Below are 57671 nucleotides of genomic sequence, written 5' to 3'. Positions count from 1 at the left end.
CAGAACGAGCTTCAGCTCCCTGGCCGAGGCTTCGAGCTTGTCAAGGCGGAGCGTGCCCCCGCCCGGCGCGGGCGCAAACGACCCGCCCATGGCCATCTCGAAACGCTCGGGGAGCGAACCCTTGGCCGCGATGCTGAAATCGACGATCCTCCCCCCGCCGTGGGCTTCGGCCTGGAGGCTCTCCACCGCCGCGTCAGCGGCCGTCAGTCCGGTCATGACGAGCGTCAGGTCGCCTTGCGGCGTGCGCAGAACATCCGTGAAGGAGCAGGAGAGCTCGGCCTTTTTCAAGCCAAGGCCCTCGGCGGCCAGACCAGAGGCATTCAGGCGGGCGGCGGCGTCCTGGCGCGGGCCTGAAGAAGCCAGGGAGGCGTCGGCCAGCACGCGTCCAGCCATTTTCCTGTTCAGGAATGCCCCCAGCGGGGCAAGCTCCGCCGAAGCCTTGAGCTTGCCCGAGGCGGTCCTGTGCTCCAGGGCGGCGTCCAGGTTGCCCGAGAGGGTGAGCCCCGGACCCGTGGCCTGAAGATTTGTCAGCGAAAGCCTCTGCCCCGCGAGGAGGAAGCCCGTGGACGCGGCCAGCCTGCCCTTGCCTTTGTCCGCCCGCAGCTCGAATGTCCCGCTCACCCCGTCCTTCGCGGGCGCGGCTTCGAGGCGCAGCGCGGCCTGGTCGAGCCGCGTGCTGTCCAGGACGAGCGCCTTGCCTTCCACATCGAGCTTAACCTGAGGAGCATCCGTGACTCCCGAGACCTTGGCCGTGAGCGTGGCCGAGCCGCCAAGCTTCATCCCGGCCAGGGGGGCCAACGCGGCGAGCTCCGGGGCGTTGGCAGTGGCCCGCAGATCCGCCGTGCGCTCGGCCAGGTCGTAGGAGCCGGACGCCTCGGCCCGCAGCGCCAGCGAGGCGACACGCAACTCCTTGAGCGTGACGCGTTTCCCCCCGGCGAGGCTCGCTTCCACGCGCAGGTTCAGTTCGCGCCCCAGGGCCGCCGCGAGCTTTGGCCCCAGGTCATCCTTGCCCTCCCTGCTCCCCGTGTGCGGCGCAAGCTCCGTGAGCCCCGCATCCAGGCTCACCACGAAATCCTCCGTGCGGAGATCGCCCGTAAGCTTGGCTGCGAGGGCCGTTTTTCCACCGAGCCCGACGCCAAACGGAGCCAGAACGGAGGCGAGGTCAGGTGAGGAGAGCCTGAGTCCGGCCGCGAGCGGTCCGCCAGGGTCCACGTCAGCATCCAGGCCGCCTTCCACGGCCAACGCCCCGGCAGTGACGCCGAACGCCGCCGGGTCGGCGACGTTCAGCGCGAAGTTCAGCCTCGGAGCCAGCCCCATGGGCCCGCTGTCGCCGCGCACGACGGCCTTGGCGCTTTCGGTTGTGACGGACAAATCCTCCACAAGGACTCGCCATTGCGGCGCCTGGAGCCCGGCGGAGGTCATCACTCCCGCAAAGGCCAGCTCCACCCGGGAGCCCAGCGCGTCGCGGAGCCGGGCGGATACAGGCAGAAAGAAGGGGTTGAGGCCAAGGTTGAGCCCCAGCCTGGCGTCGTCTGTCGAGCTGCGGCCGAGATTCGCCGAGAGCGTACCGGAGAGGATTTCGTCCTGGCCAGCCCGCGCCGCGAGCCTGGCCTGCCAGCCGGACAGCGGGCCCTCGCCGTTCAGGGAGGCCGCCAGTGATACGTCGGGCGCGAGTCCCGCCAGGGCGGCGGCCATGCCGCCCGGGCCCTCCGTGAGCGACAGCTTCAGCCGGGCGGTTCGCGCGCCGGGATCAAGGCGGCTTTCGAATGCGATGTTGGTGGGCGCGGATGCGGACGAGCCGTCACCGCTCTCCCACACCGCGGCGGATATCTCGGCGTCCACGGCTCCGCCCGCGGCCAGAGCGTGCAAGGAGGCCCGCCCGGCGAGCGCCCGCCCGGCCAGTTGGGCGCCCAGGCTCAGCCTGTCCACATCCACCTGGACCTCGGCGGTCACGGGGATGGGCTTCAGAGCGTCCAGGAAGGCCAGCGGGGGCGAAGGGGGCTCGCCCGGTCCCTGGTCTGGCCCCCGGTCCGGCGGCAGCACAGGGGTCCGGCGCAGGGCCGCCTGGCCGGCCGCCAGCCGGAGGGAGGCCAGCCCCCGGCCAAAGGGCCAGGGCGAGAGCGATAGGGCCGTGTCCGAGACGGCCAGCCATTCCCCGTCCTTGTCGGCGATGCGTAGCGAGGCGATCCTCACGGTGAAGGGCAACGCCCCCTCCGGAGTTGACAGTACGAGCTTCCAGCCCAGCTCGCGCTCGCAGTACTCCACGGCGGCATCGGCCAGGAGGCGCTTGGCCCAGGGGGTCTGGGCGGCCGCGTACGCCGCGAGGACAAACGCCAGGCAACCTGCCGACAGCCAGGCCGCCCATTTGCCCGCAATCTTGAGCGTCTCGCGCGAAAGTCCGAACCCCATGTTTTACCTACCCTGCCGGTCCGCGATCTTGACGAAGCAGCATGACGTATCCCGAAACTGCCACGCTAGAAGGCCTGGCCCAGGCTGATATAAAGCTGGAACACGTCGTCCACGTTCCTCCGGCGGTTGAGCGGCGTGGCTACGTCCACCCGGAACGGCCCGATGGGCGTGAACACCCGCAACCCCGTGCCCGCCCCCAGCAACAGGCCCTTGCCCGGTTCGGGATACTCGGCCTCAAAGGCGTTACCGCCGTCCATGAAGAAAACCAGCCCGAACATCTCGGTCAGGCGAATCCGCAGCTCGGTGCCGAAATCGAAAATGGAGCGCCCGCCGAGCGGTTTGTCCCCGCGCAGCGGCCCCGCGCTCTGATAGGCGTAGCCCCGGATGGACCCGCTGCCGCCCGCGTAGAAACGGATGTCCGGCGGCAGAAGCCGCGAGGCCGAGACGCCGGAGATGGTGCCCAGCGAGGCCCGCGTGGCCAATATAAGCGACGGTTTCTCCAGCAGGCGCAGGTAGTGCGAACCGGCGGCGACCGCCTTCACGAAGTTGAGGTTCGTACCCTGCGCGTCCACCCAGGGCGTGGCATTCACGGCGAACATCCAGCCTCTCGATGGGTTGAGCGGGTCGTCGCGCGTGTCGGCCGAGAGCCCCAGCGGGACGGAGGCCAGATTGTAGCGGGTGTTGACCGCACTCGGATTGGCGGCGTCGTCGTAGACCAGACTGGACCGGTAGCCCAGGCCGACCTGGGCCGAGACCTGTTCGCCCAGCTTGCGCGAGATTTTGAGCTCCCCGGTGGCGTTCTGGCCGTGGTAGGCCTTCGTGTTCTCGTCGGCGGCCCTTACCCCGGCCAGCAGGCGCTGGCGCTGGTCCAGGAAGAAGGGGTTCTCGAAGTTGGCCTCGAACACCTTGCTGACCTGCGACACCGCCAGATGGAGCTTCAGGCGTTCGCCGTTGCCGAAGAGGTTGCGGTGCTCCCAGTTAACCTGCGCCCCGGGCCCGTCATCCGTGTTGTAGGTCACGCCGCCCTTGAAGGTGCGCGGCTTGCGTTCGGTGACCTGGGCCTCCACTTCGACGCGCCCCGGCTCTTTGGGAAGAATCTTAGGGGCTGCCGTGGCCTTGGCGAAGAGCCCCAGATCCGCGAGGCGCTGCTGGAAGAGATCGACCTTTTCCTGGTTGTACTCGTCACCCTCCTTCCAGGGGATGAGCGGCAGGAGGAGACGCTCCTTCACGTCCTTGAGCCCTGTGAGCGCCGTGGGGCCGAAGACGCAGTAGGGTCCGGGAGTGACGACGTAGGTGACGTGCAGGGTGAGCGCCTGCGGATCGGCCACGGCCTTGCGGCGGGAGAGGCTGGCGAAAGGATGGCCCCGGTTCTTGAATATGCTGACGACTTTGTCGTCGGCGTTGACGATGTCCTTGGACACCGCCGGAGCTTCCAAAGCCAGGCCCAGTTCGGATGCCTCCGGCAAGGTGAAGCGCACGGGTTCGCTGCCCTCGCTCAATTCCACATCCACCCATTTCAGAAGGAACGCGCCGCCGGGGTCCACCGTGAACCGTACTTGCACGGGCGTAGTCGAGTCATCGATCGAATAGCTGACCTGGGCCGCGAAGTAGCCCCGCGAGGCCATGGCGTCTTTGAGCTTTTTCAGGTCGCCCCGCGCGCGCCCCTTCAGGAGGAACAGGCTGGCCGGGGGTTTGTCCGCCTTGGAGGCAGTGTCGGACACGGACCGCAGCAGGTCCAGGAGGGCCTTGTCGGTCAGACCGGAAAACGAGACCTGATAGCGTAGCCGCTGTGGGCCGGCCGGGCTCTGTACCGGTTCCTGGTCAACCTCCTGCGTCGATTGCGGGGCCGGTTGCGGCGCTAGGGCCTGGGGCTCGCCCGGTGCGGGAGGGGAAGGGTTGGCATGGGGACTGGGCTGGGTATCGGACGCAACACCGGGCTGGGCGCGCGGTTTCGACAGGGGACAGAGCAGCTCGGCGGAACAAAGCAGGCACACGAGGGCCGCAAGAAGCACCAGGCGTTTCAACACGCCCTCCCAGCGCGAACCGGCATCCGGGAAACAATCGATACGCGTGCATTGTCCGCCATTGGGGTCTCGCCTTCACCTGTTGTGTGTTGCCCGGGGCGGCCAGCGGGGCCGGAACACCCCCTGGCATGGCATCCCTGCGGCGGCATTCGCCCTCGGCCAGGGCCCCTAGACATTCCGGGAGCCGCGCGCTGCGAGTTCCCGACAGTTCCATGGATATTACTCGGAATGCGCTGGCGAAGCAACGTCGACCGGCGCACCTCTTCTCCTTATCCACTGGACACCGGCTGCCCAATTTTCCCACCGGCCCGAAAAGGGCCGGGTAGGTCAATGTAGCCCCAGTGGGCGGACCTGGCTTTCTGGGGCATTTTTAGCGTATCTTCGAGCACTTAATGGACTTTCCGCACTGTACAAAAAGGCGAACGAATTGATATGGAAAGATCGGCGGGCGCGACACGGTGACATTCTCTCTGCCGTAGCACGGGCTGACGCCTGGAGCGCCATGTGGGGTTTCCGCGAAAGCGGAGGGGAGGCCCCACCGTCTGCCATCTTCCGCCCGGCAGGATCACGTACAGTGACGGCGTTGATTCTGCCGGGCTCTTCGTTCAAGCGTGGTTCCTGGTGGACGGACACGGTGCAAATCCCCTGGCCGTGGCACGGGCGGAAGCCTGGAACGCCATGCGAGGTTGCCACGAACGTGGAAAGGGGCCTCGCCGTCCACCCTCCTTTTTGCTTTGCTCCTCCTGCCCGGACGTGGCGTTGGTTCCGTATCAAATTGCGTGAAAGTGCGTCTCAAATTGACCGCCACCTCACACCTGGAGACGGCCTGGCTGGGGGGCAATCCTGTGGGGGTGCTCAAGCCCGGGAAATGCTGCCAAACAGACCACCACATTACCCCAGCTTACGGACTTGGGTACCAAGAGGGTATCAAAAAGGAAAAGGGCCTTGCGGATAATCTCCGTAAGGCCCTGACTTCCTGGTTGCGGGGGTGGGATTTGAACCCACGATCTTCGGGTTATGAGCCCGATGAGCTACCGGTCTGCTCCACCCCGCGTCACTGCAGAAGGAGAGGTTTATGCTCCTCCATCGGATGTGTCAACGATTAATTGAAAATTCTGCAAAGATTCCTCAGCCGCAGCACTTCTTGAACTTCTTGCCGCTGCCGCAGGGGCAGGGATCGTTGCGGCCGACCTTGGAACCCTTGGTGACCACAGGCTCCTGGGCGGACTTGACCCGGCCGTCGATGTAGCGCCACTGCCCGGCGCGTTTGCGAAACTTGGCGCGCTCGCGCAGCAGCTGCTCCTCGCCGTCCATTTCGAAGGTCGCGGTGAACTCCACCTCGCCCTCATCGTCGTCGGCTCCGCCTTCCTTGCAGCCGATGATCTCCAGGCCCTTCCAGACGGCCTTTTCGGACCACTCGCGGGTGCTCTGCTCGTCGAAGGAGGCCTGCCAGCGCGTGTCCAGCGAGGTTTTGAGGTAGTCGATGTGGCCCAGGGCGTAGGCCGTGTAGCGCGAGCGCATCAGGGCCAGGGCGGTGGGGGCGGCCAGGTCGCCCGTGATGATGGGCGCGCAGCATTCGCCGTAGGGCTGCCCGGAGCAGCAGGGACAGGGGTCGTCGAGGGCCAATTGCTTGGTCATGTTTTTCACCAACCGGTTATGAAGCGTTCTACTGGAGCGAAGTCGTCAGTCAGCACAAGGGCCCCGGCCAGGGAGGGTGGCTCGATGCGCCGGTCCAGCCGGGCCTGGCGTTCCTCGTCTCCGCTGGTCCAGGGGCGTTCCTCCGCGTCCTTGAAGCACACGAAAAGGACGTTCTGCATAGCCGCAGGGTCGCCGGAGGTCCAGGCCCGAATCACGTGCACCTGGGGAAATACGGCCCGCAGCGTGGCGTACAGCGAGGTATACAGGCGGGAGACCGGCCCTTCCAGGGCGCATATGCTGTTCACCAGCAGCACTCCCCGGTCCTCCAGGGCGTCGCTCAGGCGGCGCGCGGTTTCCACCGTGGTGAGGTGGAAAGGGATGGACGCGTGGGAGTTGAAGACGTCCTCCACGATGACGTCGTAGCGGGCCTTGTTGGCGTTGAGGAAGGTGCGGGCGTCCTCCTGGATCAGGCGCATCCTGGGGTCGTCCCGCAGGAAGAAGTGCTCGCGCGCCAGCCGGGTCACGCCGGGGTCCAGCTCCACCACGTCCACTCGGGCCTGCGGGTGATGCTCCAGAACGTACTTGGGGAAGGCGTAGGCCCCGCCGCCCAGCACGAGCACGGAGCGGAAATCCGGCGCGAAATGCCCGGCCAGGGTGAGGAAGCGGGTGTAATTGAGGGCCAACCCCCCAGGTTCGTCGGGGTAGACGGCCCCCTGTACCCCCTCCGGACCGGTGCTCATGGCCAGGGTGCTCTTGCCCGTCGTGAAATCGCGCGAGGGGTAGACCAGCACGCGCTGATAGGGGGTGTCCACGTCGTGGATGTTACGGGCGGCGTAGGCCTCGGCGTCGAAGGCGGCCAGCAGGTAGAGGCCGACGTAGGCGGCGGCCAGACAGGCCTTGGGCTGCCAGCGCCCCGCGTGGCACAGCAGGGAGGCCAGCACCAGCACCGCCGCCAGCAGGAACTGGATCGCCGCGCTGCCGAACCAGGAGATCAGGAAGAACCCCCCGGCGAAGGTGCCCACGATGCTGCCCAGGGTGGAGAGGGCGTAGAGCCTGCCCACTGTGCGGCCCGCGTGGGCGCAATCGCTCAGCCGGATGCGCGCCGCGAAGGGGGCCACCATGCCCAGCAGCGTCGCCGGGGGCGCGAAGAGCAGCATGGCCGCCTGGAGCGAGCCCAGATGCAGCCCGCTGCCGGAATATTGAATCATCTCCACGATGAAGGAGCGGGAGAAGCCGATCAGGGCGGTGAAGCCCGAGGCCCCCAGGATGACCAGGGCGAGCGTGGATGGTTTGGGGCTCTTGTCCGCCAGCCTGCCGCCCCACCAGTAGCCCAGGGACATGGCCCCCAGGATCACGCCGATGATGCTGGTCCAGACCACGGTGGAGGTGCCCAGAAAGGGCGCAAGCACCCGGGAGGCGGCCAACTCCATGACCATGACCACCGCGCCGCACAGGAACACCGCCACTTCAAGCATGATTCCTCCAGGCATTTCTCAGGCCGCCGGGGCGGCGAACCGTTCAGCAGGGCCTGCGGCCGATGACCACGCGGTCCAGCCCGGCAAGGTCCTTGAGCACCCCTACCCCTTCGAAGCCGAACTCCTGGGATTCCAGCAGCTCTTTGACGGCCTGCCCCTGCTTCCAGCCGATCTCCAGGATGAGCACTCCGCCGGGGGCCAGCCGCTCGCGGGCCACGCGGGCCACCTCGGGGTAGGCCTCCAGCCCGTTCGCGCCGGGCGCTCCGGTATCCGGGACAAGGGCGCCGCGCGGCTCGAACGCGGCCACCTCGGGGGAGAGCTCGCCGTATTCGGCCTCGCTGACGTAGGGCGGGTTGGAGACGACGAGGGTGTAGCCGCAGGGCTGGGCGGGCAGGTCCGCGAAGGTGCCCTGCACGAACTCCAGCCTGCCTTCCACGTTGTGCCGGGCGGCGTTGGCGCGGGCCACGGCCAGCGCTCCGGGGCTCACGTCCAGGGCCACGCCACGCGAGGCCGTGAACTGGGCGGCGAGGGTCACGGCCAGGCAGCCGGAGCCGCAGCCCAGGTCGGCGAAGACCAGCTCCGTCTCGCGCGGGAAGGCCCGCAGGGCCTCCTCGACGATCTGTTCGGTCTCGGGCCTGGGGATCAGCACGTTGGAATCCACAGCGAAGGCCATGCTGAAGAATTCGCGCTCCCCGGTAATGTAGGCCACGGGCTCGCCCCTGCCCCGCCGGGCCACCAGGGGGCGCAAGGCGTCCAGCTCGGCGGGCAGCATGGGCCGGTCCAGGTTCAGGAAGAGGCCCATGCGGTCCACTCCCAGGCCCTTGCCCAGGATGAGCTGGGCGGAGAGGCGCGGGGAGTCCACGTTCTTTTCGCGGAAATAGTTTTCCGTCTTGGCCAGGATGTCGCGGAGGGTGGGCTGTCTGCTCATGGATGGGCCGATTCATATCCAGGGCCCGGCCGGATTCCAAGGCATTTTTCAGGATTGGCAGGCCTGCGGCCGTACAAGCCGCCCGATGGTGGAGAAGAGAACGTCCGGCATCACAGGTTTGGTCAGGTAGTCGTCCATGCCCGCGGCCACGCACTTTTCCCTGTCGCCGGACATGGCGTGGGCCGTGAGGGCCAGCAGCAGCATCCGCCGCCCGTCGTGCCTGTCGCGGATGGCGCGCGCCAGCTGGTAGCCGTCCATGACGGGCATCTGCACGTCCAGCAGGGCGATATCGAAGGAATTATTCTCCAGCAACTCCAACGCCTCCCGGCCCCCGGCGGCGGGCGTTGGCTCCATGCCGGCCATGCGCACGAGCTCGGTGGTGAGCTCCCGGTTGAGGTCGTTGTCGTCCACGACCAGCACCCTCAGGCCCTGCAGCGAGGCCAGCGCGCGAGCGTTCGCGGCTTCGGTGGCCCCGGCCCCAGCGTCCGGGGCGAAGCGGGCCGTAAAGGTGAAGGCGCTGCCCTGCCCGGGCTCGCTCTGCACCGTGACCTCGCCGCCCATCATTGCCACCAGGCGGCTCACGATGGAAAGCCCCAGGCCGGTGCCGCCGAAGCGCCTGGATGTGGAGCCCTCGGCCTGCACGAAGGGCTGGAACACCTTTTCCAGCTGCTCCGGGGTCAAGCCGATGCCGCTGTCCCGCACGGTGCAGCGCAACAGGACGGAGCCGTCGGGCTCCTGTTCGCAACCGGCCGACACGGACACCCCGCCCTTCTCGGTGAACTTCACGGCGTTGCCCACCAGGTTGATGAGCACCTGCTCCAGGCGCAGGCTGTCGCCCAGCACCGATTCGGGGATGTCAGGCCCGATCTCCACGCTGAAGCCAACCCCCTTCTCCTGCGCCTTGTGCTCGAAGATGTCGCGCAGTCGCGTGAGCACCGCGCGCAGGGAGAACGGCGCGGGGCACAGCTCCATCCTGCCGGCCTCGATCTTGGAGATGTCCAGCAGATCGTTGATGACGCCCAGCAGCACGTGGCTCGCGGAGGTGACCTTCTCCAGCAGGGAGCGCAGCTCCGGCTCAGGCCCGCGGTTGATGGCCAGCTCCGTGAGCCCCAGGATGGCGTTGAGGGGGGAGCGGATCTCGTGGCTGACGTTGGCCAGAAAGTCGCTCTTGGCCTGGTTGGCCGCCTCGGCCCGTTCGCGCGCGGCGATGATCTCCTCTTCGAGGGTCTTGCGGTCGCTGATGTCGGAGATGAGCCACAGGGCGCAGGGTTCCTTGAAGAGGTCCACCACTGCCACGGAGCAGAGCGTGTAGATTCTTCTTCCGCCGCGGGTGATGGTCCCGAGTTCCATGTTCAGGAGCAGGCGCCGCTCCCTGAGCTTCTCCACCACATCCCTGCGCTGCTCCGGCCCCTCCCAGAGACCGATCTCCAGGCCGGTGCGGCCCAGCAGCTCCTCCACGGGCTGGCCCATCAGGCTGCAGAAGGCATTGTTCACCTGGATGAGGCGGCCGTCCGCCATGGAGCTGATGATCACAGCCACGGGGCTGTATTGGAAGATGGCCTGGAAGCTCTGCTGGCTCTCGCGCAGTTCGGCCTCGGCCTTCACGCGTTCATCGATCTCGTGGCGCAGGGAGGCCGTCTGGCGGGCCACCGTCTGCTCGAGCTCAAGCCTCCGCGCCTTGAGGCTGCCCAGGCGCCAGGCATATCCCGAGTAGGCCACTCCCAGCGCCATGAGCCCAAGCAACGATTTGAACCACAGCGTGCGCCAGTACGGCGGCACCACCACCGCGGAGAGGATCTCGGTCTCGCCCCCCCAGAAGCCTTCGTTGTTGGCCGCCTTGACCAGGAAGCGGTAGCTCCCTGGGTCCAGGTTGGTGTAGGTGGCGCTGTGGACCTGTCCGCTATCCACCCAGGAGGCGTCGAAGCCCTCCAGCATGTAAGCGTAGCGGTTGCGCCCCGTGTTGGCGAAGTCCATGCCGGAGAAGTCGATGCCCAGGCTGTGGTCGCCAGGTTCGAGCCGCACCTCGCCGGCCTTCGGATATCCCGGAAGCGGGCGGGGCCGGTTGTTCACCCGCAACTCGCAGATGGCCACCGGCGGGGCGTGGACGTTGGCTTCCACCTGGCTGGGGTAGAAGGAGTTCAGGCCGGAAAATCCCCCGAAGAACAGCTCCCCGTCGGCCGCCTGGTAGTAGGCGTTCATGGTGAACTCAAGCCCCACCAGGCCGTCGCGGCGGGAATAGTTGCGCACATCGCCCATTTCCGGGTTCAGCCTGGAGATTCCCTTGAAGGTGCTCATCCAGACCTCGCCCGCGCCGTCCATCGCAAGGCCCTGGATGCCGTCGTCAGCCAGGCCCTGCGCCACGCCGTAGCGCGTGAACAGGCCGGTATCGGGGTTGTAGCGGTTAAGCCCGTTGTCCGTGCCGATCCAGAGCGTACCGGAGGGATCCTCCAGGATGGGCGTCACCCGGTCGTTTGAGAGGCTGCCCGGGTTTCCGGGTTCGTTGCTCCAATGGGTGAACTTGCCCGTGCCGCGATCCATGCGGTTGAGCCCGGCGTTGGTGCCGATGAGAAGCGATCCATCCCTCGCCTGGACGATGCGGCGCACGCGGTCGTGGCTGATGCTGCAGGGGTCGGAGGCGTCGTGCATGTAGCGCGTCACCTTCCCGGTGGCGGGATTCAGCCGGTTGAGCCCGGCCTTGCTGGTGCCCACCCAGATGATGCCGTCGGTGTCCTCGAGCAGGCACCATATCTTGTCCTGGCTCAGGCTGTTCGGATCGGCAGGGTTGTGGCTGTACGTGGTGAACCGGCCCGTCTTCTTGTCCAGCACGCTGAGGCCGGAATCCACCGTGCCCACCCAGATGCGGCCTTTGGAATCCTCCATGAGGCAATTGATGGAATCCTCGGCCAGGCTGTCCGGGGTCTTGGGGTCATGCCGGTAGACCTTGAGCACCTTGCGGCGCCCCGGCGCGTCCCCCCCGCCCATGCAGGCCAGCCCGTCGTAGCGGGTGCCCACCCAGACCAGCCCTTCCCGGTCCCGCAGCACGGCGCTGACCTCGCGCCCGGGCAGGCTGTTGGAATCGCCCGGGATTTTCCTGTAGGAGGAGAAATAGCGCGCCCCCGGCACAAGCTTGTTCAGGCCGCCCGAATAGGTGCCCACCCAAAGGATGCCGGAGGCGTCCTCCAGCAGGGACATGGCGTCGTTCTGGCTGAGCGAGTCGGGATCGAAGGGGTTGGATGCGAACAACTCGAAGCCCTCTACGCCGTCCCCGACGCGGTAGCGGGCCAGCCCCTTGTCGCTGGCGGCCCAGAGATCCCCTCGGCTGTCGCGCAGCATTCGGTAGATGTAGGCATCCGGCAGGAAGGATTCCACTTTGCCGGAACCCAGGTCCACCCGCAGCAGCCCTGCGGTTTCGGTGCCCACCCAGAGCGTGCCTTCGCCATCGGCGAAGAGCGCGCTCGCGCCCGATCTGGACAACACCTTGGAGAGTTCCTTGTTTTCAAGCGGATGCAGAGCATGCGCGTCGAGGTCGTAGCGGGAGACCTGCTTGCGGGAGGCCACCCAGATCACGCCCGAGGGGGTCTGGGCGATGCTCACCACGTCTCTGGCACCCTTGGGCAGTTCCCCACCCGCCCGGGCCAGGCAGCGATTCAGGAGGGGGGACCACTCGGCAAGCCCCAGGGATGTGCCCAGAAGCATGATGCCGTTTGGGGCTTCGTGGATGGCGTGGATCTCGTTGGAGGGAACGGAGCCCAAGTCGGAGGGGTTGTTCAGATAACTGGAGAAGGTCTGGGAAGCCCCGTCATAGCGGGAGAGTCCTCCGCTGCGCGTGCCGACCCAGAGCGTGCCGTCGCGGGAGACCGTCAGGGATCGGATGTTGTTGTCGGCCAGCCCGCTGCGGCCGTCGGGGCCGGCGGTGAAGTTCCTGAACCCGTAGCCGTCGAAGCGGGAAAGCCCGGCATACGTGCCCACCCAGAGAAAGCCCTGCGAGTCCTGGGCCAGGCACACGGCGGAGGACTGGGCCAGCCCGTCCTCCACGCCGAAATGCTGGAAGCGGGGCACGTAGCCTTCCTGCGCGGCCAGGGCCCGGGCCGGATGAAGCCACAGGCACGAGAGCGCGGCAGCCGCCAGGAGCAGCCCCGTCAGGATTGAGCCTGTGTGTTCCCTCTTCCGGCCGACGACGAAACGCATTCGGGCTGCGCCCCCTCTGAAACGGACTGTCGCCTGGACGCAAACCCAGACGCCGACACATAATCAGTTCGTGTCGAGATGTAAATGCGGTTGGGCGTTCAATAGTACTATGTCACATAATGCCCCGCGGCGTTCCTTTGCGTCGGCCCGGCCGCAGCGGCCAGGGCGTCGCTGAGGCGGGCAAATATGTTTTCGCTTCCTATGGCGTCGTCCGTACCAAAACGGTGCAACGTGCGAATGAAATGAGGGCGCATCCCCACGAACAGGACGCGGATGCCCCGGCGGCGGCACTTTTTCAGGAAGTTCTCCAGGGCGTTCACGCCGGTGGAGTCGATGGTCGGCGTGTGCGTCACGTCGAGGACGAAAGCCTTCGGGGAGCCGCTGACCACGTCGAGGATGTCCTGGAACCTGTCCGCGATGCCGAAGAAGAAGGGGCCGTCGATCTCGTAGACCTGCACGCCCTCGGGGATCACCCGCCACTTGCCCCCGGGCAGGGGGCACAGGTCCCCGCCAAGATCAACGTCGGAGCCGCCGCCTGCCAGGTCTGCCACCGCCAGGGAGGAGTCCTCCCCGTCCTTGAGCCTGCAGGCGCAGATGTCGGTCATCTCGCTCATGCGGCGCATGAACAGGAGGGACGCCAGCAGCACGCCAACATACACGGCCACGGTGAGGTCCACGAACACGGTGAGGGCGAAGGTGCTCAGGAGCACCGCCACGTCGGAGCGCGGGGCGCGCAGCAGGCGGCCGAACTTGCGGTATTCGCTCATGTCGAAGGCGACCACCAGGAGCACCGCCGCCAGGCTGGAAAGCGGAATGGCCGAGGCCAGGGGCGCGGCGAAGAGCACGAAGGCGACCAGCACCAGGGCGTGGATGCAGCCCGCCACGGGCGAAACCGCCCCGGACTTGATGTTGGTCACGGTGCGGGCCACGGCCCCGGTGGCAGGGATGCCGCCGAAGAACACCGAGGCGATGTTGGCGGAGCCCTGGGCCAGCAGTTCCATGGAGGAGTCGTGCCTGTCGCCGGTCATGCCGTCGGCCACCACGCAGCACAGCAGGGATTCGATGCCCGCCAGCAGGGCGATGGTCAGGGCGTCGGGCAGCAGAGCCTTGAGCGAGCTCCAGTCCAGCGCGACGGGCGTGAAGGCGGGCAGGCTCTCCGGGATGCCGCCGAAGCGCGTGCCGATGGTCTCCACGGGCAGGTCCATGGCCGATACCAGCACAGCCCCCAGGGTGACGCCGAACACCGGGCCGGGGATCTTGGGGAAGAAGCGCCTCGCGGCCAGGATGGCCAGCAGGGAGCCGAAGCCGATGATCGCCGTGGGGGCGTCAGTAAGATGCAGGGATTCGAAGAGGACCGCGACTTTTGGCCCGAACTCCGCCGGCACATTTTTGAGGCCCATGCCGAGGAAATCACTGATCTGGCTGGAGAATATCAAAACGGCGATGCCGCTGGTGAACCCGGTGATCACCGGATAGGGGATGAACTTGATGAGCTTGCCGAGCTTGGCCGCGCCCATGACCAGCAGGATCACACCGGCCATCAGGGTCGTGAGCACCAAGCCCTCGTAGCCGTGGCGGTCCACGATGCCGGCGATGATCACCACGAAGGCGCCGGTCGGTCCGCCCACGGCGTAGCGGGAGCCGCCCAGCAGGGAGATGAGGAAGCCCGCCACGATGGCGGTGAAGAGCCCGCGTTCCGGGGTGACGTGCGAGGCGATGGCGAAGGCCATGGCCAGGGGGAGGGCCACCACGCCCACGGTGACGCCCGCGCCGAGATCCTTCAGGGCGTCGCGGGCGTTGTAGCCGCAGCGCAGCGCTTCGATCAATTTGGGGATCGGAAAACGCCTGTCCGACCCCCCGAATGTGTCATCAGCTTCAGACATACCCCCTCCAACAACAATTGAAAAATTATTCAAGCATTTGAAGCACTTGAATCATGAGTGAGATGCTTCTTCTTCCAAAACGGTCCGAAGCTACGCCTTTCTGTCTACATTTCAAGGGGTAAAATCAGGGTGCCTGCCAAAATATTCATGCACCTGCGCAAGAACTGTTTCAGTATGGGATGCAAAACGATTTGCACACCATTCCCTCGACAGAGGGAGCTGAATACATTGCGGAAGCAAGGCCTTCAGAGTTTCGCCGCTGCGAGGGGCACACGGCCAGGGACGGTTGGGCTGGCCGTACGGTCGCCGTGCGTTTGGACAATCCGGGGCCGTGGGCATCGCAGCCGCATGCCAGGGGCTGGTCGCCCGAGCGAAGCGACGGTGAGGGTCCTGCGTGGTCGTGCCAAGCAGCCATGCCCAGATGCGTGACCTGATCCGGCATCGCCCCTGGACGCCCACTGGGCTGCGCCCATCGGAACCAGGTATTGAATCGTCTGTTTGCCTCTGCGGGGGGGGGCCGTGAGCTGCGGCGCAAGCCGATATATCGGAAGAATATCGCCATGCGCCGCCGCTCGCGGCCCCACCCGGAAGACGATGCGGTTCACGGCGGCAGCATGCGATCCGAGGCTTTCCCAGAATGATCCGCCGCATTTTGCTATCGGTTATCAGTGGACTGCGCATTCCAAGACGCGGAACCGAAACTGGACGCGAAGCTCTCAAGGGATTGCAAAGGGAGGAACTCCCTTTGCCCGCCGGAGGCCCCTCCCCTCTTGTCCACCAAAAGAAAACGCCCGCGCACTGTGCGTGCGCGGGCGTCCTGATTCGGATTCCAGCCGGGCGTGCTAGGCGTTGTCGGCCTGGGCCTTGAGCGCCTCGGTCTGGTAGTGGTTGATCAGGGCGTTCATCATGTCGTCGATGTCGCCGTCCATGATCTTGTCCAGGTTGTGCATGGTGAAGCCGATGCGGTGATCGGTCATGCGCCCCTGGGGGTAGTTGTAGGTGCGGATGCGCTCGGAGCGGTCGCCGGAGCCGACCTGCTGGCGGCGGGTGGCCTCCACCTCCATGCGCTGCTTTTCCTGTTCCTGGTGCAACAGGCGGGAGAGCAGCACCTTCATGGCCTTGGCCTTGTTCTTGTGCTGGCTCTTCTCGTCCTGGCAGATGACCACCAGCCCGGAGGGGATGTGGGTCACGCGCACGGCCGAGTCCGTGGTGTTCACGCTCTGGCCGCCGGGGCCGCCGGAGCGGTACACGTCGATGCGCAGCTCGTTGGGGTCGAGCTTCACGTCCACCTCGTCGGCTTCGGGAAGGATGGCCACGGTGGCTGCGGAGGTGTGGATGCGGCCCTGGGTTTCGGTGGCGGGTACGCGCTGCACGCGGTGCGTTCCGGACTCGTACTTCAGGCGGCTGTAGACCTTCTCGCCGGAGATGTTGGCGATGATTTCCTTGAAGCCGCCCGTGTCGGAGGGGGATTCGCTCAGCACTTCCAGCTTCCAGCGCTGACGCTCGGCGTAGCGCATGTACATGCGGAAGAGGTCCGCGGCGAAGAGCGCGGCTTCCTCGCCGCCGGTGCCCGCGCGGATTTCCAGGAGGATGTTCTTGTCGTCCAGGGGGTCCTTGGGCAGCAGCAGGATCTTGAGTTCCGCTTCCAGGTTGGGGATCTCTTCCTGGAGGGCCTTGATCTCGGCGGCGGCCATTTCCCGCATTTCGGGGTCGGAATCCTCCAGGAGAAGCTTGTTCTCCTCCAGGTCCTCCCGGAGCTTCTTGTAGCGCCGGAACACGGAGACCACGCCACCCAGGTCCGAGTGGGTCTTGGTGAGCTTGCGGTAGCGCTCCTGGTCGCCCAGGACCTCGGGGGAGGACAGCTCCCTTTCGAGTTCGACGAACCTGGTTTCGATGCTTTCGAGCTTGGCGAACATGACCTGCTTCCGGATTATTTGCGCCCGAGCGCCCCGTTGAGGGCCGCGATGGCCACCTCGATCTGGGCGTCGTCGGGCTCGTGGGTGGTGAGCATCTGCATGGCCAGCCCTGGGCAGGCGAGGGCCTTGCAGAGGATGTTCTTGTGGAACTTCCCGGAGAACTTGATGATCTCGTAGGAAATGGCGCTGATGGGCACCATGAGCACGAACTTCACGCCGATGATGTAGGCCTGCTTGAGCACCCCGTTCTCAGGAGCCCAGAACTGCAGCAGCAGGGGCACCAGGAAGGTGTAGAGCACAATGGAGACCGCCAGCACGAACAGCAGGAAGGTCGTGCCGCAGCGCGGATGCAGGCGGGAGAAGTCCCTGACGGCCTCTGGAGAGAGGGTCACGTTGTTCTCGAAGGCCCAGATCACCTTGTGCTCCGCCCCGTGGTACTGGAACACCCGCCGGATGTCCGGGATGAAGGAGATGCACAGGATGTAGCCCACGAACATCAGGAGCTTGAACAGGCCGTCCCACATGTGGAAGGAGAGGGCCTCGGCCCCGCCGGAGAGCCCCAGCCAATTCATGCCCACCGAGAACATGTGCGGAGCCACCACGAAGAGCAGCAGCGCGAACCCGATGGCGGAAACCATGGTCAGCGTCATGGCCCAGGGGGAAATCTCCCCCTCCTCCTCGTCCAGCGCCTGCTGGGCGGAGAAGTTCAGGGCCTTGATGCCGTTGACCAGGGTCTCCAGCAATACGGGAAAGCCGCGCAGGAAGGGCTTTTTGAGCCACTTCGCGTCGGTAAGGCTGAACCAGGGGCGCGTCTCAACGAGGATCTCGCCGTCGGGACGGCGAACCGCAATGGCCAGGCAATTCTTGGAGCGGATCATGACCCCCTCCATGACTGCCTGCCCTCCTACGGTCTCGTTGGCGCCAAGCGCATTGGGCATGGGCATACTGGAAAGAAAAAGCGGCGCACCAGGCGCCGCTTCGTGCTTGCTGGCCTAGGCCGTCTTCTCTTCGAACTTGGCGTATTTCTTACGGAAACGGTCGATGCGACCGGCGGTGTCGATCAGGCGCTGCTTACCGGTGTAGAAGGGGTGGCAGTTGGAACAGATTTCCACGGAAACCGTCTCACCCTTGGTGGAAAGCACTTCGGACTGATAGCCGCAGTTGCACACGACCTTGGCCTTGAACGTCTTGGGATGGATGTCGCTCTTCATCAGAAGCTCCTTGATCTAATCGAAGAGGGGCTCTATACACCCTGTCATGCCACTTGGCAAGCGCAATCAGCCCCTTTTCCACGCGATGTTGTCGTGGTAGGCAATGGCGCACGTCACGTCACTACCCCCACCTTAAGGATCACCCAATATGTCTCTGACCCAAAAAAATAGTATCGTTTCCAGCTATTTGAAAATGCACGGGCCATCCCTGGCCACCCACGAGCACGTAAGCGTCGAGCAGATGCGCTCCGGGCTGGACGGCGGCACCATGGTCCTGCTGGGCAACCCCGCCCATAAGAATGTGTCCGTCACCCTGATCGGTCAACCCGGCCGGGTCAAGGTAAACGCCAACATCGGCACCTCCCCCATGATCAACAACGTGGAGATGGAGCTGCAGAAGCTGCGCCTGGCCGAGAAGGCCGGCGCGCACACCGTGATGGACCTCTCCACCGCGGGCGACCTGGACGAGGTGCGCGTGCGCATCCTGGCGGAATCCCCCCTGCCCCTGGGCACCGTGCCGCTCTACTCCGTGGCCCAGCCCTACGTGGCCCGCGGCGAGGACCCCAGCGACTTCAGCACGGCCGAGCTCTTGGAGGAAATCGAGAAGGAAGCCGAACAGGGCGTGGACTTCATGACCCTGCACTGCGGCGTCACGGCCAAGGCCGCCCGCCTGGGCTCCGACGGCAGGCGCGTCCTGGGCATCGTCTCGCGCGGCGGCTCCCTGCTGGCGCGCTGGATGAAGCGCCACGGCAAGGAAAACCCCATGCTCGAGCACTATGACGAGCTGCTCAAGATCTGCCTCAAGCACAACGTGACCATCAGCCTGGGCGACGGCCTGCGCCCCGGCGCGGGCGCGGACGCTGGCGACGCCGCCCAGTGGGAGGAAGTCTCCGTGCTGGGCGACCTGGCCCGCCAGGCCCTGGAGTACGGCGTGCAGGCCATGATCGAAGGCCCCGGCCACGTGCCCCTGCACCTGGTGCAGAGCCAGATCCAGGGCATCAAGCGCCTGACCAACAACGCCCCCCTCTACGTGCTCGGGCCCCTGACCACCGACGCGGCCGCAGGGTACGACCACATCGCCGGCGCCATCGGCGGCGCGCAGGCCGCCTACTTCGGCGCCGACTTCCTCTGCTACCTGACCCCGGCCGAGCACGTGACCCTGCCCGGACCCGAGGACGTCTGGGACGGCGTGAAGGCCAGCCTGATCGCCGCGCAGAGCGCCGAGACCGCCCTGGGCCGCCCCTGGGCCGTGGAGCGCGACCTGGCCATCTCCAAGGCCCGCGCCGCCCTGGACTGGGATGCCATGGCCGCCAACGCCCTGGACCCCCACACCCTGGCCAAGCGCCGCAAGGACTTCCATAAGGAAAAGGAATGCGCCATGTGCGGTTCCTTTTGCGCCATCCGCATGTTAGAAGGCCTGGAGCCCGAAGGCGGCTGCAAGAAGTCCTAGCCGCCCACGGAATCCAAGTCAGCGGCCCGCCTGGACACAGGCCGGTACGATTGAGAAAAAAGCCAGGTCCGAAGCATAGTTGCCATATGTGAGGGCTTGGCTTTTTTTCGGATCGCACCTAGCCTGGTTTCTCGGGTGAAAAGTCCGCAAGGAGGCAGCCATGTTCAAGCTCGTGCTCGTGCGCCACGGCCAGAGCCAGTGGAACCTCGAAAACCGCTTCACCGGCTGGACGGACGTGCCCCTCTCCCCCCTGGGGGAGGCCGAAGCCGCCGCCGGGGCCAAGGCGCTCCTGGATGCGGGGCTGGGGTTCGACGTGTGCTATACGTCCTACCTCAAGCGCGCGGTGAAGACCCTGGACATCGTCCTGGAAGCCATGGACCTGATGTGGCTGCCTGTGCACAAGTCCTGGAGGCTCAACGAACGCCACTACGGGGCCTTGCAGGGCCTCAATAAAACCGAGATGGCCGAGAAGTTCGGCGAGGAGCAGGTCTTCATCTGGCGGCGCAGCTACGACGTGCGGCCCCCGGCGCTGGAGCAGGACGACCCGCGCCACCCGCGCTTCGACCCGCGCTACGCCGCCCTCACCCCGGACGAGCTGCCCGGCGTGGAGTGCCTCAAAGATACTGTGGCCCGCGTGCTGCCCTACTGGCACGAGGTCGTGGCCCCGCAGGTGCTGGCAGGCAAGCGCGTGCTCATCGCGGCGCACGGCAATTCGCTGCGGGCCCTGGTGAAATACCTGGACGGCGTGGCCGACGAGGCAATCCCCAAGCTGAACATTCCCACCGGGGTGCCCCTGGTGTACGAGCTGGACGAGGCCCTCAAGCCCGTCAAGCATTACTACCTTGGCGACCCTGACGAGATCGCCCGGCAGATCGAGGCCGTGGCCAGCCAGGGCAAGGCCAAGTAGACGCCAGAACGAGTGAAGAGAATGAGGGCCGGTGGAGCGATGCTCCACCGGCCCGTTTTTGTTGATAAGGTGAGGGACAGCGCGGGGCTACGCTCCCCCGCCCTTCCCGCCTTCTTCCGTGGGAACGGCCTGCCCTTCCTGACCGCCCTGCCCTGTTTCGACGGCAGCGTCGGGCGCTTCCGACTTGCCACCCTTGGAAGGCGCAAGGGGCTTCAAAGGCTTGAGCTTGAGATCGGGCTTGCGCCAGGCGCCGCCGGTACAGAAGCAGTCCCAGGCCCAGCGCAGCCAGCCCACCAAGGAGAAGGCCAGCCACAGGGACCAGGCCAGCATCAGCGCACGGTACCACCACACGGAGACGGACCAGACCTTGGCCACGGGTAGGGCCGAGGGCGTGCGGTCGAACAGCCAGACCAGGTGGTGCGGGTTGGAGCCGTTGCCCTGCACCATGCCCACCGCCGCGCCCAGCAGACCGTCGCGCACTGCCTCGAACAGGCAGCTCAGACCGGCCAGCACCAGGCAGACCAGCAGCACCTGCACCGCATTGAAGGCGAACCAGCCCTCGCGCACCTGGTAGACCCGGCGCAGGCCCAGGGCCACGAGCCAGGCCGCCGCGCCCAGGGCCACGATGCCTCCGGGCTGCACCAGACCCAGCCCCAAGAGCATCCACTGCACGAAGCCGAGCGGCGTCCACGGCAGGCGGGAGAACAGCGCCGCCACGATCAGCACCACGCACAGCGTGCCCCAGAACACCACGGCCGGGCCCATGGGCGTGGCCCCGGAGACCCAGAGCACCCAGCGGTCCCGAGGCAGGTCGAGGGTGACCTCGGCGTTCACCGCCGGGTGCCCCACGTCAACGGAGGGGCTGGCCCCGGCGAAGAAGCCGTCCCTGGGCTGCCGCCAGTTCACCGTGACTTCCTGCACCCCGGGCGAGAGGGCGATGCCCACTTCGCCGGGCTTGTCCGAGGACCAGGGCGCGGGCTGCCCACCGATCTGCAACCCGGTGAGCTGCGCGTCGGCGGGCAGCGTGAGGGTGTGCCGCCCCCCAAGGGAGGAGCGCAGGCGCAGGTTCAGGCGCACCTCGTCCTGCCGCGCGCCCAAGGCGGAGCGCAGGCGGGCGCGGTCGATAGTCAGGCTCTCGCCGGGTGCGGCCTCCGGCCTCGTGAGCTTGATGGAGGCCTTCTCGCCGGGCCAGGGCCGCCACATGGGGCTCCAGGCCCCGGAGTCATCCAGGCTGGCCGTGACCGGGATTCCGGAGAGGGTCACGTCCCACACCGGGGAGGCCTTCAGCCGCCAGGTCTCCACCCAGGGTGCGTCCGCCGGGGCTTCGAGGGTCAATTCGGGGGATATGTTCAGGCGGGAGCGCCAGGAAAGCTCCTGCCGCCCGGCCGCCAGGGAGACAACGGCCTTGCCCTTCTCCACGGGCACGCCGCCCTCCAGCACGGATTCGCCAGGCATGAGCCCCACATGGACCAGCACGGGCTGGTCCGCCGGGGTCATGCGCCGCACGGTGGTCCGCGCCTGCCAGGAGAGCCCGAGCTCCAGCGTGCGCCGGACCTCCAGGAACGGCGGGTACACGGGCGTGAGCGAGGCCTGCTCCTTCCGCCCCGCCTCACCTTGGCGCGTGAGGCGCAGGGAGCCCTGGAACACGCCGTCCTGGTCGATGCCCAGCACGGCCCAGCCCGGGGCCTCAACACGGCAGGTTCTGGGCTGGAGCGGCGCGGAGATCGTTACCGCCACGTCCGCCGGGACGGGGCCGCTCATGACGACCTTGTGCGCGCCCTCGTCCAGCAGCGCCCAGAGCCCGGCCTCGGTGGCGTACAGGGGGACGGGCTTGCCGTCCGCATTCACGGACGCGGGCCGCCAGCCGCTGACCACGGGCAGGGGCATGGCCAGCTGCGTGGCCGCACCGGCCTCCAGCGTGAGGGTGAGCCCCTTGGCGTCAAGAGTTACCGCCATGGAGGATACGCCCGCGCAGGTGGGGAAGCACTCGGCAGGGGCCAGCAGGCGCGTGCGCAGCTCGTCCAGCACCTCCTTGGGCGGAACCTGCCCGGCCAGGGACGTCCCGGCCGAGGCCAGTGCGGCGAGACAGGCCAGCACGGCCGCCAGGGCCTTGCCAGCGCGCAGGGTGGAGCCGATCATGCCCCCGGCCACCAGCCAGATGCCCGCCAGCAGCAGCGCGACCCGGACGAAGCAGAGGGCCGTATTGCCCGCGGGCGGCATGAGCATCAGGCGCAGGGTTTGATTGGCGTCCACAGGGCCGTTCCAGGTCAGGCGGACACTGTGCCACTTCCAGGCGGGGATGCCTGGGCCGGTCTGCACCAGGCTGGAGGGGTCAGACCCGAGGAAGACCGCCCCGCCTTCAGCCTGGGTTCGGGGAAGCTTTTCCTTGGCCAGTCTCTCCACAGACCCAGACGGGAGCGCGGGCGGCGCAGTCTGCGGTTTGGGCACGGCGGATGCTTCCGGGGCATCCGCCTGATCCATTGCCTGCATGGGCGACATCTCCACCCTCTTCACTGAAGCTGGTCCTGGGGAAAAAAAGGAAGGTGTGAACTGCGGATGCAGCCCGGTGCGAATCTGGTCCGCCGCGAAGGCCAGGGCGGCGAGGCACAGCGCAAGCATGGCGCCCGCCCGCAGGATGCGCAACGCCCCGGCCACGCGGGGCCAGTCCCCGGCCTTGGAGCTTGATTCGAAGGCTCGCGACACGCCCAGCACCGCCAGCAGCACGAGCCAGGTGTCCACGGGCGCGCCGGGTTCGTGCTGGGCCAGAACCAGGAAGGCCAGCACCGCCGCCCCGGCGGCAACTCCGCGCAGCTTCCAGGCCCCGAGCGCGGCCAGCAGAGTGATGAAGATGTCCAGCAGGTTCCAGCGCCCGGCCCAGGATTCGCTCAGGGCGTCCGGCCCGGAGGCGTCCAGCAGGGTCCAGCCCGGCGGTAGGTGCAGCACCGCCGACAGGGAGGAGACGCCCGCCTCCCAGCCCGTGGCCGGGATGGCGGTGGAAGCGTCCGGGTAGCGGGCCTCGGCCGTGACCGCCAGGGGGGACTGGCGCAGCTCCACGCCGCGCCGCTTCTCCGGCCCGAGCAGCACCACGGGCAGGTCCCGCCCGCCAGAGCTCACCCGCCCCAGCTCGCCGGGCTCGCGCATGGCCAGCACGGGCGAGCGGCGCAGCGGCCCCGAGATGGTGTCCTGGGCGGTAAGGCCCTTGCCGTCGAAATCGAGCCAGAGTTCGCGCCCTACCTTCAGGTCGTCCCCCGGCGGCAGGGATTCCCCGCGCCGTACCAGCTGCAAGGCCAGGGTGGCCCCCTTTTCCAGCACGTAGGCCGGGAAACGCTTCCAGTCCTGGGGCAGGTCAGCGGTCTGGGGGTCTGTGGAGGGCGGCCCGGAGAGCTTCACCTCCCGCAGGGCCTTGTCGGCCTGGAAGGCCCAGGTCTCCCGCCCGAAAGGAGCCGCCACCGGCCCCACGGACATTATCCCGCCGGGCAGGCGGCTGGTGATCTCCACATCGTACCTGCCCGCCCCGGCCTGCACCAGCACCCGGCCGTCCGGCCCGAAGCCCACGGGGATGGGCGAATTGACGCCCAGCGGCTCGGAGCCGGGCAGCAGCAGCCCGTCCAGGGTCATGGTCCGGGAGCGCCCTGAGACCTCAAGGCGGGCCATGGTGGTGAGCGTCATGGGCTGGCCGTCGCGCAGCAGGCGCGTGACCGTCACGCCCAGCGCGTCGGTCTGGGCCCGGCCAGTGTCCGCGCCGGAGACGTCCAGCGCTCCGTCGGGGGTCAGGCGGGGGTTCTCGATGGACTTGCCGTCCACGGTCAGCTCGATCAGCCCGGTCTGCGCGGCGATCCGCACGGCCTGCGGCCTGCGCTTCCAGGGCAGCTGCCCCTCCACCTGCCATTCGCCGGGCTGGAGCCTCAGCCCGGGCCTGCCGTTCATGTCCACCACGGCGGCGGGTTTGCCGCCCAGGGTCACGGCGGTGGGCCAGAGGCCCTGCGCCCACGGCAGGGGCACGGTCTGGGGGGCGAAAACCCTGAAGTTCTGCTTGAAGGATGCGCCGTCCGCCGCCACGGCCAGTCGCAGCCGGGTGGGATACGCGCATTGCCGCTGGGCCGGGTCCTGGGACTGGGGCGGGCACTGGGCGGCGTCCTGCCCGTAGAGCGTCCAGCCGGCCCAGGGGGCGAGGTCCGGGGGCAGCCAAGGCTTGTCCTGCGCGGGGGCGGACTGCGGGCTGAACAGTGCTGAGGCGGCCTGCAGCAGCAGGCACAGAGCGATGGCGACGGTCGGTCTCGGCATGGCCTCTCCTTCTATCGACGGCGTCCTTGCCCTATGCTATAGCCCAGCCCGCCCGAATTGGAAACGAACATGCCTGACGCATCCCGCTTTTCTTCCCTCCTGCTGGACTGGTTCCGGCAGGCCAAACGCCCCCTTCCCTGGCGCGACGGCTACGACCCCTATCAGGTCTGGCTCTCGGAGGTCATGCTCCAGCAGACCCAGATGGACCGGGCCGTGGAGTATTTCAACCGCTTCCTGGCCCGCTTCCCGGACGTGTTCAGCCTGGCCCGGGCCAGCGAGGAGGAGGTGCTGCGGCTCTGGGAGGGCCTGGGCTACTACGGCCGCGCCCGCAACCTGCTCAAGGCCGCCAGGGCCATCGTGGAGCGCCACGGCGGCGCGGTGCCCTCCTCCGCCTCCGAGCTGGCCGCCCTGCCCGGCGTCGGGGCCTACACCACCGGGGCGGTGCTCTCCATCGCCTACAAGCAGGACGTGGCCGCAGTGGACGCCAACGTGGAGCGCGTGCTGGCCCGCGTGTTCGACATCGCCCTCTCCCCCAAGGAGCCCGTGGGACGCAGGCGCTTCGCCGGGCTGGCCCTCTCGCTGATTCCGCAGGGCCAGGCCCGGGACTTCAACCAAGCGCTCATGGAACTGGGCGCGCTGGTCTGCACCCCGCGCGACCCGGACTGCCCGCGCTGCCCGCTGGCCTCCATCTGCAGCGCCCTGGCCGCCGACACCGTGGACCTGCGCCCGGCCCTGCCCCCCGGCAAGCCCGCAGTGCCCATCGCCATGGCCACGGCGGTGATCCTGCACCAAGGGCTGATCTACGTGCAGAAGCGCCTGCCCGGCGGCGTTTGGGGCGGATTGTGGGAGTTCCCCGGCGGTCAGATAGAGCCCGGGGAGGAGCCCGAACAGGCGGCCCTGCGCGAAGTGCGGGAGGAGACCGGCTTCGAGGTGCGCAGCCTGGGCAAGCTGGCGGTGATCAAGCATTCCTACACCCGCTACAGGGTGACCATGCACGCCTACCTGACGGGCTTCCCCGAGGGGGCCGCGCCGCCCGAGCCCGTGCTCACGGCGGCCAGCGCCTACCGCTGGCTGCCCCTGCCGAAGCTTGAGGCCCTGGCCTTCCCCACGGCCATGCGCAAGCTGGCCGAGACCATCGCCCGCGACCCGCGCCTGGCCTGAGCCCCGCTCCACGGCCGGCAGCATGGCCGCTTTCCGGCCCCCAAGAAGTGAAAGTGAAGGATGAACAATCCGCGCCCGGGCGGCGAGCCGGACCGGTGAGCCGGAAAGCGGCCCTACAGCCCCCGGCGATACGGGAGGCGGATCAGGAAGCGGGTGCCCTGGCCGGGCGTGGTCTCCACGTCGATGCTGCCCTTGTGGTTCTCCACCACGATGAAATAGGCCACTGAAAGCCCCAGCCCGGTGCCTTCGCCGATGGACTTGGTGGTGTAGAACGGCTCGAAGATGCGGCGGCGCACCTCCTCGCTCATGCCTGGGCCGTTGTCCTCGATGATCACCAGGGCCGCGTTCTTCTCCGGCTGGGTGCGCAGGGTCAGCAGGGGCGAGGCCAGGGACACTGCCGGGAGCGCGTCGTTCTCCAATTCCTGTGGCGCCCCCTCCGGCGCGGGCAGGCCCTTGCGTCCTTCACGCGCGGGAGCGGTCCGGGGCGGTGAATAATCCTTGGACTTCATGGCCTGGGCCGCGTTCTTGATGATGTTGAAGAAGACCTGTTCGATCTCCATGGGCTGGCATTCGACCTTGGGCATGTAGGTGCTGAAGTCCCGCACGATCCTGACGTGCCGGAAGTCGTAATGCTTCTTGAGGTCGTAGTCGCCCCCGGCCAGCTCCAGCGCCTTCTCCAGCAGGTCGCCCGGGTCGCAGACGGCATAGTCCCTGCCCGACTTGCGGGCGAACCCCAGCATGTTGCTCACGATCCTGGAGGCGCGCACTCCGCCCTCGCGAATGCCCTCCAGGAACTGGTCGAGCCCCCTCAGGCGCATGTAGGCGCGCAGGGCCTCCAGATCTAGACCTGCCTCCTGGGCCACCCTGATGTTGGCAGGCTGCGCCGGGTCCATCCTGCGGGTGATCACCTGCAGGGCCTGCAGGATGGAGGCCAGGGGGTTGTTGATCTCATGGGCCATGCCGGCGGCCAGGCCGCCCACGGACATCATCTTCTCGGTCTGGACCATGATCTCCTGGATGCGGGAGCGCTCGGTGATGTCCTCGAAGGCGGCCACCACCCCGGTGACCTGCCCGTTCTCGCCCAGCAAAGGCGCCGCGTTAAACATCAGGGCCTTGCGGTTGCCCGAGCCCAGGCGGAACCACACGTTCATTCCCAGCACGGGCCTCTGGGTGGCCAGGGCCTGCCCGGGAGGCAACTCGGAGAGGCTCAGCGACGCGCCCTCCTTGTCCTCGAAGAGCTCCGTCCAGTTCTTTGGCCTGGAATTCTCTTCGGTGGGGGCCAGTTCGAAGATCTGCTGGGCGCGCTCGTTGAGGTAGTCCGGCCTTCCGGCCGCATCGAAGGTGGCGATGCCCACCGGGGTGGTTTCGGTGAGCGCCCTGTACCTGCCCTCGGAGAAGCGCAGCCGGGCGATGGCGTTCCTGAGCGCGTAGAGCGCCACGGCAACCAGCGCGAGAACGCACAGGGAGACCAGGGCGTTGACGGCCGCCAGCCGGGAGGCGGGGCGCAGGAGTTCGTCCGCGTCGGCCTCAACCACCAGCACCCAGTCCGTGTCGGGGTTGATGGTGGCCACGGCCATGCGCTCCGTCTGCGCGTTCTGATAACGCACCACGGCCGTTCCGTTGGCGGCGCGCAGCTTGCGGGCCGCCTCCTCCCCGGGATGGAACTGCCCGGAGCGGCTCCAGGAGGGCACGCCCAGCAGTTGGTTGGCATCGTCGAGCAGGTAGGCTCCGCCGCTCTTGCCGATGCGGATGCTGTCCAGGATTTCGTGGGATATCCTGCCGATGTCCACCACGAGGGCCAGGACGCCCGCAGCTTGCTTGTCCTGCCCCTGAACCGGGCTGGAGACAACCATCACGGGCTTGCCCGTGTAATAACTCTTCAGGACCGTGGAGGTGACCACCTCGTTCTTCAAGGAGCGCTTGAAGTAATCGCGCTCCAACACCTTCACCGACGCCATCCCCGCCGGGTCGGACGAGGCCACCACCAGCCCGTCGGGCCTGGCCAGTATGGCCCGGTCATAATAGGCGTGCACCAGGCGCCCGGCCAGGCGCTTTTCGGCGGCCTGGCGCGCGGAGCGGCCCAGGTACGTGTCGGACAAAGCCAGCCGGAAAACGTCCTCCTGGGACCACAGAGCCAGGTTGCCCCGCAACGACTGGACCTTGCCCGAGACATCCCGGTTGAGAGAGTCCAGCGCTTGGGTCATCTGGCCCACGGCCATGTCCTCGGCGGTCTGCTTGGTGTGGAAGTAGGAAATGGCGGTGGTGAGGAGCATCCCCAGAAAAACCAGAAACAGGATGGGGACGAGGTACGGCCGGGCGGGATTGATGGTCATTCACGCGCCCCCTGGCCGGGGACGGCCTGGCGCCCGGCCGATTCGCCGGCCCGGAGCGTACCGTATGTCCCGCGTTGCCAAGCCATGTGCATGCCTTTCACGCCTGGGTGACCCGTGCCGGCCTCAATGCACGACGACGGAAGCCGCTTCGATAACGTCATAGGGGATGTCCAGCCCCAGGTTCTCGGCGGTTTTGAGGTTGACCATCACCATCCCGGACTCGTTGACGCGCATGGGGAGCGCCCCGGCCGCGATGCGCCCGACCAGCACCTCCCTGACCATCTGCCCGGCCAGGAAGCCCTGCTCGAAGCCCGACTCAAGTACTCCACAAAGCACATGGTGGTCCACGGAGAAATCCGCGAATCCCAGGGTGGGCTTGGTGTTGACCGTGCGGGTCCATTCAGCCACTTCCGCCGCGGGGACCGCCTCGCCGGTCTGCTCGTCCTTGAGACTGTGATAGAGGGCCATGCCAAGCACGTCGGCCTGGGATTGCAGATCCAGCACCCTGCGCTGCCACTGCTGGAAGGTGACGGCGCAGTTGAGCGACTGCTGCGTCAGCGCGAAGGGGCCTCCCTCGGCCACGTCCCGGGCCATGTCCTGCCGCAGGAACAGGGAGGTCTCGGAGGCGTCGAACAGGTAGGCGATGTTGGCGGCCTGAGGCAGGATGCGCTTGGCAAGTGCCACGCCCTCACGGAAATGGAAACGCTCCCTCACGCCGGACACGTTTGCCGCCGGGTAGCCGTAGCGATCCGGCGGACCGTTGACGCCGCAGAAAATCACCTGGGGGGTGATGCCGCCCTTGAGGTGGGGCGAAATCACGTATTCCTGCACGGCGTCGTCCGCGGCCACCACGGCATCGGGCTCCATCTCCGCAATGGTCCGGGCCATATCCCGCCCGGCCAGTTGGAGGCGCTGCAGCTCGTGCTGGCGCTTGGCGTCAAGGTAGAGGACCGAATAGCTGACGTTGAGCCCGCCCAGGGCTTCGTAAACGCCCTTGTTGATCTCCTGGGTCCAGCTGTAGCCGGGGTGGTAGCTGTGCACGATGCATACGCGCAAGGGCGCCCCCGTCCCCTGGGCCCGGAGGAGCCCCGGAAAGGCGGCCAGGGTGGCCCACAGCACGGCGCACAGGGCGGCCAGCCCCACGGCGGCCAGCCCCTGCCCGAAGCCCGATGCCCGGGCGGATTGACTACGGGGCGGCTCTTCAGCCCACATCCAGGCTCCCTCTGAAACTCTCCCAACTGGTGACGCCCATGCTGGCGGCCACCTTGGGCAAATCCTCCACGAGCCTGAAAGCGAAGTCGGGGCGGGTGAAATTGGCGGTGCCCACCTGGACGGCGTGCGCCCCCACCATGATGAACTCCAGCACGTCCATGGCCGAGCTGATCCCCCCCATGCCCACCACCGGGATGTTCACCGCCCGGCTCACCTGCCAGACGCAGCGCAGGGCCACGGGCTTCACGGCGGGGCCGGAGAGGCCGCCCACCACGTTGGCCAGGCGGGGTTTGCGGGTGCGCACGTCCACGGCCATGCCGGTGAGCGTGTTGATGAGCGAGAGGCTGTCGGCCCCGGCGGCCTCCACGGCCCTGGCGATGGCCACTATGTCCGCCACGTTGGGCGAGAGCTTGACCATCACCGGCTTGGTGCCGCAGCGCTTCTTGACCGCCTCGGTGACTTTGGCGGCCTGGGCGGGGTCCTGCCCGAAGAGCACGCCGCCCTCCTTCACGTTGGGGCAGGAGATGTTCACCTCCAGCGCGGCCACGCCCTCCTCGGCGGCAAGCAACTCGGCCAGCCGCCCGAACTCTTCGGGGTCGCAGGCGTAGAGGTTGGCCAGGATGGGGGTCTCTTTCCAGGGCAGCCTGGGCAGCTTGTCGCTCAGGAAGCGCTCCACCCCGCAGTTCTGGAGCCCGATGGCGTTGAGCATCCCGGACGGAGTCTCGGCGATGCGCGGCATGGGGTTGCCCTCGCGCGGCTTGAGGGAGAGGCCCTTGACCACGATACCGCCCAGGGCGGTGAGGTCGCCATACGGGGTGAACTCCAGGCCGTAACCGAAGGTGCCTGAGGCGGTCATCACCGGGTTCTTGAGGTTCAAACCGGCCAGACTGACGCTTTGGTCCATGATTGCTTCCTAGAGGGTAATTTCGTTGGCCCAGAAGACAGGCCCGCGCGTGCAGCTCTGGACGTGGCGCCCTTCGGTGTCGGTGGCCACGCAGCCGAGGCAGGCCCCGATGCCGCAGGCCATGCGGTTCTCAAGCGAGAGCTGGCAGCGCACGCCGAGCTTCAGCGCGGCCTTCTGCACCGTGCGCAGGAACGGCGTGGGGCCGCAGGCCAGGGCCAGACCGCCGGCGTGGTCGGCCATGGCCTCCTCGATGCGGGCCACGAACAGGGGGATGTCCTGCGGGGAGGTCTCCCTGAAGGCGGAGGCGGTCACAAGCCGGGTGATGTCTTCATAGGGGTAGCAGGAAAGCGGGGGCCTGTGCCCGAAGAGCAGGCTCAGGGCCGAGGGGGTCGGGTGGGCGGCGGTGTACTCCACGAAGGGGGCGATGCCCACGCCTCCGGCCAGCATCAGGGTGCGCACGCCCGGCTCCGTGTTGAAGGCGTGGCCCAGGGGACCCCAGACAGTCACGGTGTCGCCCTGCCTGAGCCCGGTGAGCAGCCTGGTGCCGCGCCCCACCGCCTGGATCAGGAACGCCAGCCGCTCCGGAGTGGCCCGGCAGATGGAGAAAGGCCTGGCCCAGAGCGGTTCAAAGCCCCAGGCCGTGGGCCTGAGCATGGCGAACTGCCCGGGGCGTACGGTCTGCCAGCCGGGATTTTCCAGTTCGATGAGCCACAGCCCGTGGCTCAGGCCTTCCGGGCCGTGCGGGGTGATTCTCAGGACGGATACGTCGTGACAGGTCGGTTTCGGCATTTCGCGCTCCTGCGGTGATTCTACCCGCATGTCACGTCTTAGTAAATATTTTCGCCGGAGCCCCATTGTCTTGAATTCTGGACGCGTTGCAGCTATTCTGTCGTGTGTGCCGAATCCTGGAGCGCACAGCTCCCCGGCGCTTGCGACCCGCGAAGCGGGCCGCCGGCCTCACACAGACCCCATACGCATCGACCAGAACGCCGGAGGCGCGCAGTGGAGCGGAAATCCGAAACAAGGACGCCCGAAGTGGGAGACAAGACCAAGAGTTTCCACAAGGGTCAGGTCATCTACAAGGAGGGCCAGTCCAGCAACGAAGCCTACATCATCAAGCAGGGCGCGGTGGGCGTCTACCGCCTCTCGGGCAACAAGCGCATCACCCTGGGCATCATGCGCCCGGGCCAGATTTTCGGCGAGATGGGCGTGATCAGCGAAGAGAAGCGCACCGCCTCGGCCGAAGCGCTGGAGTACACCGAAGTCATCGTGCTGGACCAGAACCTCCTGCACACCCTGCTGCTCAAGTGCCCCCGCCCCGTGCAGATCATCACCACCTATCTCGTGGAGCGCATCCGGGCCCTCAACGCCCGCGTGACGGAGCGCAGCTGCTCCAACACCTTCTCCTCGGTCTGCAACATCATCCAGCTGGCCTGGAAGGGCCTGCCCAGGCCCGCGGCAAAGCCCGGGGTCAAGGCCGAGGCCGCGCAGCTCTCCACGGTGGAGCTCTCCCGCACCATCAAGGACATCCTGCTCATCTCCCAGGTGGAGATCGACGACATCCTGGAGAAGCTTGCCAAGCTGCACGTGGTGGACATCACCGACGTCAAGGGCTCCCACTACCGGCAGGACCCGCTGCTGGGCACCAGGAAGAAGACCGGCGAGTTCGTGCGCGAGCGACTTCTCTCCGTGCCCGACCTGGACCGTTTCGCCAGCGTTACGCGCAACCTGGCCAAGGACAACCAGGACGATGCCGCCTGCGACCTGGAGTTCATCGACCTTGACGACTTCGCCGCCCTGGTGCAGGCTCAACCGGAAACAATCCTGAAAAAGATTTCCTACGGAGAGATGCCCCCCACCTCCTTCTTCTTCCACAAACGCTCCATCATGGATTACGCGGAGCAGGTGGGCGGCGAATACTTCCAGCGCGCCAAGCGCCCCCGCCTCAAAACCGAAGATCTGGCCACCGTGCAGGACATCGTGGCCGTGGACAACGCCACCTTGGGCGAGGCGCTCTCCCAGCTGGGGTTCTACAAGGTTTCCGTGCTGGCCTCCCTGGCCGGGCCCGAAGCCCGGCAGAAGATCATGGCCAACCTCTCCAAGAAAATCGCGGCCGTGGTCACCGAGGAGATCGGACGCCTGGGCGCGGTGGACCCCGACGAGGCCTCGGACATCGAGGACGAACTCCTGGCGCTCATCAAGAACATGAAGGGGCTTAACGGGTGAACATAGCCACAGTCATCGGCTTCACGGCGGGCATCATCATCCTGGGGACGGCCACGTTCTTCGCCACGGACTCCGTCCGCGTCTTCATCAACTTTCCGGGCCTGGCCATCGTGCTGGGCGGCACCCTGGCCTCCACCTTCATCTGCTTCCCGCTCAAGGAAGTCACCCGGGTGTTGAGCATCTTCCTCACGGCCCTCAAGCGCGAGGAGCTGCCCATCGGCAACTACATCGAGGCCATCGTCCACATCGCCCGCGAGGCCTCGGCGCGCGGCAAGGTCCACCTGGAGAGCGCCCTGCCCGGCATCGAGAACGAGTTCCTGCAGAACGCCATCCAGATGCTCGTGGACGGCTACTCCCGCGAGGAGATCAAGGAAATCCTGGAGACGCGCATCGAGCAGACCTACCAGCAGGAGATCTCCTCGGCGGGAATCTACCGCACCATGGCCAAGCTCTCCCCGGCTTACGGGCTCATCGGCACGCTCATCGGCTTCATCGGGCTCATGCAGGTCATGGGCGGTGGCGGGCTCTCCACCCTGGGCCAGCACATGGCCGTGGCCCTGACCACCACGCTCTACGGCATCCTGCTCTCCAACCTGATCTTCCTGCCCATCGCGGTGAAGGTGGAAAAACGCATCGAGGAGCGCGTGCTGCTCATGTGCGTGATCCGAGACGGCGTGCTCTTCATCAAGGACAAGACCCCCGCGGCCATCGTGTACGACAAGCTCAAGGCCTACCTGCCCCCCAGACGCTGGGCCTCCATCGGCAAGCGCCCCTAGGCTACGCACATGCTCAACCTCAGCAAACTGCGCGGCCGCCAGAAGGACGAGGACGAGGGTACCTGGTTCATCTCCCTGGCGGACCTGCTCACCCTGCTGCTCTGCTTCTTCGTGCTCATGCTCTCGGTCTCCCAGCTGGACCAGGACCGCTACAAGAAGGTGGCCAGCGCCCTGGAAGACTCCCTGAAGGCCGAGAAGGCCAAGCGTTCGGCCCTGCCCCAGGGCGTGGCCGTCAAGCAGGACATCAACCTGGGCGGTCAGCTCTACCCCGTGGTGCCCCCCGCCCTGCCCCCGCAGGTCTATGACAGCAAGGTCCCGGCCGGAGGCCTGAACCCGCCCGCGCAGACCGGGCAGCCCAAGCCCGGCAAGTCCATCGACGAGGTGCGCAACGAGCTGGGCCTGCGCTTCGCCCAGGACCCCGCCGGGGTGCAGATCGAGCAGCGCGAGGGCGGCTTCGCCATCACCCTCAAGGGCGCGGTGCTGTTCGACAAGGCCAGCGCGGACCTGACCGCCGCCTCCATCCCCTATCTCGACTCCATCGCCGCCTCGCTGCGCGGCACGCCCTACGCCGTCACCGTGGAGGGACACACGGACAACCTGCCCATCCAGTCCTTCGTTTATCCCTCCAACTGGGAGCTCTCGGCGGCCCGGGCATCCCGCGTGGCGCGGCACCTCATCGACCGGGGCGTGCCCAAGGAGCGCATCCACGTGACCGGCTATGCCGACACCCGCCCCGTGGCCGCCAACGACACCCCGCAGGGGCAGCCCATCCCCGAAAACCAGGCCCGCAACCGCCGCGTGGTCGTGCTCATCAATCCATGAACGGCACCGACACCCTCGATATCGGGCCGGACACGGCCCAGCCCAAGCTCAAGGGCGTGTTCTCCTCCGCTGCGCTGCCCGGGCAGGAGCCCGACCCGGCCGTGGCCAAGCATTTCTGGTTCGCGCGCGAGAGCGTGCCCGGCGTGGTGACCATCCAGCTGCTCGATGAGCATCAGCTGCCCACGCAGCGCAAGATCCAGGTTCCCAAGGACGAATTCCTGCGGGATTTCACCCTGGAGCCGGACCTGGGCTACAGGCTGCTCACGCAGCGCGTGCTCATGGGCGACTACTACCGCAACCAGGGCATGAACGTTGAGGCCAAGATCGAGTACCAGAAGGTGCTCCGTGTGGACGAGGAGAACATCCGCGGCAACTTCGGCCTTGGCCTGGCCTATCTTGCGCTCAATCAGCTGGAAAAGGGTCGCTACGCCTTCGAGAAGCTGGTGCGCCTGGACGAAAGCTTCAGCGCGGAGCACAAGCACCTGTTCAACGATTTCGGCATCGCCCTGCGCAAACGCGGCCTCTTCGACGAGGCCCTGGCCTTCTACCACCGCGCCCGCGAGCTCTGCGACGACGACGAGCACCTGCGCCTGAACATCGCGCGGGCCTGGTTCGAGAAGGGCGACACGGAGATGGCCTTCACGGAGCTTCGCATCTGCCTGGAACTTGACCCCAACTTCAGGGAAGTCCTGGCCTTCCTGGCCTACTTGCAGAAGCACGAGATCCTGCCCCAGAAGCCCGAGCTGCGGGAGTATTTCCAGCGCATGGCGCTCAAGCGCAGCGAGTTCGGGTCTCTGCTGGAGGATTGATCCGCCTGGGCGCTTTCCTCGCGCCCGTCTTGCCATTTTCGCTCTCAACGGACTATGCTCGCGGCGTGGCCCTTCATCATACCCGGTTGCAACGCCGCAAGGAGCCCCCATGTCCACCATTCTCTACATCAAGGCCTCACCCCGTGGCCCCCGCTCCCATTCCATCGCCGTGGCCGACGCCTTTCTGGAAGCCCTGGCCGAGCGCGACCCCGAGATCATCATCAGGACACGCAACCTCTTCGAGGACGATCTCCCGGCCTTCGACGGCCCTACCCTGCAGGCCAAGTACAACGTGCTGCACGGACTGACCCACGACCCGGAGCAGTTCCGGGCCTGGGAGGCGGTGCGGCGCATGGTGGAGGAACTCAAGATGTGCACCGGGCTGGTCATGGCCGTGCCCATGTGGAACTTCAGCCTGCCCTACCGGCTCAAGCACTACATCGACCTGATCGTGCAGCCGGGCCTGAGCTTCGAGGCGGACGGGGACGGGGTGCGCGGGCTCATCCCGGACAAGCCGGTGTTCGTGGCCTACGCCAGCGGCGGGCAGTACCCGGCGGGCACGGCGGCCGCCGCGCTGGACCACCAGAGGCCTTACCTGGAGCTGATCCTGGGCTACATCGGGCTCAAGGACATCAGATCGGTGCGGGTGGAGTCCACGCTGGCTTCGGATGCTGTGGCTGGAGAAAGCCGGAATCGGGCTATCGCGAAGGCGAGGGAGATGGCGAAGGAGTTCTAGGAGCCGCGCCCGCGGATCAGACCTCAACAAGCAGGAGTTGTGTGATTTCACATGAACAGGATTTCGATTCTCGCCGCAGTGGCCATGATCGCGTTGTCGCTCCCCGCCATGGCCGCAGACCCCGGAGCGGCCTGCGCCGGAGTGCGTTACGAGCGCATCGGGTCCTACACCGTCGAACGGTTGAATCGGATCATGAGCAAGGAACTGTCGGAATTCAGCTCGTTCAAGACCGCTTATCCCGCCGCGAAGAACGGCGTTGACCTGTACCGGATCAGCTACGACACAGTGATACCCGAGCAGAACAACCGCCCCACCAGGGCTTCAGGCTTGATCGCCGTCCCCCGGGTGGCGAAGAGGACGCTGCCGGTCCTCTCGTATCAGCACGGTACGGTGTTCTCCGGGACGGCGGTCCCATCCAACCCGGAGGAATCGACGGAGACGCGGCTGATGGTGGCCCGTTTCGCCGGGGACGGCTATGTCGTGATCGGGGCTGATTACATCGGCAAGGGGCTCTCCGAAGAGCCTGACAGCTACATGGTCAAGGATGCCACCGCGCAGGCCTGCCTGGACATGTTGTTTGCGTCCAGGGTGGTGTGCCGCGCCTTGCGGATCGAACAGGGCGACCTGTTCCTGAGCGGCTGGTCCCAGGGGGCGTGGAGCACCATGGTTTTCCGCCACAGGCTTGAGAGCCTGGGCATTCCCGTGAAGGCCGCCGCCACGGCGAGCACCCCCAACGACCTGTACATGCTGATGACCAGATGGATAAACAATCCCACCGCGCTGGACGCGAGCTACCTCGTCGCGCTGCCCGCCTTGTTCATCAACTCCTACGAGCGTTATTACGGGATGAGCGGCCTGAGCCGTACGGCCATAAAACCGCAGTATTGGCAAGCGGCGAACGATTTTTACGAGAACAGGATCGGCTGGGAGGAGGCCGCCAAGCTGCTGCCCGCCACCGTGGCGGACCTTCTGCAGCCGGAGTTCGCGGCGGCCAGCTCGATGGCCGCGAGCCCCTTCTTCAGGCAGCTTCAGGACAACCAGGCCTACCGCTGGCGCTACGCCACCCCCAGCCGCTATTACTTCGGGAAGGCGGATGAGGTCATGCCGCCCTCCATCGCAACGTTGCCGGTGGAGTACGCGCGCGCCCTGGGCGGGGCGGCCGCCGAGGCCGTTTATGCCGGTGACGGTGCCGACCATCGCGGCACGTTCCTGTACGGAGTGTACGACCAGAAGGTGTGGTTCGACAGCCTGATGGGGCGGTAGAATCACGGGGAACCGCCCCGGCCTGACCCGGGGCGGGGGATCAGATATCCTGCACGCTGTCCAGCGTGCCGCTTGACGGCGCGCCGCCCTTCATCCCCGCGCCCTTGGGCGGCTTGAACTCGCGGGAGAAGAGCTTCAGGTGCAGCTTGCGGCCTTCCGTGAAGTTGGGGTTGATCCACAGCGCCTTGAGGATAGCCTCCTGCGCGCCCTTGGGGTCGCCCATGAAGAACATGGCCTTGGCCATGTTGAAATGGATGTTCTCGTCGTCGGGGGTCAGCTCCAGGGCCTGGCGGTAGGCGTGCAGCGCCCCGGGCAGGTCCCCGGCCTTGCGCAGCTTGACGCCCAGGGTGTTGAAGGGGTTGGGGCTGTCGGCGTCGTACTTGAGCACCTCGATGAACAGCTCCTTGGTCTCCTCCAGCCGGTTGAACTGGGCGAAGGTCTCTGCGGCCTTCTGCAAGTAGGACTTGTAGCCGTCCAGATCGCCCTTGCCCCTGTAGGCCTCGGCCAGGCCCTTGTAGGCTTCGGCGAACAGCTCGTTGATCTTCACGGCCTTCTTGAAGGCGATGATGGCCTGGCCGTACTTCTGACGGATGAGGTACTTGCACCCCATGTCGTAGTACTTCTGGGCCTGGTTCTCCTCGGAGACGAGCTCCTCGAAGGCCTCGATGGCCTCGTCGAACTTGCCCGCCGCCAGGAGCCGCTTGCCCTCCTGCAACTGGGACTGCTCGATGTCCGCCAGGCGGTCCACCTTGAGGGCGCGCAGCATGTGGTTCTGGAAGGTGTCCGCCGTGTAGGGGCGCAGCACGTAGCCGTCCACCCCGGCGGCGATGGCCTCCAGCACCTTGTCCTTCTGCCCCTCCTGCGTGACCATGATCACCGGGGTGTCGCGCAGGTCCATGTTCAGGCGCATGAGTTTGAGGAACTTGAGCCCTTCCATGTCCGCAAGCTGGGAATCAAGCACCACCAGGTCGGCGCTTTGCGTGCCCAGGAAATCGATGGCCTCCGAACCGGAGGCGAAATGCTCGATGAGCGCGGCCTTGAGCTGCTTGAGGCATTGCCTGTCGCGGCGTGCGTGATCCTCCACCCCGGTGACGGTGATCACGACGTCCAACCTGACGGGGGAAGAGACCTTTTCCGGCACCTGGGACTCCGCTGTATTGATGGACTGTTGGAAAAAACACTACCGACTGAGGTGACTATAAATCCCGTCTTTCAAATGCGTCAACTGGGGGTCGCGCGGAAGGATGGCGAAAAGGCTCTCCACATGCCCCCGTTCCAGGAAGGCCCGCCGCGCGGCCCGGCTGGTGAGGTCGAAGACCCAGCTGAGCAGCAGGAGGGTGAAGTCGTTCTCGTAGCGCATGAGCCCGTAATCGCCGATGGACCCGGCCCTGATCTGGTCCACGATGGCCTGAGTGTAGCGCTCGGGTTCGTTCCGCACGTTCAGGACGACCACCTCGGAGCGTTTGCCCCCGGGCTGCAGGTATTCGAGCATGATGCGCACGATGTCGAGCTTGTCGCTGTCGCGCACGAGGCGGGTCACGGCGGCAAGCTCGGGACCGGCCCCCCGGGGGATGGCCCTGCGGTTGTGCAGCACCACGGCCCCGAGCACCAGCGCCCGCACATCGGCGTCCAGCGCCCGGATGTGTCCCTGGCCGCGCAGGGCGCGCACCCCAAGGAAGGCGTGGTTGTCGGAGTCGGGGTCGCGGAAGGTCTTGTAGGTTCTGTATTGGGGAAAGCGCCCGGTGTCGTGGTAGAGGGCGCCGAGCAGGCAGGCTTCCTCCAGGCGTGCGGGCAGGCCCAGCGTGGGCGTGATGGCCCGCGCCTCCTCCAGCACGCCCAGCGAATGCTCCAGCTTCAGGTCGATATGTTCATCATCCTCGGGGATACCGGTATGGAACTCCGATACGTACCCCTTGAACCATTCCACATGCCTCTCAAGCACTCAGCACCTCGCCGTGGTCCATCGCCCGGGTTCACTGCATCATCCGCCCGGAATTTTCAAGACATAACCCTTGTGTCCCAAAAGCGAACTCTGTAGAAATTCAGTCTAGCACGCCCGTTGGAGGAAGTTAATGAAAGCTTTGGTCGTTGAAGACGATTTCGCCAGCAGGAAGCTCTTGCAAAAAATTCTCGCCCCCTATGCCGAGGTGGACATCGCCGTCAACGGGGTCGAGGCCATCGACGCGTTCACCCGCTCCCTCGACGAGGGAAGCCCCTACGACCTGGTCTGCATGGACATCATGATGCCCGAGATGGACGGCCAAGCCGCCCTCAAGCGCATCCGTGCCATCGAACGCGACAAGGAGATTCCCCCCGCCAAGGAAGCCAAGGTCATCATGACCTCCGCCCTGGACGACCCCAAGAACGTAGTGGAGGCCTACTACAAAGGCGGAGCCACCTCCTACGTGCCCAAACCCATCGACAAGCAGATGCTCCTGCACCTGCTCAAGAACCTGAGCCTCATCGACTGAGGCCGGGCCGCATCCAGCCATGAAACGCGTATCGGGACTCCCGGCCATGCTGGCCCTGGCATCCGCCGCAGCTCTTGCAGCCGGTGATGCCCTGGCCGCCGCGGCGGACCCGCTGGCCACCCCCTCGCGCGCGGCCTTCAACATCTTGGACTTCCTGCTTCTGGCCCTGCTGGGCTACCTGGCTTGGCGGCTCATCTCCCGCTTGGCCAACCGCGACAAGGACAACGACGACGAGCCCCCCACCTATGACGTCACCCCCCGCGACGACGAGAAGGACATCTCCCCGCAGGAACGCCGAAGCCGCGCCGCCCAGGCCGCCTGGGAATACCTGACCGGGGAGAAGGGAGCCGACATCCGACCGGATGACAAGCCGATTCCCGCGGGCGACGGCGGGTTCGACGAGCGGGACTTCCTGCGCGGGGCCAAGCTGATGTACGGACGCGTGCGGCAATCCTGGGCCGGGCGGGACATGGCGGACCTGCGCCAGTTCACCGCCCCGGACATGATGCGCGAGTTCGAGCGCATGAACTCCGAGAGCCCAGAGCATGAAAAGGTGGCCGTGCTGCTGGTTGAGGCCAAGGTGCTGGAGGTCAAGAAGGAGGAGAAGCGCACCGTGGTGCGCGTGGGCTACGAGGCCACCCTCTCGGACGACCCGGCGACCCAGGCATCGCGCAAGGTGAGCGAAACGTGGGTGTTCTCCCGCGACGACACCGTGGTGGACGGCCACTGGCTGCTGGAGAGCATGGAGAAGGCGCAGTAAGCCTAGCTTGTCGATTACGGTTGTACGCAAAAAAAGGGCCCGAAGGCCCTTTTCGTATTTCTGACGATCTTCCCATCTACAGCGGCACGCCGTTCTCCCGCAGGTCCTGCGCCAGCAGTTCCTTGAGCCGGCGGCTCACCGGGCCGACCTTGCCGTCGCCCACGGGCCTGCCGTTGTACTCAACCACCGAGATGCACTGGGAGGTGGTGCCCAGCACCAAGAGCTCCTTGGCGGCGTAGATGTCCTCTTCGGTGATGGACTTGTAGCAGTGCGGCCGTTCGGGGCTGGCCAGCTCCAGCGCGCGCAGCAGCGTGGTGCCCGACAGCGCGTTGTGCAGCTTGGGCACGGTGATGCAGCCCTCGGCGTCCACCAGGGCGATGTTCTCGGTGGCGCCTTCGGCCAGGTAGCCCTCCTGGTCGAAGCAGATGGGGAAGTCCTTGCCTTTGGCCTTGGCCTCCTGGCGCATGAGCACGTTGGGCAGGTAGTCGATGCTCTTGATGGTGGCCAGATAGCTCTGCTTGGCCGGGATGGAGGTGCGGAAGGCGGTGACGCCCTTCTCGTAGAACTCCGCCGGTTTGGGCTTGTAGGCGTAGGCCGCCACGTAGAGGCTCGGTTCAGGGCACTCCCAGGGGTCGATGCCGAAGCCGCCGGGGCCGCGCCCCAGCAGCATGCGCAGCAGGCCGTTGGCCTGCCCGGTGCTGCGGGCCAGCTCCAGCACGATCTCGCGCACGCGCTCCCACGGGCAGGGCGGCGTAAGCCCGATGGCCTTGCCGGAGCGGCCCATGCGCGCCAGATGCTCGTCCAGCAGGCAGACGCGCCCGTCCACCCACTTGATGGTCTCGAACACGCCGTCGCCCCGGTGCACCAGGTGGTCGTCCCAGGGCATGAGCATCAGGGCCGCATCCTTGCAGATGGCGCCCACGCGATGCTCGTAAAAGGCAAGCACCTGCCCCGCGCCGGGGCGCGGGGCGGCGAGCATGCGTTCCAGATAGGCTTTGGAATCCAGGATTTCCACGTTCGGCTAGACCTTCAGCTTGCCCTTGGCCAGCAGCAGTTCCGCGATCTGCACGGCGTTGAGCGCCGCGCCCTTGCGGATGTTGTCAGCCACGATCCACATGTTCAGGCCGTTCTCCACGGTGTTGTCCTGGCGGATGCGGCCCACGAAGACCTCGTCCTCGCCGGCGGCCATGATGGGCATGGGGTACATCTTCTCGGCCGGGTTGTCGTAGACCTGCACGCCGGGGGCGGCGGCCAGCGCGGCCCTGGCCTGCGCGGCGGTGACCGGCTTCTCGAACTCCAGGTTCACGGACTCGGAGTGGCCGTAGAACACGGGCACGCGCACCGTGGTGGCCGTGACCTTGATGGAGTCGTCACCCATGATCTTGGCCGTCTCCTTGATCATCTTGATCTCCTCGTAGGTGTAGTCACCCTCGGAGAACACGTCGATCTGGGGCAGGCAGTTGAAGGCGATCTGGTGCGGGTAGACCTTCACTTCGGGGTCGATGCCGTTGAACATCTGGCGCACCTGGGTCTCCAACTCGGTGATGGCCTTCTGGCCCGTGCCGGACACGGCCTGGTAGGTGGAGACCACCACGCGCTTGATGGTGTAGAGGTCGTGCAGGGGCTTCATCGCCACCACCATCTGGATGGTGGAGCAGTTGGGGTTGGCGATGATGCCGGTGTGCCAGTCCACGTCGTCCGGGTTGACCTCGGGCACCACCAGCGGGACCTTGGGGTCCATGCGCCAGGCGCTGGAGTTGTCCACCACCACGCAGCCGGACTTCACGGCGTGCGGGGCGAACGTCTTGGAGGTGGAGCCGCCTGCGGAGAACAGGGCCAGGTCCACGCCCTCGAAGCTCTTCTCGGTCATCTCGGCAACGGTGAGCTCGCCGTCCTTGAAGGGCACGGTGGTTCCCGCCGAACGGGAGGAGGCCAGGGCGCGCACCTCGGTGGCGGGGAAATTGCGGTCTTCCAGGGTCTTGAGCATCTCGCGGCCAACGGCCCCGGTTGCTCCTGCGACGGCGACGACGAGCTTGGACATGGTATCTTGCTCCTTGTGGCAAAGCGCGGCCTAACGTTGCCGGCCACGCGTTGGTGTCAGACTCTTAAAGCGAAAGCCCCTTCACAATATCCAGGCAGGCCTGGGCCTTGTTGAGCGTGTACAGGTGCACGCCCGGGGCGCCGCGCGCAACCAGGTCCTGGCATTGGGTCCGGGCGTAGTCCACGCCCAGCTCGCGCACGGCGTCCGCGCCGCCCTTCGTGTTGGCTGCCTCCAGGCGCTCCAGGTAGCTCGGCGGCAGGGTCGCGCCGCACAGCCCGAGGATGCGCTTGATGGAGGCCAGGTTCATGATGGGCAGCACGCCGGGGATGATGGGCACGGTGATGCCCCTGGCCCGGCATTTCTCGACGAAAGCGAAATAGTGGTCGTTATCGAAGAAGAGCTGGGTGATGGCGAACTTGCCGCCCTGCTCCACCTTGAGCTTGAGGTAGTCGATGTCCGTCTCCAGGCTTTCGGCCTGGGGGTGCTTCTCGGGGTAGCCGGCCACGCCGATGCAGATGTCCGGGTAGGCCTTGCTGATGAAGCCCGCAAGATCCGAGGCGTGCTGGAAGGCGGCGTCCTCGGGCTTGAAGTCCTCCTGCCCCTGGGGCGGATCGCCGCGCAGGGCCAGCACGTTGTCCACCCCGGCTTCCACAAGGGAGTCCAGGAAGCCGCGCAGATAGTCCTCGGAGGCGCCCACGCAGGTCAGATGGGCCATGGGGTTGAGCCCGAAATCCTTGCTGAAGCGGCTCACCAGCTCCAGGGTGTTGGCCTGGGTGGAGCCGCCCGCCCCGTAGGTGACGGAGACGAACAGCGGAGAGAGCGTGGAGAGCTTGCCCACCTCGTAGAAGAACGCGGGCCAGGCGGCCTTGTCCTTGGGGGGGAAGAACTCGAGGGAGACGAATTTCTTGCCGGATGAAAGCAGGTCGTTGATGCGCAAGGAAGGCTCCGTATGGGGGTGGGTTCGGGCGGTCAGACGCCGCGAAGCGCCGCTAATTCCTCGACGATGTCCCTGTCCGCGGCCAGGAACGGCAGGGCCGGGCCTTCGGAAGGCTCCAGCCAGCGAAGGCCTTGGCCTTCAAGTGGACGGGGAAACCCCTTGAAAACATGGATATGGAAAAAAGACAAGTTTACCGTGAAATCCGGATAGGTATGGGTCTTTTCCTTCCAGAAGTCCGCCTCCCGAACCTCGATGGCCAGCTCCTCGCGCAGCTCGCGTACCAGGGCCTCCAGGGTGGTTTCCCCCGGCTCCACCTTGCCGCCGGGAAACTCCCAAAGCCCGGCGTGGCGCTTGCCCTCGGGCCGCCGCACGCCAAGGTAGCGCCCGCCGCTCCAGACGATGCCCGCCACCACCTGCATGACCGGCGACCCCTTCCTGGGGCTCACAGGGCCTCCCGCCGCTCTTCGAGCACGGCGATCCTGTCCTCCAGGTCGGCCAGGTCCGCAACGAGGCGGTCGCACTCTTCCTTGTGGGCGTGGTACTCCTTGGACAGTTCGGAGAAACGGCTTGCGTCGGCGTAGGTGGCCGGGTCGGCCATCTCCTGCTCCACCATCGTCTGGTTGAGCATCACTTCCTCAAGCCGCGCTTCGAGTTTTTCGTAGCGATCCTTCATGGGCTTGAGCTCGCGGGAGATGGCGTTGCGCTCCTCGGCCTTGCGGCGCTTCTCGGCCTGCCTGTTCTCGCGGGACTCGGACTTCGCGCGCGGCTCGGCGTCCAGCTCACAGGCGGCCTTGGCCTGCTCCTTCAGGTGGCGCTCGTAGGCCTCGTAGCCGCCCAGGAACTCGCCCAGGCCGTCGGGGCCGACGGTCCAGACCACCTCCGCCACCTCGGAGAGCAGGTAGCGGTCGTGGGCCACGAAGAGGATGGTGCCCTCGTAGTCCACCAGCGCGGAGACAAGGGCCTCGCGGCTCTCCAGGTCCAGGTGGTTGGTGGGCTCGTCCAGCACCAGCAGGTTGGCCCGGGCCAAAAACAGGCTGGAGAGCACCAGGCGGCTCTTCTCGCCGCCGGAGAGGTCGCGCACGAAGCGCTCGAAATAGTTTTCGCCGAGCATGAACAGCCCCAGCACGGAGCACAGCTCCTCCGTGGAGGCCTTGGGGTCGGAGAGCCGCCTGATCTCGGACATGACGGTCTCGTTGGGCCGCAGGATCTCGGTGGAGTGCTGGCTGAAGTAGCCCATTCGCACAAGCGACCCGAACTTCACCAGTCCGCCCGTGGGCTTCAGGTCGCCGGTGAGGCACTTGAGCAGCGTGGTCTTGCCCGCGCCGTTGGGTCCGGCCAGGGCCACCTTCTGGCCCCGGTACAGGTTGAAGGTCAGCTTGGGCCACAGGGGCTGGCCCCCGGGGAAGGCGAACTCCAGCTCGGCCGCGGAGAGGATGTTCTTGTCCGCGCGGCTGGGCTCGGGGAGCTTGAAGTCCAGGGTCTTGCGCTTGCGCTCGATGTTGCCCGCCACCCCGGCCAGCTCCTTCTGGAGCTTGTCCACGGCCTTGAGCTTGCTCTGGGCCTGGCGGGCCTTGGTGGCCTTGTAGCGGAAGCGGCTGACGAAGGCCATCTGCTGGTTGATGGCCTGGGAGAGCTGCGCGGCCTTCTGCTCGACCTGCAGCTGGTTCTGGGCGCGCCACTCCAGGAAGCCGCTGAAGGAGCCCGGCCGGAAGGCGGGTTTGTCGCCCCCCAGGAAGAGCACGTGGGTGCCCACCCGGTCCAGGAAGATGCGGTCGTGAGCCACGAACACCAGCACGCCCTTGAAGCAGAGCAGGTATTCCTCCAGCCACTCCACGGCCTCGATGTCCAGGTGGTTGGTGGGCTCGTCCAGCAGGAGCACGTCGGCCCCGGCCACCAGCACCCGGGCCAGCTTGGCGCGCTCGCGCCAGCCGCCGGAGAGCAGGCGCACGGGCTTGGGCCAGCTCTCCTCCGAGAAGCCCAGGCCGGAGAGGATGGCCTTGGCCCGGTGCTCAGGGTTGTAGCCCAGGGAGTGCTCCATCTCAGCCTGGCGGGCGGAGAGTTCGGCCAGGAGGCGCTCGTCGTGCTCCAGGCTGGCGTGCTCCCACTCCCGCCAGAACTCCTTCCAGGAGGCCAGCGCGGACATGACCCAGGCCAGCAGGGGCTCGTCCAGCTCGGAGCCCGCCAGCTCCTGGGCCACATAACCCAGTCGCACCCCGGGAGGCAGGATCACCCGCCCCGAGTCAGGCTCGGCCTCGGCGGCCAGGAGTTTCAGGAACGTGGACTTGCCGCAGCCGTTTGGGCCCACGACGGCCAGGCGCATTCCGCCCGTGACCTCGAGGCTGAAGCTGGCCAGCAGGTCGCGGCCACCCAGGGACTTGGAGAGATTTTGTATGCTTATCTTGGACATGGCGGAATAATAAGGAGGAATTATCTGCGGCGGGACTATGCGCCCGAGGGCGGCCGTTGTCAAACGCGCCTTATTGACAATGATTTTCATTTTCATTAAGATCCGGCCATACCGATCACGGAGGCATCCATGACAACCGCCGCGACAGCACCCGTCCGCAGAAAGCTCTGGCAACAGCAGGATTTCCAGTGCCCCATCCTGGGCACCTGCCTGAGCATGGCCGAGCTGCGCAAGCTCGCCCGCAAACTCGGCATAGCCTTCTCCCCCGGTGCCACGGACTACGAAATCCACGTCCGCTTCGTGCGCGAGGCCAGCGCGGAGAGCCCCCTCTCCCACCATCTCAACAAATATCTGGACAAGAAATACCGGACGCACATCCGGCAGTTCGCCAAGGCCCAGGATGCGGCCACGCTTGAGGCCATGTGGAAGTTCTCGCTCAAGTCCGGCGACATACCCGGTCCGTTCTGGGCGGTGCTCAGCCACCCGGGCCTCGGGGCCGGACTCAGGGCCAAGGTCTTCGGGGATGTGCACATGCTCTCACACCTGATGGGCGCGGCCAACCGGGCGGACATCAAGCGCGTGAGCGCCCTGGAGCGCCGCCTGGACGAGCTGGGCCAGGCCCTGTCGAGGGTGCAGGCCGCCAGGCGCTCCCAGAAGCTGGAGTGGACCGTGCGCGTCAAGGATCTGGAGGACCGTTTGGAAACGGAACGCGGCGAGCGGCTGAAACTGGCGCGCAAGCTCCGCGAGTCCGTCCACGCTTCAGGGAGCGACCCCGCGCCGGTCCGGGACGCCGCCCTCGCCGCGGCCCAGGAGGCGGACGCGGCGCGGGAGGAGGCCCGCCGCCAGGCCGCCATCATCGAGGAGCTCTACCGGGAGAATCAGGCCCTGCGGCAACACGTGGGCGAGCTGACGGCCGAGCTGGAGCGCGCCGACAATGAACTGGCCTGCGCCCTGCCCTGCGCCGGGGAAGGTTGCGGCGGAGAAGGCTGCGCCGCCGGGTCCGGCCAATGCCCCTGCCCGGAGCTTGGCGGCAAGAACGTGCTGTACGTGGGCGGACGGTGCAGCCTGGTGCGCCACTACCGCCAGTTGGTGGAGCGCGCGGGCTGCCGCTTCCATCACCATGACGGCGGCGTGGAGCACTCCCCTGGCGAGCTGTACGGCAAGCTGGCCTCGGCCGACGTGGTGCTCTGCCCCGTTGATTGCGTCAGCCACGACGCCTGCCAGGCCGTGAAGAAGGCCTGCAAGCACTGCATGAAGCCCTTCATGATGCTGCGCAGCTCCGGCCTCTCGGCCCTGGCCCGCTCCCTTGACCAGTTGGCGGCCTGCGTGAATTGATGCTAGAGCGGGCCATGAAACACCACATCCGCCCCCTGATGCGTTTCCTGGGTCTGGCCGTACTGCTGTGCGGCCTTCTGTCCGGACTCCTGGCCGGCAATGGCCTCGCCGCCAAGCCGCACTTTCTGCCGGCCGGTTCGCTGGACCTGGTGGCCGTGCTGCCGCCGCCCCCGGCCGACGGTTCCCCCCGGAACAAGGCCGAGCTCAAGGAACTGCTGCACCTGCAGCGCACCCGCACCCCAGCCATGATCGCGTTTGCGCTGGAGGACGTCACGCGCTCGCCCTTCCGCTTTGCGGACGTGCTGGGCCCCGAGTTCAACAAGCAGAACCTGCCCGGCGTCGAGGAGTTTTTCGTGGCTGTACTGGAGGACGTCAGCCTCCAGGTCGATCCGCCGAAACAGCACTGGAACAGGCTCCGGCCCTTCCTGCTCGACCCGATGATCGAACCGTGCCTGCCACAACCCGCCAGCGCCTCCTACCCCAGCGGGCATTCAGCCTTCGGGCACCTGGCGGCCATCGTGCTCTCGGCCATGGTGCCGGAGAAGGCCGAGGCGCTGGCCAAGCGCGGTGAGGCGTTCGCCCGCAACAGGCTGATCGGCGGAGTGCACTACCCCAGCGACGTGGCAGCTGGCGCGGAGGCGGCGAAGATCATCGCCAAGGCGCTGTTCGAAAACCCTGAGTTCAAGAAGGCGTTCCAGGAGGCCAAGGCCCAGACCCGCCGGGTTCTGGGGCTGACGCCCTGAGGCCGCCTCTTCAGGCACAGCATAAAAAAAGGGGGCCGCGAGGCCCCCTTTTCGTTGTGTCGCGGCGAAAGCCTACAGGCGTTCCAGCACCAGGTCGCCCATCTTCTGACAGCCCACCAGGGTCTTGCCGGGCTCCATGATGTCGCCGGTGCGGAAGCCGTCCTGGAGCACCTTGGTCACGGCGGCCTCGATGCTGTCGGCCTCGGCGGCCATGGCGAACTGGTAGCGCACCATCATGGCCACGGAGAGGATCGTGGCCAGGGGGTTGGCCTTGTCCTGCCCGGCGATGTCCGGGGCGGAGCCGTGGATGGGCTCGTAGAGGCCCGGGCCGGAAGCGCCCAGGGAGGCCGAGGGCAGCATGCCGATGGAGCCGGTGATCACCGCGGCCTCGTCAGAGAGGATGTCGCCGAAGAGGTTCTCGGTGACGATGGTGTCGAACTGGCCGGGGTCGCGCACCAGCTGCATGGCGGCGTTGTCCACGTAGAGGTGGGAGAGCTCCACGTCGGGGTAGTCCTTGGCGACCTCGAGAACCACCTCGCGCCACAGCTGGGAGACGTCGAGCACGTTGGCCTTGTCCACCGAGCAGAGCTTCTTGCCGCGCTTGCGGGCCACCTCGAAGCCGACCTTGGCGATGCGCCTGATCTCGGACTCGGAGTAGATCATGTTGTTGAAGGCCACGCGCTCGCCGTCGCGGACTTCCTCGCCGCGAGGGGTGCCGAAGTAGGCCCCGCCGGTGAGCTCGCGGATGACCATCACGTCCAGGCCCTTGCCGATGATGTCGGGGCGCAGGCAGCAGGCGTGCTTGAGCTCGTCGAAGAGCTTGGCCGGGCGCAGGTTGGCGAACAGGCCCAGCTCCTTGCGGATGCCGAGCAGCCCGCGCTCGGGGCGGATGGACTTCTCGATGGTGTCCCACTTGGGGCCGCCCACCGCGCCCAGCAGCACCGCGTCGGCGGCCTTGCAGGCGTCCACGGTGGCCTTGGGCAGGGGGTTGTTCTCGGCGTCGATGGCCGCGCCGCCGATCAGGTGGTAGCTGGTCTTGAACTCGTGGCCGAACTTCTTGCCGATCGCCGCCAGAACCTTCTCGGCCTGGGCCATGATCTCCGGGCCGATGCCGTCGCCGGGCAGGATGACGATGTTCTTGATCATTGTCTTGGAGTCTCCTTGTATTCAAAAAAAGGCCGCCCTGCCGGGCGGCCTTCTCGCGCTGTCTTACGCCTGGGCCGCCTTGCGGTCCTTCACGTAGTTGACCAGGCCGCCCTTATCCAGGATCTGCTGCATGAAGGGGGGCACCGGGGATGTCTTGATGACGTCGCCGGAGGTCTCGTTCTTGATGGTGCCGTTGAGGGGGTCGATGATCAGGTCGTCGCCGTCCTCGATCTTCTTCACCGCGTCGCCCACTTCCAGCAGGATCAGGCCCATGTTGAAGCCGTTGCGGTAGAAGATGCGCGCGAAGCTGTGGGCGATGACCACCGGGATGCCCGCGCCGATGATGGCCAGCGGCGCATGCTCGCGCGAGGAGCCGCAGCCGAAGTTCTCGCCCGCGACCATGATGTCGCCCTTCTTCACCCGCTTGACCCAGCCGGCCTCCAGGCCTTCCATGCAGTTCCTGCCAAGCTCCTCGGTGTCGGTGGTCACCAGGAAGCGGGCCGGGATGATGGCGTCCGTATCGATGTGAGCGCCGACTTTGTGAGCGCGTCCTTTGTACATGTGATTCTCCTTGGGTGGGGGCGCTGCCCCCACACCCCCGCCAGGGCGCTGCCCTGGACCTGCCAGGGGGATGATCCCCCTGGACCCTCAATAGGGGTGTTGGTCGTTCATTCGACGCCCCGCCGGTTCAATCAGCGAAGCCCATTGAAGTTTTTTGGAAGGGGGTCCGGGGGAGAACCTTTTGTTCACAAAAGGTTTCCCCCGGTCTTCCAAATCTTCCTCTTAAATCTTCTCGGGATGGACGATCTCGCCCGCGATGGCCGAAGCGGCGGCCACGGCCGGACCGGAGAGGTAGACTTCGCTCTGCAGCGAGCCCATGCGCCCCTTGAAGTTGCGGTTGGTGGTGGCGATGGAGCGCTCACCGGCCGCCAGAATGCCCATGTGGCCGCCCAGGCAGGGGCCGCAGGTCGGCGGGCCGACTACGCAACCGGAGTCCATGAAGATCTCCAGCAGCCCTTCCTTGAGGGCCTGCTTCCAGATCGTGGGGGTGGCGGGCAGCACGATGCAGCGCACGTGTTTGGCCACCTTGCGGCCCTTGAGCACGGCGGCGGCTTCGCGCATGTCCTCGATGCGGCCGTTGGTGCAGGAACCGATGATGGACTGGTCGATGCGGATGCCGGCGCACTCGTCCACGGGCTTCACGTTGTCAGGCAGGTGCGGGCAGGCCACGCGGGGGGTGAGCTTGGAGCAGTCGATGACCACCTCGCGCTCGTAGTGCGCGCCCTCGTCGGCGTACAGCTCGGTGTCGCCGGTGCGGCCAGCGGCCTTGGCGTAGGCCAGGGTCTTGGCGTCCACGGGGAACAGGCCGACCTTGCCGCCCGCCTCGATGGCCATGTTGGACATGGTCATGCGCTGCTCGATGGAGAGCTGCTCCACCACGGGGCCCGCGAACTCCAGGGCCTTGTACAGCGCGCCGGACACGCCGATCATGCCGATGAGCTCCAGAATGATGTCCTTGCCGCCGATCCACTTGGGGAGGGTGCCTTCGAGCACCACGCGGATGGTGGGGGGAACCTTGAACCAGGTCTCGCCCATGACCATGGCCGCGGCGATGTCCGTGGAGCCCATGCCCGTGGCGAAGGCGCCCAAGCCGCCGTACGTGCAGGTGTGGGAGTCAGCGCCGATCACTACGTCGCCGGGGCCCACCAGGCCCAGTTCGGGCAGCAGGGCGTGCTCCACGCCGCAGTCGCCGCCCTCGTAGTAGTGGGTGATGCCCTTGGCCATGGCGAACTCGCGCACCACCTTGACCTGCTCGGCGGAGTCGATGTCCTTGTTGGGGGTGAAGTGGTCGCATACGAGGGCGATCTTGTCCTTGTCGAACACTTCGGCGGCGCCCATCTTGTTGAAGCTCTTGATGGCCAGGGGGGCGGTGATGTCGTTGGCCAGCACGAGGCTTACGCGGCAACGGACGATCTGGCCGTCCTGGCTGACGGTTTCATCCGTATGACGCTGCAGAATCTTCTGGGCTAAAGTTTGGCGCATTCCCTTTCTTCCTCCTTTTTGGCCAACCGGTTGAGGGCATTGATGAAAGCTTTGGCGCTGGCGACGATCACGTCGCTGTCCGAGCTTCGGCCGACTGACTTGTGGCCGCCCTCTTCCAGTCGCACGGTCACCTCGCCCTGGGCGTCGGTGCCGCCGGTGACGGCGTTGACCGCGTACTGTTTGAGCACGGGGTTGCGCCCCGTAAGTTGGCTGATTGTGTTGAACACGGCGTCGATGGGTCCGACGCCGAAAGCCGCGAGCTTACGCTCCTCGCCGTCCACCTCGATGGACAGGGCTGCCGTGGGGGGCATAGCCATGTTGCCCGAGAGCACGGAGAGGTGCTTGAATCTGTACTTGTCCGGCATGCGGTAGATCTTCTCCAGGACGAGGGCTTCCACGTCCTCGGAGAAGATGTTCTTCTTCTTGTCCGCCAGTTCCTTCACCGCCTCGGTGACCTGGTTGACCTGCTCATCCGTGAGGGTGAAGCCCAACTCGTCCAGGCGGGCCTTCACGGCGTTGCGCCCGGAGTGCTTGCCCAGCACCATCTCGTTGCCGGCGCGGCCAACGGACTGAGGGGTCATGATCTCGTAGGTCTCGGCGCACTTGAGCACGCCCGCCTGGTGGATGCCCGATTCGTGGGCGAAGGCGTTGCCGCCGATGATAGGCTTGTAGGGCGGGATGGGCTGGCCGATGATCATGGAGAGCAGGCGAGAGGAGGGGTAGATCTGCTCGCTCTTGATGCCCGTCTCCAGGTTGTAGTAGCAGGCGCGCGTCTTGAGGGCCATGGACACCTCCTCGATGGAGGCGTTGCCCGCGCGCTCGCCGATGCCGCACAGGGTCACCTCGGCCTGGCGCGCTCCGGCGGAGAGGGCCGCCAGGGTGTTGGCGGCGGCCAGACCCAGGTCGTTGTGGCAGTGCACGCTGAATATCGCCTTGGAGGCGTTGGGCACCGTCGCCAGCAGGAACTTGATGAGCTCGTGGAACTCCTGCGGCTGGGCGTAGCCCACGGTGTCCGGAATGTTGATGGTGGTGGCGCCTGCGGCGATGGCCTTCTCGACGGCCACGGCCAGGAAGGGCCGCTCCGAGCGGGAGGCGTCCTCGCAGGAGAACTCCACGTCAGGCGTCAGGGAGGCGGCGAAGCTCACGGCCTTCTCGATCATCTCCAGCACCTGTTCGGGGCTCTTGCCCAGCTTGTGCTGCATGTGCAGGGGCGAGGTGGCCAGGAAGGTGTGGATGCGCGGCCGTTTGGCGCCCTTGATGGCGTCGTGGCAGCGCTGGATGTCGGAGGTCAGCGCGCGGCACAATCCGGCTACGGTGACGTTCTTCACGGTGGAGGCGATGGCCTGCACGGCCTGGAAATCACCCTCGCTGGCGGCCGGGAATCCGGCCTCGATGACGTCCACCCCGAGGATTTCAAGCTGCTGGGCAAGCCGGATCTTCTCGCCCTGGTTCATGGTCGCGCCAGGAGACTGCTCGCCGTCACGCAGGGTTGTGTCGAAAATGATGACACGATTGGACATACTGTTTCTCCACATTAGAGGAAACGAGGTAAGGAACCGGGCCGGAAGGCTTTACTAGCTGACTCGCTTCCGGTTGACAATTGCCTAAATCGCAAAAAAGAGGGTGTTCTGTTAGGATGAGAGCTCTTCGGAAGGCTCTCGTAGCGAGGCGCGGCGGGGCAGGATCACGTAAGTGTAGAAGATGCCGGAGAGGATGTACCCGGCGAAGAGGATGAAGCCCAGCAGCTTGGGCTGCGAGGCGACGAGCACGAAGATGAGGATGGCCGTGACCATCATGGAGAAGGGGTGGGCTTTGATGAGCCCGTACTCCTTGAAGGAGGCGTAGCGGACGCGGCTGACCATCAGGAAGGAGAGCAGATACACCAGGCCCAGGCAGAACTTGGGCATGAAGGAGTTCCACTCCGACGGGAGATACTGGGCGAAGAGGTAGAAGGTGGCCACGGTGCAGGCCTGCGCCGGGATGGGCAGGCCCAGGAAGAACTTCTTGTTGGCCGTCTTGGTGATCACGTTGAAGCGGGCAAGGCGCAGCGCCCCGCAGGCCACCAGCAGGAAGGAGGCCATGAGTCCCAGGTGCCCGAAGCGGGAAAGCTCCCACTGGTAGACCATGATGGCGGGAGTGACGCCGAAGGCCACCAGGTCGGCAAGGGAGTCGTACTGGACGCCGAAGTCGGAGCTGGTGCCGGTCAACCGGGCGACCTTGCCGTCCAGCCCGTCGAACACGCAGCTGACCAGAATGGCGACGGCCGTATGCTCGAACTGGCCTGAAATAGCCCACAACATGCCCATGAAGCCGGAGAACAGGCTCGCGGTGGTGAGCAGGTTGGGGAGGATGTACACCCCCCGGGCGGGTGTCTTCTTGACGGGTTGTTCCATTATGCCTTCATCGTGTCCGCTGGCCGGGCCTTACCCCTGGCGCGTGGCGATCACGGTCTGTCCGGCCGCTGTGCGCGTCCCGACTGTTACAGCAGGATGATAGTCTCTCGGCAAATAGACGTCAACCCGCGAACCGAACTTGATCATGCCATAGCGCTGGCCGCGCTCCAGGTGGTCGCCCATCTGGGCCCAGGGGATGATGCGCCGGGCGATGAGGCCAGCGATCTGCACCATGGTCCAGGTGTCGCCCTCCTCGCCGGTCAGCTGCAGGGCCATGCGCTCGTTGTGCTCAGAGGCCTTGTCGAAGCTGGCGTTGAAGTATTTGCCTTCCCAGTAGCGCATGGCGCTCACGCGCCCGGTCACGCAGGCCCTGTTCACGTGCACGTTGAACACGTTCATGAAGATGCAGACCACGGTGCGCTCCTCGCCGGAGATGGGGTCCATGGCGGGGCCGACCTTGATGACCCTGCCGTCGGCCGGGGCCACGGCCAGCCCGGGCTCGGAGGGCACGAAGCGCTCGGGGTCGCGGAAGAAGTTCACCAGCAGGGCCACGACGGCAAGGCCAGCCAGCGCGGCCCAGCACCAGCCAAGCACGGCGAACACAATGGTGGCCGTGGTGGCCAGGAAGATGGAAGGCCAGCCTTCGGGAGTCATGGAGATCGAGGGTTTACGCATCGGGGCTATCCTTCCTGATGATTGTGCCTGATTATTGTGCCGAGTCACGCGGGTCTAGCTCAGGGCTTCGGGGCAGATGGCCCGAAGCTCCCGCTCGAAGCCGGACCGGGTTTCATAGAGTATGGCCTTGAGGCCCAGCTCGCGGGCCCGGGCCACGTTGCCGGAGTTGTCGTCCACAAACAGGGCGTGTTCGGGGCGAACACCCAGGTCTGCCAGGGCCATGAGGAAGAAGCGCGGCTCCAGCTTGGTCATGGCGTGGTTGTAGCTGTTGTACACCTTGTCGAAATGCTTGAAAAACCCGTGGCGCTCGTCCATGAGGGCCAGCCAATCCGTCTGATCGGAGAGGATGGCCGTGCGCAAGCCCATGCCGCGCAGGCGGTCGGCCAGCTCCAGCATCCAGGGCCGCAGCACGAAGCGGGAGAGGATGTCTTCACGCCACATGTCGCTGTCGCCCTCGATGCCTGTACGCTCTTTGAACAGGGTCCAGAACGCGGCCTCGTCGGCGCGCCCGAACACATAGCCGCTGTCCCACACGGCTTTGAGCCCGGCCTGCCAGAGCGCGTGCGGCTCCTGGCCGTGACGGGCCGCCAGGGCCTTCACGCCCCCGGCGAATCCTTCCTCGGCGATCACGCCGCCGAAATCGAGCAGGACGGCTTCAATTTGGCAATCAGGCATCGAGAGTTCCACTTCCGGCGATAATTGGGTAGGAAGGGGTCTCTACGTTCTTCCGCGCCCTATTGCAAGGAGCGCGGAGCGCGTTATCCCGCCCCGGAACGGCCATCCGCCGGCCAAAGGAGCGCCCCCAATGGAATCACCCCTGCGCATCGGCGTGAGCGCCTGCCTGCTCGGCCATCCCGTCCGCTATGACGGCGGCCACAAGCACGACCGCTGGATCACCGGCGAACTGGGCAGGCATGTGTCCTTCGTACCCGTGTGCCCCGAGGCCGAGGCAGGCTTCGGCATCCCCCGCGAGGCCATGCGCCTGGTGGGCGACCCCGACGACCCCAGGCTGGTCACTATTCAAACCGGCCGCGACATGACCGGGGCCATGAAGGATTGGGCCGCCAAGCGTCTGGATGACCTGGCCGGTCAGGACTTGTGCGGATTCATTTTCAAAAGCCGTTCGCCGTCATCGGGCATGGAGCGCGTGAAGGTCTATCCCGAGAAGGGCGGCGCGGCGGCGAACAAGGGGGTCGGCATCTTCGCCGCGGCCTTCATGAAGCGCTTCCCCATGCTCCCCGTGGAGGAGGACGGCCGCCTCAATGACGCTCGGCTGCGCGAGAACTTCATCGAGCGCATCTTCGTGCTGCGCCGCTGGCGCGAGACGGTCCGGGCCATCCGCGAGGGGGCGGGCGTGAAGTCCCTGATCGCCTTCCAGGCCAGCCACAAGCTGCTGCTCATGGCCCACAGCCCGGAAAACGCGCGGCTCATGGGCAAGCTCGTGGCCGCCGTCACGCGGGAGAACCTCGCCAACACCCTGGAGGAGTACGAGATACTCTTGCTGAAAACCACCTCCATCCTGGCCACCGTACGCAAGCACGTGAACGTGCTGCAGCACATGGCCGGATACTTCAAGAAGCTCACATCGCCCGACGAGCGCCAGGAACTTGCGGAGGTCATCGAGGAGTACCGCCAAGGCCTCACGCCCCTGATCGTGCCGCTGACACTCATCAACCACCACGTCCGCAAGCACTGCGTGGCCTACCTGGCGGAGCAGGCCTACCTCAGGCCGCACCCCGTGGAGCTCAAGCTGCGCAACTACTATTGATTGCCGACACGGGGCGGTTCATGCGCCGGGCCATTGCCAAGCGCGCAACAACCGCCTGAATACACAACGGCAGGGCGGAGCCCGCCGCAACCCGCGAGGAGAGAACTATGCCCGTCCGGATCAGCGACGTCGTCACCTGGGTCGGCAAGACCGACTGGGAACTGAGGAAATTCCACGGCGAGGAGTACAGCACGCACAGGGGCTCCTCCTACAATTCCTATCTGCTCCGCGCGGAGAAGACCGTGCTCATGGACACGGTGTGGTCGCCCTTCTCACATGAATATGTGGCCTCCCTCGCTGCCGAAGTGGATCTGGACAGCATCGACTATGTGGTGATGAACCATGCCGAGCCGGACCACAGCGGGGCCTTGTGCGAGGTGATGCGGCACATCCCGGACGTGCCGATCTACTGTACGGCCAACGGCGTGAAATCCATGCGCGGCATGTACCATAGGGACTGGAACTTCCACCCGGTGAAGACCGGGGACACGTTGAACATCGGCCAGGGCCTGGATCTCGTGTTCGTTGAAGCACCGATGCTGCATTGGCCGGACACCATGATGTCCTATCTCACAGGTGAGGCCATCCTCTTCAGCAACGACGCCTTCGGGCAGCACCTGGCCAGCGAAGGACTCTACAACGACACCGTGGACACCTGCGAGCTGTTCCAGGAGGCCATGAAATACTACGCCAACATCCTGACGCCCTTCAGCAAACTGGTAACCAGGAAGATACAGGAGTTCGTCGGGCTGAACCTGCCATTGAAGATGATCTGCCCGAGCCACGGCGTCATCTGGCGCGACAACCCCATGCAGATCGCCGAGGCGTACCTCAAATGGGCCAGCGACTACCAGGAGGAGCAGGTCGTCATCCTCTATGACACCATGTGGAACGCCACCAGGCGCATGGCGGAGCTTATCGCGCAGGGCGTCAAAGCCGCCGCCCCCGGGCTGGCCGTGAAGTGCGTGAACATCGGCAAAAGCGACAAGAACGACGCCATAACCGAGGTTTTCAAGTCCAAGGCCGTGCTCGTGGGCTCCTCAACCATCAACAGAGGCATCCTCAGTTCGGTCGCGGCGCTCCTGGAAGAGATGCGCGGCTTGGCCTTCAAGAACAAGAAGGCCGCGGCGTTCGGTTCCTACGGCTGGAGCGGTGAATCCGTGAAGCATATCGAGGAGGCGCTCGGGGGGTGCGGATTCGAGGTGATGCAGCCGGGGCTCAAGATGCTTTGGCAGCCCGACGCCGAAGGTGAGCGGCAGTGCGTGGCCTACGGCGAGGCGCTGGGGGCGATGCTGGCAGGCTGAAGTGGGGCGGTCGGGCGCGGCCATTCCCGGCGCTGATGACTTTCCAACGGGAATGGCTGCGCCCCGGACCTCATGACGGAATACCCCCGCCCTTTGGCTGGTGATGCATGGGGCGGCAGCTTGGATGGAATTCCCGCCTTACCGGGGCCCGTCGCTCTCCTGCCCCGTAGCGGTGGAACGCCGCGCCAGATAAAAACAGACCCAGGCAGCGGCTGCCGACAGAATCCAGATCATCCTGGCCAAGTTCCTGCCCTGCCAGAGGCCGCCGAACCAAATGGCGAACTGGTACATCATCACGCCCATCTTGCCGCCATACAGCTCCATGCTGCGCATCTGCTGCTTGGAATCGAATGGGCTGAGGGGGTATGCGCCACTGTCGGTCAATTCGTAGCCAGACACAGGGCCTGCGTGCGACCCGGCATTCAGGTACACGGCCAGCCCTATTCCCACACCTATTACAAGGATGGACACCCCGAGCAGTTTGAGCTTCAGGCTCTGTTCCATCGCGGCAAAGTTCATTGAAATGACCTCCACGCAAGAGGTATTGATTGGGGCAGCGATTACAAGGTGGTTTGCAGGGATTCCGGGTTTCAGTTCGGTAAGAAACCGTAGCCACCCTAGATCGGGAATGCCCAGAAGGAGCATAATCGTACACAAAGCGCTTGGTAAATCCTGAATGCATACGAGTTGGAATTTCCATCAACCAGGCGAATTCAATGGACTCATGCAGGATGCGTGCGCGCTTTCTCAGGCCGATAGGGGCTCAAAACGATATGTCTCAAACACTGGATTGAATCAGAATCCTGGGCGCCACGTCATGCCCTCACCCGCCCCGCTCATCGAAGCGCCATGGGAGCGGAGCCTCTCGACCGCTGGAGCCAGTCTCAGCGATCCGCCTTGATTTCCCACACTCCCCAGCGAAATGGAAGCGGTCTCCTTCCATCCCCAACGCAGAAAGGCCCGTCGTTAGACGGGCCTTTCTGTTTGGGAAAAGGATCCTGGCAGCGACCTACTTTCCCACCAGCGGTCCTGGCAGTATCATCGGCGATGGAGGGCTTAACTTCCGAGTTCGGAATGGGATCGGGTGTACCCC

45 protein-coding genes, 1 tRNA gene and 1 rRNA gene (1 of these 47 running past the window's edge) are annotated in these 57671 nt (G+C 66.2%); 15 read left to right on the top strand and 32 right to left on the bottom strand.

Annotated features, from left to right (window positions below):
* From MLE18_RS07960 to rpmE, 11 genes are all read right to left on the bottom strand, one after another.
* Positions 1-2409, bottom strand: the 5' portion of a protein-coding gene (locus tag MLE18_RS07960; RefSeq protein ID WP_243438256.1) for a translocation/assembly module TamB domain-containing protein. It extends 1743 nt beyond the left edge of the window; the window shows 2409 of its 4152 coding nt (coding positions 1-2409); it begins with the start codon at positions 2407-2409; its stop codon lies beyond the left edge, outside the window.
* Between the two features lie 65 nt (positions 2410-2474).
* The gene (locus MLE18_RS07955) at positions 2475-4130 is read right to left on the bottom strand and encodes an autotransporter assembly complex protein TamA (RefSeq protein WP_243438255.1); all 1656 of its coding nucleotides are present in this window, start codon (positions 4128-4130) and stop codon (positions 2475-2477) included.
* A gap of 1280 nt (positions 4131-5410) precedes the next feature.
* A tRNA-Met gene (locus MLE18_RS07950) sits at positions 5411-5487 on the bottom strand.
* Between the two features lie 74 nt (positions 5488-5561).
* Complete coding sequence (locus tag MLE18_RS07945) at positions 5562-6071, bottom strand: YchJ family protein (RefSeq protein ID WP_272881547.1); 510 nt, start codon at positions 6069-6071, stop codon at positions 5562-5564.
* Positions 6072-6076: 5 nt separating this feature from the next.
* Positions 6077-7546 carry a fused MFS/spermidine synthase gene (locus tag MLE18_RS07935; protein WP_243438254.1) on the bottom strand — a complete coding sequence of 490 codons (1470 nt, stop codon included), beginning with the start codon at positions 7544-7546 and terminating at the stop codon, positions 6077-6079.
* 43 nt (positions 7547-7589) lie between these two features.
* Positions 7590-8474, bottom strand: coding sequence for a peptide chain release factor N(5)-glutamine methyltransferase (prmC, locus tag MLE18_RS07930; protein WP_243438253.1), 885 nt, complete (start codon positions 8472-8474; stop codon positions 7590-7592).
* Between the two features lie 48 nt (positions 8475-8522).
* On the bottom strand, positions 8523-12662 hold the full coding sequence (locus MLE18_RS07925; RefSeq protein WP_243438252.1) for a two-component regulator propeller domain-containing protein: 4140 nt from the start codon (positions 12660-12662) through the stop codon (positions 8523-8525).
* 107 nt (positions 12663-12769) lie between these two features.
* Complete coding sequence (locus tag MLE18_RS07920) at positions 12770-14545, bottom strand: SulP family inorganic anion transporter (protein ID WP_243438251.1); 1776 nt, start codon at positions 14543-14545, stop codon at positions 12770-12772.
* Between the two features lie 842 nt (positions 14546-15387).
* Positions 15388-16461: a peptide chain release factor 1 gene (prfA, locus tag MLE18_RS07915; protein WP_243438250.1), complete on the bottom strand. Its 1074-nt coding sequence runs from the start codon at positions 16459-16461 to the stop codon at positions 15388-15390.
* 14 nt (positions 16462-16475) lie between these two features.
* Entirely contained in the window at positions 16476-17339 is an 864-nt protein-coding gene (locus MLE18_RS07910; protein WP_243438249.1) for a DUF1385 domain-containing protein, read from the bottom strand.
* A 114-nt stretch (positions 17340-17453) separates the two neighbouring features.
* The gene (gene rpmE / locus MLE18_RS07905) at positions 17454-17672 is read right to left on the bottom strand and encodes a 50S ribosomal protein L31 (protein WP_243313246.1); all 219 of its coding nucleotides are present in this window, start codon (positions 17670-17672) and stop codon (positions 17454-17456) included.
* A 148-nt stretch (positions 17673-17820) separates the two neighbouring features.
* Between rpmE and thiC the strand changes: the two genes are divergently transcribed.
* Together thiC and gpmA are read left to right on the top strand one after the other, a co-directional pair.
* Positions 17821-19122, top strand: a complete 1302-nt coding sequence (thiC, locus tag MLE18_RS07900) for a phosphomethylpyrimidine synthase ThiC (protein ID WP_243438248.1) — start codon at positions 17821-17823, stop codon at positions 19120-19122.
* Between the two features lie 160 nt (positions 19123-19282).
* Positions 19283-20029, top strand: coding sequence for a 2,3-diphosphoglycerate-dependent phosphoglycerate mutase (gene gpmA / locus MLE18_RS07895; protein ID WP_243438247.1), 747 nt, complete (start codon positions 19283-19285; stop codon positions 20027-20029).
* An 87-nt stretch (positions 20030-20116) separates the two neighbouring features.
* Here the strand turns inward: gpmA and MLE18_RS07890 are convergent, their stop codons facing one another.
* Positions 20117-24313, bottom strand: a complete 4197-nt coding sequence (locus tag MLE18_RS07890) for a hypothetical protein (RefSeq protein ID WP_243438246.1) — start codon at positions 24311-24313, stop codon at positions 20117-20119.
* A 69-nt stretch (positions 24314-24382) separates the two neighbouring features.
* Between MLE18_RS07890 and mutY the strand changes: the two genes are divergently transcribed.
* Positions 24383-25474, top strand: coding sequence for an A/G-specific adenine glycosylase (gene mutY, locus MLE18_RS07885; protein WP_272881546.1), 1092 nt, complete (start codon positions 24383-24385; stop codon positions 25472-25474).
* 113 nt (positions 25475-25587) lie between these two features.
* On the opposite strand, the gene MLE18_RS07875 is transcribed toward mutY, so the two are convergent.
* From MLE18_RS07875 to MLE18_RS07860, 4 genes are all read right to left on the bottom strand, one after another.
* Entirely contained in the window at positions 25588-27807 is a 2220-nt protein-coding gene (locus tag MLE18_RS07875; RefSeq protein ID WP_243438245.1) for a sensor histidine kinase, read from the bottom strand.
* Between the two features lie 123 nt (positions 27808-27930).
* Positions 27931-29019: an ABC transporter substrate-binding protein gene (locus MLE18_RS07870; protein ID WP_243438244.1), complete on the bottom strand. Its 1089-nt coding sequence runs from the start codon at positions 29017-29019 to the stop codon at positions 27931-27933.
* Positions 29009-29923 carry a dihydroorotate dehydrogenase gene (locus tag MLE18_RS07865; RefSeq protein WP_243438243.1) on the bottom strand — a complete coding sequence of 305 codons (915 nt, stop codon included), beginning with the start codon at positions 29921-29923 and terminating at the stop codon, positions 29009-29011. Before MLE18_RS07865 ends, MLE18_RS07870 begins: the two co-directional genes overlap by 11 nt.
* Positions 29924-29932: 9 nt before the next feature.
* Complete coding sequence (locus tag MLE18_RS07860) at positions 29933-30712, bottom strand: iron-sulfur cluster-binding protein (protein WP_243438242.1); 780 nt, start codon at positions 30710-30712, stop codon at positions 29933-29935.
* Positions 30713-30925: 213 nt separating this feature from the next.
* Between MLE18_RS07860 and MLE18_RS18100 the strand changes: the two genes are divergently transcribed.
* The 6 genes from MLE18_RS18100 to MLE18_RS07830 all read left to right on the top strand — a co-directional run bounded on the left by MLE18_RS18100 (position 30926) and on the right by MLE18_RS07830 (position 36555).
* Positions 30926-32149, top strand: coding sequence for a cyclic nucleotide-binding domain-containing protein (locus MLE18_RS18100; RefSeq protein ID WP_243438241.1), 1224 nt, complete (start codon positions 30926-30928; stop codon positions 32147-32149).
* Positions 32146-32925: a motility protein A gene (locus tag MLE18_RS07850; protein WP_243438240.1), complete on the top strand. Its 780-nt coding sequence runs from the start codon at positions 32146-32148 to the stop codon at positions 32923-32925. The genes MLE18_RS18100 and MLE18_RS07850 overlap by 4 nt, the downstream gene beginning before the upstream one ends.
* Before the next feature lie 9 nt (positions 32926-32934).
* On the top strand, positions 32935-33747 hold the full coding sequence (locus MLE18_RS07845) for an OmpA family protein (protein ID WP_243438239.1): 813 nt from the start codon (positions 32935-32937) through the stop codon (positions 33745-33747).
* Complete coding sequence (locus MLE18_RS07840; RefSeq protein WP_243438238.1) at positions 33744-34556, top strand: tetratricopeptide repeat protein; 813 nt, start codon at positions 33744-33746, stop codon at positions 34554-34556. The genes MLE18_RS07845 and MLE18_RS07840 overlap by 4 nt, the downstream gene beginning before the upstream one ends.
* Before the next feature lie 109 nt (positions 34557-34665).
* Positions 34666-35292, top strand: a complete 627-nt coding sequence (locus MLE18_RS07835) for an FMN-dependent NADH-azoreductase (protein ID WP_243438237.1) — start codon at positions 34666-34668, stop codon at positions 35290-35292.
* Positions 35293-35343: 51 nt separating this feature from the next.
* Positions 35344-36555 (top strand): hypothetical protein, encoded by a 1212-nt coding sequence (locus tag MLE18_RS07830; RefSeq protein WP_243438236.1) that lies wholly within the window; start codon positions 35344-35346, stop codon positions 36553-36555.
* A gap of 40 nt (positions 36556-36595) precedes the next feature.
* On the opposite strand, the gene MLE18_RS07825 is transcribed toward MLE18_RS07830, so the two are convergent.
* Positions 36596-37696 (bottom strand): tetratricopeptide repeat protein, encoded by a 1101-nt coding sequence (locus tag MLE18_RS07825; protein ID WP_243438235.1) that lies wholly within the window; start codon positions 37694-37696, stop codon positions 36596-36598.
* A 39-nt stretch (positions 37697-37735) separates the two neighbouring features.
* On the bottom strand, positions 37736-38482 hold the full coding sequence (locus MLE18_RS07820) for an HD domain-containing protein (RefSeq protein WP_243438234.1): 747 nt from the start codon (positions 38480-38482) through the stop codon (positions 37736-37738).
* 145 nt (positions 38483-38627) lie between these two features.
* Between MLE18_RS07820 and MLE18_RS07815 the strand changes: the two genes are divergently transcribed.
* Both MLE18_RS07815 and MLE18_RS07810 read left to right on the top strand, forming a co-directional pair.
* A complete protein-coding gene (locus MLE18_RS07815; protein WP_243438233.1) occupies positions 38628-39026 on the top strand; it encodes a response regulator in 399 nt (132 codons plus the stop codon).
* Between the two features lie 19 nt (positions 39027-39045).
* Positions 39046-39786 (top strand): TIM44-like domain-containing protein, encoded by a 741-nt coding sequence (locus tag MLE18_RS07810; protein WP_243438232.1) that lies wholly within the window; start codon positions 39046-39048, stop codon positions 39784-39786.
* A 76-nt stretch (positions 39787-39862) separates the two neighbouring features.
* Here the strand turns inward: MLE18_RS07810 and MLE18_RS07805 are convergent, their stop codons facing one another.
* The 5 genes from MLE18_RS07805 to MLE18_RS07785 all read right to left on the bottom strand — a co-directional run bounded on the left by MLE18_RS07805 (position 39863) and on the right by MLE18_RS07785 (position 45171).
* Positions 39863-40765: an aminotransferase class IV gene (locus MLE18_RS07805; protein WP_243438329.1), complete on the bottom strand. Its 903-nt coding sequence runs from the start codon at positions 40763-40765 to the stop codon at positions 39863-39865.
* A 42-nt stretch (positions 40766-40807) separates the two neighbouring features.
* A complete protein-coding gene (locus MLE18_RS07800; RefSeq protein WP_243438231.1) occupies positions 40808-41827 on the bottom strand; it encodes an aspartate-semialdehyde dehydrogenase in 1020 nt (339 codons plus the stop codon).
* 64 nt (positions 41828-41891) lie between these two features.
* Positions 41892-42764, bottom strand: coding sequence for a methylenetetrahydrofolate reductase [NAD(P)H] (gene metF, locus MLE18_RS07795; RefSeq protein WP_243438230.1), 873 nt, complete (start codon positions 42762-42764; stop codon positions 41892-41894).
* A 32-nt stretch (positions 42765-42796) separates the two neighbouring features.
* Positions 42797-43183: a (deoxy)nucleoside triphosphate pyrophosphohydrolase gene (locus tag MLE18_RS07790; protein WP_243438328.1), complete on the bottom strand. Its 387-nt coding sequence runs from the start codon at positions 43181-43183 to the stop codon at positions 42797-42799.
* 23 nt (positions 43184-43206) lie between these two features.
* Complete coding sequence (locus MLE18_RS07785; RefSeq protein ID WP_243438229.1) at positions 43207-45171, bottom strand: ABC-F family ATP-binding cassette domain-containing protein; 1965 nt, start codon at positions 45169-45171, stop codon at positions 43207-43209.
* A gap of 129 nt (positions 45172-45300) precedes the next feature.
* Between MLE18_RS07785 and MLE18_RS07780 the strand changes: the two genes are divergently transcribed.
* Entirely contained in the window at positions 45301-46506 is a 1206-nt protein-coding gene (locus tag MLE18_RS07780; RefSeq protein ID WP_243438228.1) for a DUF2325 domain-containing protein, read from the top strand.
* A gap of 14 nt (positions 46507-46520) precedes the next feature.
* Positions 46521-47249, top strand: coding sequence for an acid phosphatase (locus MLE18_RS07775; RefSeq protein WP_243438227.1), 729 nt, complete (start codon positions 46521-46523; stop codon positions 47247-47249).
* Positions 47250-47321: 72 nt separating this feature from the next.
* Here MLE18_RS07775 and leuB read toward each other — a convergent pair whose 3' ends face one another.
* The 7 genes from leuB to MLE18_RS07740 all read right to left on the bottom strand — a co-directional run bounded on the left by leuB (position 47322) and on the right by MLE18_RS07740 (position 54181).
* Positions 47322-48395, bottom strand: a complete 1074-nt coding sequence (leuB, locus tag MLE18_RS07770; protein ID WP_243438226.1) for a 3-isopropylmalate dehydrogenase — start codon at positions 48393-48395, stop codon at positions 47322-47324.
* Between the two features lie 63 nt (positions 48396-48458).
* Positions 48459-48956, bottom strand: coding sequence for a 3-isopropylmalate dehydratase small subunit (locus MLE18_RS07765; protein WP_243438225.1), 498 nt, complete (start codon positions 48954-48956; stop codon positions 48459-48461).
* Positions 48957-49178: 222 nt separating this feature from the next.
* The gene (gene leuC / locus MLE18_RS07760) at positions 49179-50438 is read right to left on the bottom strand and encodes a 3-isopropylmalate dehydratase large subunit (protein WP_243438224.1); all 1260 of its coding nucleotides are present in this window, start codon (positions 50436-50438) and stop codon (positions 49179-49181) included.
* Positions 50423-51958 carry a 2-isopropylmalate synthase gene (locus tag MLE18_RS07755; protein WP_243438223.1) on the bottom strand — a complete coding sequence of 512 codons (1536 nt, stop codon included), beginning with the start codon at positions 51956-51958 and terminating at the stop codon, positions 50423-50425. The genes leuC and MLE18_RS07755 overlap by 16 nt, the downstream gene beginning before the upstream one ends.
* Positions 51959-52069: 111 nt before the next feature.
* Positions 52070-52831: a CDP-diacylglycerol--serine O-phosphatidyltransferase gene (gene pssA / locus MLE18_RS07750; RefSeq protein WP_243438222.1), complete on the bottom strand. Its 762-nt coding sequence runs from the start codon at positions 52829-52831 to the stop codon at positions 52070-52072.
* Positions 52832-52861: 30 nt separating this feature from the next.
* A complete protein-coding gene (locus tag MLE18_RS07745; RefSeq protein ID WP_243438221.1) occupies positions 52862-53506 on the bottom strand; it encodes a phosphatidylserine decarboxylase family protein in 645 nt (214 codons plus the stop codon).
* 54 nt (positions 53507-53560) lie between these two features.
* On the bottom strand, positions 53561-54181 hold the full coding sequence (locus MLE18_RS07740; RefSeq protein WP_243438220.1) for an HAD family hydrolase: 621 nt from the start codon (positions 54179-54181) through the stop codon (positions 53561-53563).
* Positions 54182-54311: 130 nt separating this feature from the next.
* Here MLE18_RS07740 and MLE18_RS07735 point away from each other — a divergent pair, with 130 nt between their 5' ends.
* Positions 54312-55274 carry a YbgA family protein gene (locus MLE18_RS07735; protein WP_243438219.1) on the top strand — a complete coding sequence of 321 codons (963 nt, stop codon included), beginning with the start codon at positions 54312-54314 and terminating at the stop codon, positions 55272-55274.
* Positions 55275-55381: 107 nt separating this feature from the next.
* Positions 55382-56578: an anaerobic nitric oxide reductase flavorubredoxin gene (locus tag MLE18_RS07730; protein ID WP_243438218.1), complete on the top strand. Its 1197-nt coding sequence runs from the start codon at positions 55382-55384 to the stop codon at positions 56576-56578.
* A 138-nt stretch (positions 56579-56716) separates the two neighbouring features.
* On the opposite strand, the gene MLE18_RS07725 is transcribed toward MLE18_RS07730, so the two are convergent.
* The gene (locus tag MLE18_RS07725; protein WP_243438217.1) at positions 56717-57097 is read right to left on the bottom strand and encodes a hypothetical protein; all 381 of its coding nucleotides are present in this window, start codon (positions 57095-57097) and stop codon (positions 56717-56719) included.
* A 477-nt stretch (positions 57098-57574) separates the two neighbouring features.
* Positions 57575-57671, bottom strand: a 5S ribosomal RNA gene (gene rrf / locus MLE18_RS07720); the annotation flags it as partial.

The sequence above is a fragment of the Fundidesulfovibrio soli genome (assembly GCF_022808695.1).
In the GTDB taxonomy this organism is placed as follows: Bacteria; Desulfobacterota; Desulfovibrionia; order Desulfovibrionales; family Desulfovibrionaceae; genus Fundidesulfovibrio; species Fundidesulfovibrio soli.
This window is presented reverse-complemented; position numbering and strand designations above follow the sequence as displayed.

Coding starts and splice junctions, on each gene's coding strand:
- MLE18_RS07945 (WP_272881547.1), bottom strand. CDS start 6,071: ATGACCAAGCAATTGGCCCTCGACGACCCCTGTCCCTGCTGCTCCGGG.
- MLE18_RS07935 (WP_243438254.1), bottom strand. CDS start 7,546: ATGCTTGAAGTGGCGGTGTTCCTGTGCGGCGCGGTGGTCATGGTCATG.
- prmC (WP_243438253.1), bottom strand. CDS start 8,474: ATGAGCAGACAGCCCACCCTCCGCGACATCCTGGCCAAGACGGAAAAC.
- MLE18_RS07925 (WP_243438252.1), bottom strand. CDS start 12,662: ATGCGTTTCGTCGTCGGCCGGAAGAGGGAACACACAGGCTCAATCCTG.
- MLE18_RS07920 (WP_243438251.1), bottom strand. CDS start 14,545: ATGTCTGAAGCTGATGACACATTCGGGGGGTCGGACAGGCGTTTTCCG.
- prfA (WP_243438250.1), bottom strand. CDS start 16,461: ATGTTCGCCAAGCTCGAAAGCATCGAAACCAGGTTCGTCGAACTCGAA.
- MLE18_RS07910 (WP_243438249.1), bottom strand. CDS start 17,339: ATGATCCGCTCCAAGAATTGCCTGGCCATTGCGGTTCGCCGTCCCGAC.
- rpmE (WP_243313246.1), bottom strand. CDS start 17,672: ATGAAGAGCGACATCCATCCCAAGACGTTCAAGGCCAAGGTCGTGTGC.
- thiC (WP_243438248.1), top strand. CDS start 17,821: ATGTCTCTGACCCAAAAAAATAGTATCGTTTCCAGCTATTTGAAAATG.
- gpmA (WP_243438247.1), top strand. CDS start 19,283: ATGTTCAAGCTCGTGCTCGTGCGCCACGGCCAGAGCCAGTGGAACCTC.
- MLE18_RS07890 (WP_243438246.1), bottom strand. CDS start 24,313: ATGCCGAGACCGACCGTCGCCATCGCTCTGTGCCTGCTGCTGCAGGCC.
- mutY (WP_272881546.1), top strand. CDS start 24,383: ATGCCTGACGCATCCCGCTTTTCTTCCCTCCTGCTGGACTGGTTCCGG.
- MLE18_RS07875 (WP_243438245.1), bottom strand. CDS start 27,807: ATGACCATCAATCCCGCCCGGCCGTACCTCGTCCCCATCCTGTTTCTG.
- MLE18_RS07870 (WP_243438244.1), bottom strand. CDS start 29,019: ATGTGGGCTGAAGAGCCGCCCCGTAGTCAATCCGCCCGGGCATCGGGC.
- MLE18_RS07865 (WP_243438243.1), bottom strand. CDS start 29,923: ATGGACCAAAGCGTCAGTCTGGCCGGTTTGAACCTCAAGAACCCGGTG.
- MLE18_RS07860 (WP_243438242.1), bottom strand. CDS start 30,712: ATGCCGAAACCGACCTGTCACGACGTATCCGTCCTGAGAATCACCCCG.
- MLE18_RS07845 (WP_243438239.1), top strand. CDS start 32,935: ATGCTCAACCTCAGCAAACTGCGCGGCCGCCAGAAGGACGAGGACGAG.
- MLE18_RS07840 (WP_243438238.1), top strand. CDS start 33,744: ATGAACGGCACCGACACCCTCGATATCGGGCCGGACACGGCCCAGCCC.
- MLE18_RS07835 (WP_243438237.1), top strand. CDS start 34,666: ATGTCCACCATTCTCTACATCAAGGCCTCACCCCGTGGCCCCCGCTCC.
- MLE18_RS07830 (WP_243438236.1), top strand. CDS start 35,344: ATGAACAGGATTTCGATTCTCGCCGCAGTGGCCATGATCGCGTTGTCG.
- MLE18_RS07815 (WP_243438233.1), top strand. CDS start 38,628: ATGAAAGCTTTGGTCGTTGAAGACGATTTCGCCAGCAGGAAGCTCTTG.
- MLE18_RS07810 (WP_243438232.1), top strand. CDS start 39,046: ATGAAACGCGTATCGGGACTCCCGGCCATGCTGGCCCTGGCATCCGCC.
- MLE18_RS07805 (WP_243438329.1), bottom strand. CDS start 40,765: ATGCTCGCCGCCCCGCGCCCCGGCGCGGGGCAGGTGCTTGCCTTTTAC.
- MLE18_RS07800 (WP_243438231.1), bottom strand. CDS start 41,827: ATGTCCAAGCTCGTCGTCGCCGTCGCAGGAGCAACCGGGGCCGTTGGC.
- MLE18_RS07790 (WP_243438328.1), bottom strand. CDS start 43,183: ATGCAGGTGGTGGCGGGCATCGTCTGGAGCGGCGGGCGCTACCTTGGC.
- MLE18_RS07785 (WP_243438229.1), bottom strand. CDS start 45,171: ATGTCCAAGATAAGCATACAAAATCTCTCCAAGTCCCTGGGTGGCCGC.
- MLE18_RS07780 (WP_243438228.1), top strand. CDS start 45,301: ATGACAACCGCCGCGACAGCACCCGTCCGCAGAAAGCTCTGGCAACAG.
- MLE18_RS07775 (WP_243438227.1), top strand. CDS start 46,521: ATGAAACACCACATCCGCCCCCTGATGCGTTTCCTGGGTCTGGCCGTA.
- leuB (WP_243438226.1), bottom strand. CDS start 48,395: ATGATCAAGAACATCGTCATCCTGCCCGGCGACGGCATCGGCCCGGAG.
- MLE18_RS07765 (WP_243438225.1), bottom strand. CDS start 48,956: ATGTACAAAGGACGCGCTCACAAAGTCGGCGCTCACATCGATACGGAC.
- leuC (WP_243438224.1), bottom strand. CDS start 50,438: ATGCGCCAAACTTTAGCCCAGAAGATTCTGCAGCGTCATACGGATGAA.
- MLE18_RS07755 (WP_243438223.1), bottom strand. CDS start 51,958: ATGTCCAATCGTGTCATCATTTTCGACACAACCCTGCGTGACGGCGAG.
- pssA (WP_243438222.1), bottom strand. CDS start 52,831: ATGGAACAACCCGTCAAGAAGACACCCGCCCGGGGGGTGTACATCCTC.
- MLE18_RS07745 (WP_243438221.1), bottom strand. CDS start 53,506: ATGCGTAAACCCTCGATCTCCATGACTCCCGAAGGCTGGCCTTCCATC.
- MLE18_RS07740 (WP_243438220.1), bottom strand. CDS start 54,181: ATGCCTGATTGCCAAATTGAAGCCGTCCTGCTCGATTTCGGCGGCGTG.
- MLE18_RS07735 (WP_243438219.1), top strand. CDS start 54,312: ATGGAATCACCCCTGCGCATCGGCGTGAGCGCCTGCCTGCTCGGCCAT.
- MLE18_RS07730 (WP_243438218.1), top strand. CDS start 55,382: ATGCCCGTCCGGATCAGCGACGTCGTCACCTGGGTCGGCAAGACCGAC.
- MLE18_RS07725 (WP_243438217.1), bottom strand. CDS start 57,097: ATGAACTTTGCCGCGATGGAACAGAGCCTGAAGCTCAAACTGCTCGGG.